This is a genomic window from Mesorhizobium sp. M0340 (assembly GCF_040321535.1).
Classification (GTDB): Bacteria; Pseudomonadota; Alphaproteobacteria; order Rhizobiales; family Rhizobiaceae; genus Mesorhizobium.
This window is the reverse complement of sequence record NZ_JAMYRR010000003.1, coordinates 57,672-113,846: the sequence shown is the minus strand read 5'-3', so window position 1 is coordinate 113,846 and position 56,175 is coordinate 57,672. Positions and strand designations below refer to the sequence as shown.

52 protein-coding genes (1 of these 52 cut by a window edge) are annotated in these 56,175 nt (G+C 63.8%); 36 read left to right on the top strand and 16 right to left on the bottom strand.

Annotated features, from left to right (window positions below; all coding sequences use genetic code 11):
• Window positions 1-403 carry the 3' portion of a TetR/AcrR family transcriptional regulator gene (locus tag NKI79_RS05310; RefSeq protein ID WP_254816145.1) on the top strand. The gene continues 182 nt to the left of window position 1, outside the view, so only the last 403 of its 585 coding nucleotides appear in the window; its start codon lies beyond the left edge, outside the window; its stop codon occupies window positions 401-403.
• Window positions 404-429: 26 nt separating this feature from the next.
• Here the strand turns inward: NKI79_RS05310 and NKI79_RS05305 are convergent, their stop codons facing one another.
• The 3 genes from NKI79_RS05305 to NKI79_RS05295 all read right to left on the bottom strand — a co-directional run bounded on the left by NKI79_RS05305 (window position 430) and on the right by NKI79_RS05295 (window position 2,126).
• On the bottom strand, window positions 430-1,086 hold the full coding sequence (locus NKI79_RS05305) for an HAD family hydrolase (protein WP_352800292.1): 657 nt from the start codon (window positions 1,084-1,086) through the stop codon (window positions 430-432).
• Window positions 1,086-1,571 (bottom strand): dUTP diphosphatase, encoded by a 486-nt coding sequence (gene dut, locus NKI79_RS05300; protein WP_352800290.1) that lies wholly within the window; start codon window positions 1,569-1,571, stop codon window positions 1,086-1,088. Before dut ends, NKI79_RS05305 begins: the two co-directional genes overlap by 1 nt.
• Window positions 1,572-1,655: 84 nt before the next feature.
• Window positions 1,656-2,126: an Lrp/AsnC family transcriptional regulator gene (locus tag NKI79_RS05295; RefSeq protein WP_254816142.1), complete on the bottom strand. Its 471-nt coding sequence runs from the start codon at window positions 2,124-2,126 to the stop codon at window positions 1,656-1,658.
• A gap of 115 nt (window positions 2,127-2,241) precedes the next feature.
• Here NKI79_RS05295 and NKI79_RS05290 point away from each other — a divergent pair, with 115 nt between their 5' ends.
• Both NKI79_RS05290 and NKI79_RS05285 read left to right on the top strand, forming a co-directional pair.
• Entirely contained in the window at window positions 2,242-2,457 is a 216-nt protein-coding gene (locus tag NKI79_RS05290; protein WP_023717932.1) for a DUF6356 family protein, read from the top strand.
• Between the two features lie 168 nt (window positions 2,458-2,625).
• The gene (locus NKI79_RS05285; RefSeq protein ID WP_352800603.1) at window positions 2,626-3,999 is read left to right on the top strand and encodes an amidase; all 1,374 of its coding nucleotides are present in this window, start codon (window positions 2,626-2,628) and stop codon (window positions 3,997-3,999) included.
• Here the strand turns inward: NKI79_RS05285 and NKI79_RS05280 are convergent.
• Window positions 3,993-5,069, bottom strand: a complete 1,077-nt coding sequence (locus tag NKI79_RS05280) for an NAD(P)/FAD-dependent oxidoreductase (protein ID WP_352800287.1) — start codon at window positions 5,067-5,069, stop codon at window positions 3,993-3,995. The genes NKI79_RS05285 and NKI79_RS05280 overlap by 7 nt on opposite strands.
• Before the next feature lie 117 nt (window positions 5,070-5,186).
• On the opposite strand from NKI79_RS05280, the gene NKI79_RS05275 reads away from it, so the two are divergent.
• Complete coding sequence (locus NKI79_RS05275) at window positions 5,187-5,777, top strand: TetR/AcrR family transcriptional regulator (protein ID WP_352800286.1); 591 nt, start codon at window positions 5,187-5,189, stop codon at window positions 5,775-5,777.
• A 4-nt stretch (window positions 5,778-5,781) separates the two neighbouring features.
• A complete protein-coding gene (locus NKI79_RS05270; RefSeq protein ID WP_352800284.1) occupies window positions 5,782-6,708 on the top strand; it encodes a haloalkane dehalogenase in 927 nt (308 codons plus the stop codon).
• A 23-nt stretch (window positions 6,709-6,731) separates the two neighbouring features.
• Here NKI79_RS05270 and NKI79_RS05265 read toward each other — a convergent pair whose 3' ends face one another.
• A complete protein-coding gene (locus NKI79_RS05265) occupies window positions 6,732-8,543 on the bottom strand; it encodes a winged helix-turn-helix domain-containing protein (protein WP_352800282.1) in 1,812 nt (603 codons plus the stop codon).
• A gap of 196 nt (window positions 8,544-8,739) precedes the next feature.
• Between NKI79_RS05265 and NKI79_RS05260 the strand changes: the two genes are divergently transcribed.
• From NKI79_RS05260 to NKI79_RS05245, 4 genes are all read left to right on the top strand, one after another.
• On the top strand, window positions 8,740-9,021 hold the full coding sequence (locus tag NKI79_RS05260; protein WP_254816139.1) for a DUF4242 domain-containing protein: 282 nt from the start codon (window positions 8,740-8,742) through the stop codon (window positions 9,019-9,021).
• Window positions 9,022-9,037: 16 nt separating this feature from the next.
• Window positions 9,038-9,556: a hypothetical protein gene (locus NKI79_RS05255; protein WP_352800280.1), complete on the top strand. Its 519-nt coding sequence runs from the start codon at window positions 9,038-9,040 to the stop codon at window positions 9,554-9,556.
• A gap of 108 nt (window positions 9,557-9,664) precedes the next feature.
• Window positions 9,665-9,967, top strand: coding sequence for a DUF1127 domain-containing protein (locus NKI79_RS05250; RefSeq protein WP_352800279.1), 303 nt, complete (start codon window positions 9,665-9,667; stop codon window positions 9,965-9,967).
• A 157-nt stretch (window positions 9,968-10,124) separates the two neighbouring features.
• On the top strand, window positions 10,125-11,723 hold the full coding sequence (locus NKI79_RS05245; protein WP_502909786.1) for a peptide chain release factor 3: 1,599 nt from the start codon (window positions 10,125-10,127) through the stop codon (window positions 11,721-11,723).
• A gap of 266 nt (window positions 11,724-11,989) precedes the next feature.
• On the opposite strand, the gene NKI79_RS05240 is transcribed toward NKI79_RS05245, so the two are convergent.
• Window positions 11,990-12,463: a VOC family protein gene (locus tag NKI79_RS05240; protein WP_254816135.1), complete on the bottom strand. Its 474-nt coding sequence runs from the start codon at window positions 12,461-12,463 to the stop codon at window positions 11,990-11,992.
• A gap of 289 nt (window positions 12,464-12,752) precedes the next feature.
• Here NKI79_RS05240 and ilvD point away from each other — a divergent pair, with 289 nt between their 5' ends.
• The 3 genes from ilvD to NKI79_RS05225 all read left to right on the top strand — a co-directional run bounded on the left by ilvD (window position 12,753) and on the right by NKI79_RS05225 (window position 17,038).
• Window positions 12,753-14,597 (top strand): dihydroxy-acid dehydratase, encoded by a 1,845-nt coding sequence (ilvD, locus tag NKI79_RS05235; protein ID WP_352800276.1) that lies wholly within the window; start codon window positions 12,753-12,755, stop codon window positions 14,595-14,597.
• A 27-nt stretch (window positions 14,598-14,624) separates the two neighbouring features.
• Entirely contained in the window at window positions 14,625-15,899 is a 1,275-nt protein-coding gene (locus NKI79_RS05230) for an amidohydrolase family protein (protein ID WP_352800274.1), read from the top strand.
• 218 nt (window positions 15,900-16,117) lie between these two features.
• Window positions 16,118-17,038 carry a DMT family transporter gene (locus NKI79_RS05225; RefSeq protein ID WP_352800272.1) on the top strand — a complete coding sequence of 307 codons (921 nt, stop codon included), beginning with the start codon at window positions 16,118-16,120 and terminating at the stop codon, window positions 17,036-17,038.
• On the opposite strand, the gene NKI79_RS05220 is transcribed toward NKI79_RS05225, so the two are convergent.
• A complete protein-coding gene (locus NKI79_RS05220) occupies window positions 17,035-17,937 on the bottom strand; it encodes a phosphotransferase (protein ID WP_352479864.1) in 903 nt (300 codons plus the stop codon). The genes NKI79_RS05225 and NKI79_RS05220 overlap by 4 nt on opposite strands.
• A gap of 105 nt (window positions 17,938-18,042) precedes the next feature.
• Here NKI79_RS05220 and NKI79_RS05215 point away from each other — a divergent pair, with 105 nt between their 5' ends.
• Entirely contained in the window at window positions 18,043-18,675 is a 633-nt protein-coding gene (locus NKI79_RS05215) for a class I SAM-dependent DNA methyltransferase (protein WP_352479863.1), read from the top strand.
• 18 nt (window positions 18,676-18,693) lie between these two features.
• Here the strand turns inward: NKI79_RS05215 and NKI79_RS05210 are convergent, their stop codons facing one another.
• Together NKI79_RS05210 and NKI79_RS05205 are read right to left on the bottom strand one after the other, a co-directional pair.
• Window positions 18,694-21,147 carry a GcvT family protein gene (locus NKI79_RS05210; protein WP_352800270.1) on the bottom strand — a complete coding sequence of 818 codons (2,454 nt, stop codon included), beginning with the start codon at window positions 21,145-21,147 and terminating at the stop codon, window positions 18,694-18,696.
• On the bottom strand, window positions 21,144-22,028 hold the full coding sequence (locus NKI79_RS05205) for a phosphotransferase (protein WP_352800601.1): 885 nt from the start codon (window positions 22,026-22,028) through the stop codon (window positions 21,144-21,146). The genes NKI79_RS05210 and NKI79_RS05205 overlap by 4 nt, the downstream gene beginning before the upstream one ends.
• Window positions 22,029-22,463: 435 nt before the next feature.
• Between NKI79_RS05205 and NKI79_RS05200 the strand changes: the two genes are divergently transcribed.
• The 7 genes from NKI79_RS05200 to NKI79_RS05170 all read left to right on the top strand — a co-directional run bounded on the left by NKI79_RS05200 (window position 22,464) and on the right by NKI79_RS05170 (window position 30,005).
• The gene (locus NKI79_RS05200; RefSeq protein ID WP_352800268.1) at window positions 22,464-23,240 is read left to right on the top strand and encodes a DeoR/GlpR family DNA-binding transcription regulator; all 777 of its coding nucleotides are present in this window, start codon (window positions 22,464-22,466) and stop codon (window positions 23,238-23,240) included.
• 66 nt (window positions 23,241-23,306) lie between these two features.
• The gene (locus tag NKI79_RS05195; protein WP_254816127.1) at window positions 23,307-24,233 is read left to right on the top strand and encodes a LysR family transcriptional regulator; all 927 of its coding nucleotides are present in this window, start codon (window positions 23,307-23,309) and stop codon (window positions 24,231-24,233) included.
• A 201-nt stretch (window positions 24,234-24,434) separates the two neighbouring features.
• On the top strand, window positions 24,435-25,589 hold the full coding sequence (locus NKI79_RS05190; RefSeq protein ID WP_352800267.1) for an ABC transporter substrate-binding protein: 1,155 nt from the start codon (window positions 24,435-24,437) through the stop codon (window positions 25,587-25,589).
• Between the two features lie 194 nt (window positions 25,590-25,783).
• Window positions 25,784-26,782 (top strand): ABC transporter ATP-binding protein, encoded by a 999-nt coding sequence (locus tag NKI79_RS05185; RefSeq protein WP_352800265.1) that lies wholly within the window; start codon window positions 25,784-25,786, stop codon window positions 26,780-26,782.
• Window positions 26,783-26,796: 14 nt separating this feature from the next.
• Window positions 26,797-27,747, top strand: a complete 951-nt coding sequence (locus NKI79_RS05180; RefSeq protein WP_254816389.1) for an ABC transporter permease — start codon at window positions 26,797-26,799, stop codon at window positions 27,745-27,747.
• The gene (locus tag NKI79_RS05175; RefSeq protein ID WP_352479858.1) at window positions 27,737-28,552 is read left to right on the top strand and encodes an ABC transporter permease; all 816 of its coding nucleotides are present in this window, start codon (window positions 27,737-27,739) and stop codon (window positions 28,550-28,552) included. The genes NKI79_RS05180 and NKI79_RS05175 overlap by 11 nt, the downstream gene beginning before the upstream one ends.
• Before the next feature lie 25 nt (window positions 28,553-28,577).
• Window positions 28,578-30,005, top strand: a complete 1,428-nt coding sequence (locus NKI79_RS05170; protein ID WP_352800263.1) for a gamma-aminobutyraldehyde dehydrogenase — start codon at window positions 28,578-28,580, stop codon at window positions 30,003-30,005.
• Window positions 30,006-30,049: 44 nt separating this feature from the next.
• On the opposite strand, the gene nhaA is transcribed toward NKI79_RS05170, so the two are convergent.
• The 5 genes from nhaA to NKI79_RS05145 form a co-directional block, all read right to left on the bottom strand.
• Window positions 30,050-31,243, bottom strand: coding sequence for a Na+/H+ antiporter NhaA (nhaA, locus tag NKI79_RS05165; RefSeq protein ID WP_352800262.1), 1,194 nt, complete (start codon window positions 31,241-31,243; stop codon window positions 30,050-30,052).
• Window positions 31,244-31,336: 93 nt separating this feature from the next.
• Window positions 31,337-31,900, bottom strand: a complete 564-nt coding sequence (locus tag NKI79_RS05160; protein WP_352800260.1) for an ActR/PrrA/RegA family redox response regulator transcription factor — start codon at window positions 31,898-31,900, stop codon at window positions 31,337-31,339.
• Between the two features lie 63 nt (window positions 31,901-31,963).
• Window positions 31,964-33,289 (bottom strand): ActS/PrrB/RegB family redox-sensitive histidine kinase, encoded by a 1,326-nt coding sequence (locus tag NKI79_RS05155; protein WP_352800258.1) that lies wholly within the window; start codon window positions 33,287-33,289, stop codon window positions 31,964-31,966.
• A 100-nt stretch (window positions 33,290-33,389) separates the two neighbouring features.
• Window positions 33,390-35,972, bottom strand: a complete 2,583-nt coding sequence (hrpB, locus tag NKI79_RS05150; protein ID WP_352800257.1) for an ATP-dependent helicase HrpB — start codon at window positions 35,970-35,972, stop codon at window positions 33,390-33,392.
• Window positions 35,973-36,047: 75 nt separating this feature from the next.
• The gene (locus tag NKI79_RS05145) at window positions 36,048-36,938 is read right to left on the bottom strand and encodes a DMT family transporter (RefSeq protein WP_352800255.1); all 891 of its coding nucleotides are present in this window, start codon (window positions 36,936-36,938) and stop codon (window positions 36,048-36,050) included.
• 27 nt (window positions 36,939-36,965) lie between these two features.
• Here NKI79_RS05145 and NKI79_RS05140 point away from each other — a divergent pair, with 27 nt between their 5' ends.
• The 14 genes from NKI79_RS05140 (at window position 36,966) to dhaK (ending at window position 49,687) form a co-directional block, all read left to right on the top strand.
• Window positions 36,966-37,655, top strand: a complete 690-nt coding sequence (locus NKI79_RS05140) for a PIG-L deacetylase family protein (protein WP_352800253.1) — start codon at window positions 36,966-36,968, stop codon at window positions 37,653-37,655.
• A 209-nt stretch (window positions 37,656-37,864) separates the two neighbouring features.
• Window positions 37,865-39,196, top strand: a complete 1,332-nt coding sequence (locus NKI79_RS05135) for an ABC transporter substrate-binding protein (protein WP_254816117.1) — start codon at window positions 37,865-37,867, stop codon at window positions 39,194-39,196.
• A 128-nt stretch (window positions 39,197-39,324) separates the two neighbouring features.
• Window positions 39,325-40,272, top strand: coding sequence for a carbohydrate ABC transporter permease (locus NKI79_RS05130; protein ID WP_302893612.1), 948 nt, complete (start codon window positions 39,325-39,327; stop codon window positions 40,270-40,272).
• Entirely contained in the window at window positions 40,269-41,219 is a 951-nt protein-coding gene (locus tag NKI79_RS05125; RefSeq protein ID WP_254816115.1) for a carbohydrate ABC transporter permease, read from the top strand. Before NKI79_RS05130 ends, NKI79_RS05125 begins: the two co-directional genes overlap by 4 nt.
• Entirely contained in the window at window positions 41,216-41,416 is a 201-nt protein-coding gene (locus NKI79_RS05120) for a hypothetical protein (RefSeq protein WP_254816114.1), read from the top strand. The genes NKI79_RS05125 and NKI79_RS05120 overlap by 4 nt, the downstream gene beginning before the upstream one ends.
• 3 nt (window positions 41,417-41,419) lie before the next feature.
• Window positions 41,420-42,532: an ABC transporter ATP-binding protein gene (locus NKI79_RS05115; protein ID WP_352800250.1), complete on the top strand. Its 1,113-nt coding sequence runs from the start codon at window positions 41,420-41,422 to the stop codon at window positions 42,530-42,532.
• Entirely contained in the window at window positions 42,525-43,538 is a 1,014-nt protein-coding gene (locus NKI79_RS05110) for an ABC transporter ATP-binding protein (protein WP_352800248.1), read from the top strand. The genes NKI79_RS05115 and NKI79_RS05110 overlap by 8 nt, the downstream gene beginning before the upstream one ends.
• Window positions 43,539-43,605: 67 nt before the next feature.
• The gene (locus NKI79_RS05105) at window positions 43,606-45,249 is read left to right on the top strand and encodes a dihydroxyacetone kinase subunit DhaK (RefSeq protein ID WP_352800246.1); all 1,644 of its coding nucleotides are present in this window, start codon (window positions 43,606-43,608) and stop codon (window positions 45,247-45,249) included.
• 80 nt (window positions 45,250-45,329) lie between these two features.
• The gene (dhaL, locus tag NKI79_RS05100; RefSeq protein ID WP_352800244.1) at window positions 45,330-45,932 is read left to right on the top strand and encodes a dihydroxyacetone kinase subunit DhaL; all 603 of its coding nucleotides are present in this window, start codon (window positions 45,330-45,332) and stop codon (window positions 45,930-45,932) included.
• Window positions 45,929-46,318, top strand: a complete 390-nt coding sequence (gene dhaM, locus NKI79_RS05095) for a dihydroxyacetone kinase phosphoryl donor subunit DhaM (protein ID WP_352479844.1) — start codon at window positions 45,929-45,931, stop codon at window positions 46,316-46,318. Before dhaL ends, dhaM begins: the two co-directional genes overlap by 4 nt.
• 22 nt (window positions 46,319-46,340) lie before the next feature.
• The gene (locus NKI79_RS05090) at window positions 46,341-46,643 is read left to right on the top strand and encodes an HPr family phosphocarrier protein (protein ID WP_023676329.1); all 303 of its coding nucleotides are present in this window, start codon (window positions 46,341-46,343) and stop codon (window positions 46,641-46,643) included.
• Complete coding sequence (gene ptsP / locus NKI79_RS05085) at window positions 46,627-48,243, top strand: phosphoenolpyruvate--protein phosphotransferase (RefSeq protein WP_352800242.1); 1,617 nt, start codon at window positions 46,627-46,629, stop codon at window positions 48,241-48,243. The genes NKI79_RS05090 and ptsP overlap by 17 nt, the downstream gene beginning before the upstream one ends.
• A gap of 8 nt (window positions 48,244-48,251) precedes the next feature.
• Complete coding sequence (locus NKI79_RS05080) at window positions 48,252-48,674, top strand: hypothetical protein (protein ID WP_352479842.1); 423 nt, start codon at window positions 48,252-48,254, stop codon at window positions 48,672-48,674.
• A 26-nt stretch (window positions 48,675-48,700) separates the two neighbouring features.
• Window positions 48,701-49,687: a dihydroxyacetone kinase subunit DhaK gene (gene dhaK, locus NKI79_RS05075; RefSeq protein WP_352800240.1), complete on the top strand. Its 987-nt coding sequence runs from the start codon at window positions 48,701-48,703 to the stop codon at window positions 49,685-49,687.
• A 283-nt stretch (window positions 49,688-49,970) separates the two neighbouring features.
• On the opposite strand, the gene NKI79_RS05070 is transcribed toward dhaK, so the two are convergent.
• Complete coding sequence (locus tag NKI79_RS05070) at window positions 49,971-50,768, bottom strand: DUF2259 domain-containing protein (protein WP_352800239.1); 798 nt, start codon at window positions 50,766-50,768, stop codon at window positions 49,971-49,973.
• Between the two features lie 172 nt (window positions 50,769-50,940).
• Here NKI79_RS05070 and NKI79_RS05065 point away from each other — a divergent pair, with 172 nt between their 5' ends.
• The gene (locus NKI79_RS05065) at window positions 50,941-52,848 is read left to right on the top strand and encodes a propionyl-CoA synthetase (RefSeq protein WP_352800237.1); all 1,908 of its coding nucleotides are present in this window, start codon (window positions 50,941-50,943) and stop codon (window positions 52,846-52,848) included.
• A gap of 119 nt (window positions 52,849-52,967) precedes the next feature.
• Window positions 52,968-53,732 carry a metallophosphoesterase family protein gene (locus tag NKI79_RS05060; RefSeq protein WP_352800236.1) on the top strand — a complete coding sequence of 255 codons (765 nt, stop codon included), beginning with the start codon at window positions 52,968-52,970 and terminating at the stop codon, window positions 53,730-53,732.
• A gap of 16 nt (window positions 53,733-53,748) precedes the next feature.
• Here the strand turns inward: NKI79_RS05060 and NKI79_RS05055 are convergent, their stop codons facing one another.
• The gene (locus NKI79_RS05055; protein ID WP_352751974.1) at window positions 53,749-56,169 is read right to left on the bottom strand and encodes a polysaccharide biosynthesis tyrosine autokinase; all 2,421 of its coding nucleotides are present in this window, start codon (window positions 56,167-56,169) and stop codon (window positions 53,749-53,751) included.
• Window positions 56,170-56,175: the final 6 nt, after the last annotated feature.

The window sequence follows — 56,175 nt, the reverse complement described above, 5'->3', positions numbered from 1 at the left end:
CCGCGCCTACATCGAGGAGCTCAGCAAGGGAGGACGGGCGGCAATCGCGAAGCTTGGGCGGCGGCCACCTCGGCAGACGATTCTTGCGATATTCGATCTCATCGCCGATGCGGCAGATCAGCCGGGCTACCGCGGCTGCCCGTTTCAGAATGCCGCCGCTGAATATCCGGATCCCAGCAGCCCGGTTCGCCAGGCGATCGATAAGCATCGTCACTGGAAGTGGGGTATCCTCAGGGATCTGCTGATCGCGGACGCAAATCCCGATCCGGACCGCACAGCGGACGCGCTAACGGTGGCGGCCGACGGCCTCCTTGTCGTCAGTCATCTCGACAGGCCGGCCAAGCTGCGCACTCTCATACGCGACACGGTCGACCGAGTACTTGGAGCCCCGCGCCCGGTCTGAGACCGGATGCGCATGCAGCCTGCCGGTCAGTGGATCGGCACCAGCCCGGCCAGTTCACGCATGTCGTCGAACAGGATGCCGCCAGCTTCGATCAGTCCATCGCGGTCGGAAAGCGGGTCGCCGTGGTAGGAATAGACGCGCATGCCGGCGGCGATGCCGGCTGTCGTCCCGGCGACGCTGTCCTCAATGACGATGCAGTCGGCGGGCGCGAAGCCCATCGTCGCTGCTGCATGCAGGAAGAGGTCGGGGAACGGCTTGCCGCGCGAGACCATGGTCGAGCTGAACAGCGCATGCTCGAACAGCGGCAGCAGCCCGGTCTGGCCGAGTGTGATGTGCATTTTCGACACCCGTGCCGACGAGGCGACGCAGGTGGCGATGCCGGCGGCGTGCACGGTTTCGATGAACTCGCGAACGTAGGGGATGGCCTCGACGCCATGCGCGAACAGGTCCGGCAGGCCGGCGTTCCAGCGCTCGACAAACTCGGCGCCAAGGCTGACGCCGGTCGCCTCGACTTCCTTCTGCACCGAGACCATGCTGCGGCCGGAGAAATTCTTGCGGCAATATTCGAAGCTGGCCGGAAAGCCTGCCGCGGTCAGCCATTCGGCGAGGCGCCGATTGGCCAGGTTCTCGGTATCGACCAGAACCCCGTCGCAATCGAAGATGACGAGTTTGGGTATTTTCATCAAGCAGTGCCGGTCGATCCGAAGCCGCCCGAGCCGCGCGCCGTGCCGCCGGTCAATGTGCGCTCCTCGACGGTCGCCTGCGTTACCGGGGCGAAGACGATCTGGGCGATCCGCATGCCGCGCGTCACGGCGAAATCCTCGTCGCCGAGATTGATCAGCAGCACCTTGACCTCGCCGCGATAGTCGCTGTCGATGGTGCCCGGCGTGTTGAGGCAGGTGAGCCCGTGCTTGAAGGCGAGGCCCGAACGCGGCCGGACCTGGCCTTCGACGCCCTCCGGAATTTCCAGGACCAGCCCGGTCGGCACCAGCGCGCGCTTTCCGGGCAGGATCAAAAGCGGCCTGTCGTCGGGGACGGCGGCGCGCAGGTCCATGCCGGCGGCGCCCGAGCTCTCATAGGCGGGAAGCGGCAAGCCCTCGCCATGCGGCAGCCTGACGAAACCGACAGCCGGACCGATGACGGAGGTAGGATAAGGTGCTGCGCGCATAAGGCTGATCCTATCGTCGCGAACGCCGGTTCAGTCAACTCGGCGGCAATGCTATCAACGGCTTTCTTTCAGCGCAGTTCCGCCTCAGCGCAGTTCCATCGGAACGACCGTGGTCTCCTTGATCTCCTCCATGACGAAAGAGGCCGAAACGTCCGACAGCGCCACCTTGGCGATCAGCCGCTGGTAGAGCCGGTCATAGGCCTTCACATCGGCGACGCGGGCGCGCAGCACATAGTCGAGATCGCCGGACATGCGGTAGGCGCCGGTGATCTCGGCAAAGCCGGTCACCGCCGCCCGGAATCTTTGCAGCCAGTCGGGATCGTGGTTCGAGGTGCGGATCAGGATGAACACCGAAAGCCCGAGTCCGAGCTTGTCGGCGTCGACCAGTGCCACCCGACCGGTAATGACGCCGTCTTCCTCCAGCCGCTTGACCCGGCGCCAGCAGGCATTGCGCGACAGCGATATTCTTGCCGAGAGCTGGTCGACGGACAGCGTGCCGTCGCGTTGCAGCTCGGCCAGCAATCTCCGGTCTATTTCGTCGATTTCCGCCATCATGCGGGATGTTTGTCCCAAAATTTGGCTTTAGACAAGGACAATTTGAGACCGATGACCCTGATAGCCGTGGCAGGATATTCATCGCTGGCTCTTCATGCCGGCAGGAGGGATCGACATGACAGCACGGCTCGCAAGACTTTTCACCTCTCACCCGGCCGCGGTCGGCGAGAGCTATTTCGGCCATATGGCTTTCGCCGCATGGTTCTCGTCGCGATTGTTCATGGCGGCCTTTGCCGCGCTCATTCATGCTTTCTTGCCGTTTCTGTTCGAGACCACGGCAAGCGGCATCATCCGTGAGCTCTACGAACGGACGCATAACAGGGGACGGTAAGCCGTAGAGGTGCCGATCGCGGGAGGCCGCGGTACAGCGCCCCCTCAACAAATCCCGGCAGCGCAATCCGATCAAGCGCCGCCGTCGTCAAAATGCCGAGCCAGGCTTGAAGCCGCGCCGCAATCCACCATTTTGAGGAGCGCGACGCGATAGCCCGGAGCGGTCATGATGGATATCGTCTTTTCCTCGACCACCAAACTGGCCGCGGCCATCCGCGACCGTACGGTTTCCGCAATAGAAGTGCTGGACGAGCATCTGGCGCAGATCGACAGGCACAATGAGGCGGCCAATGCCGTCGTCACGCTCGACAGGGAGGAGGCTCGCGCTCGAGCGAAGAAAGCCGACGAAGCGCAGGCGCGCGGCGAGGCACTTGGGCCGCTGCATGGCCTGCCGTTCACACTGAAGGACACGCACGAAACCGCTGGCATGAGAACCACCGTCGGCTTCCCGGCCTTCGCCGACTATGCCCCGAGGGCAGACAGTTCGGTCGTTGCCCGGCTAAAGGCGGCAGGCGGCATACTGGTGGGCAAGACGAACGTGGCGACAATGCTCGGTGACTGGCAGTCGAGCAATCCGCTATTCGGCCGCACCGGCAATCCCTGGGATCTCCAGCGCACCGCCGGCGGCTCAAGTGGCGGTGCGGCGGCGGCGCTCAGCACCGGAATGACGCCGTTCGAGGTCGGCACCGACATGCAGGATTCGATCCGGCTGCCGGCCGCCTTTTGTGGCGTCTACGGCCTCAAGCCGACCGAGCACCGCGTCTCGCTCGCCGGCGCCTTCCCCGATCCAGGCGGGGCGCCGCGCAGCGTGCGGCTGATGTCCTGCCTCGGACCGCTGGCGCGCAGCGTCGAGGACCTGGCACTCATCTACGGCCTCATTGCCGGGCCGGATGGAAGCGATACCGACCTTGCGCCGGTCCCGGTCGAAACCATGCCTGAGCTGGACCTCAAAAATTTGCGCATTGCCGTCGCGCCGTCCTTTCCGGGCTTTCCAGTGGCCGGCGAGATCAGCGCGGCGGTCGAAAGTCTGGCAAAAGAGCTTCAGGCTGCGGGCGCCATCGTCGAGGAAGCCGAATTGCCCGAGCTCGACCTGCACGACGACCTGAAGCAGGGCGGCGTCCTGATCGGCATGATGCTGGAGGCGGCGCAGCCCGAACCACCGGAGACGCCGACGCCGGTCTCGCGCTGGTTCGAGGCGCTCGCCCGCCGCGACCGCTCCATCCTGGCATGGGAACGGTTCTTCGACGGTTGCGACGCCTTGCTGTGCCCGGTCGCCATGGTCACCGCCTTCCCGCATTGCGAGCAGGGAACGCCGATCGAGGTCGACGGCGAGAAGCAAAGCTACTGGATGCTGCCGGCCTATGGCGCGGTGTTCAACTACAGCGGCCATCCGGCACTGTCGCTGCCCTGCGGACAGGATCGCGACGGCCTGCCCATCGGACTACAGCTTGTTGGCAAACGCTGGTCGGAGTCGCGCCTGCTCGGGATCGCCAGCGCAATCGAGCCGCTGGCCGGCGGCTTTCGCCGCCCGCCCGGTTATTGAGTAAACCGCGCCAGCCCGTAGGGATCAAGCAGCGGATCGCGCTCGCCATCGAGGATTTCGCGGGCGGCGAACAGGCCGACGGCCGGCGCCAGCGTGATGCCGGAATGCATAACGGCGACGTAGACGCCGCCCGTGCCTTCGGCGCGGCCTATGATGGGAAAGCCATCGACCGGCGTCGGCCGGTAGCCAACGGTGTGGAAATCGAGTTCCAGCCCATCCGCGCCGCGCAGCATCGCCTTCATCGCTGCAAACAGGTCGCGGGCGGTGGCCGCGGCATCCATGCCGGGATCGGCGCCGCCGAAATCCGAGCCGGCGATGACGCGGCCTTCCGCTGTCTGGCGCATATGCAGGCGGTCGCCGATCACCAGCCCGTTGAGCAGCTTTTCGTAGGGGCGCGAATGCACGATCAGGCCGGGTGGCGTTTCGATCGGGAGTTCTATCCCGGCTGTTGCCGCTAGTGCCGGAGAGCCGGCACCGGCCGCGATCACCACCTCGTCGGCAGCAATCCGCCCGCCGGATGTATCGACGCCGGCTATCCTGCCGCCGGCCTGCACAAGCGCGGTCGCGGTAACTCCCGTCAGCAGCCGCGCGTCGCGTCGTTCGGCGTCGGTCAGCAACGCTTGCGTAGCAGCGAGCGGTTCGGCGACACCTTCCTTGGCGACATAAAGGGCGAAGTCGGGAAGCTCGGTCAGGTTTGGCTCGATGCGCGCTGCGGCGGCGCGGTCGACACGCTCGATGCCATAGCCCCATAAGGAATGTTCGGCGGCATAGGCTTCCAGTTCGGCCGCGGGCAGGTCCCAGCACAGGCCACCGCACCATTGCAACGGGATGCCGGGCACTTCGTTCGCCAATCGCGTCCATTCGGCCATCGATCGAGTCCGTAGCCGGAAGTAAGGCTGGGGATTACCCCAGCTGGCATTGATCCAGGCAAAGGAATTCGGCGTCGCGACGCCGCCGGCACCGCTGCCGGCCATGACCGTCACCTTTGCTCCGGCCCTGGTCAGGTGCCAGGCGATGGAGGCGCCGATGATGCCGGCGCCGATGACGATGACTTGTTTCGCCGCTGCCATGCTTCACTCCTCGTTCCAACGCCACCACTGCGATGCCATTGCCCGTGGGTTCTGCCAAGAGCGCGCGGTATAAAACATGCCTCTTGACTTTAATACGTACGTACGTATTGTATGATCATGGCTAGACATTCACTTCGCGAAAAGCTTCTCGACGCCGGTTTCAGAACCATCTGGAGTTCCGGCTATTCGACCGCCGGCGTACGCGACATCGTCGCCGCGGCCGATGCCCGTCCGGGGTCCTTCACCAATCATTTTGCATCCAAGGAGGCGTTCACCGGCGAGGTGCTGGACCGCTATTTCGCCTATGTGAGCGGTTTGGTGGAGCAGGCCCTTGCCCGGGACGGCACGCCCCCGGTCGGGCGCTTGCGCCGCTATCTCGAAATCATCACGTCGAAACTGGAGGCGCATGATTGGGCACGGGGCTGCATGATCGGCAATCTCAGCCTCGAGACGGCGGCTCACAGTGAGGCGCTGAGGCTGCAACTCGTCGCCATTTTCGAACGCTGGCGCAAGCCCTTCGCCGAATGCATCGCCGAGGGCCAGGCGGCCGGCGATATCACCGACGCATTCGATGCCGAGGACCTCGCCGATTTCCTTTTGAGTTCCTGGCAAGGCGCGATGCTGCGCATGAAGGTGGAGCGCAGTCCCGAACCGCTCGAGCGCTTCAAGAACATCGTCTTCAAAACAGTCTTCGCAAAAAGGAGCTGATCCGATGAACCCGAAATTCGAAAAGCAGCAATCCCGCACAATGCTGCGGCGGTCGCAAATCGCGATACTCGATTCCACCATCTCCTATGTCGAGGCAGGCACGGCTGGCCCGACAGTACTCTTCCTGCACGGCAACCCGACGTCGTCCTACATCTGGCGCGACATCATCCCGCATGTAGCGCCGTTCGGCCGCTGCATAGCGCCCGACCTGATCGGCTATGGCCAATCCGGCAAGCCGGACATCGACTATCGCTTCTTCGACCACGTCCGCTATCTCGACGCTTTCATCGAGACGCTTGGCATCACCGACATGGTGGTCGTCGCGCAGGACTGGGGTACCGCCCTTGCCTTCCATCTCGCCGCCCGGCGGCCGCAGCGGATCCTCGGCCTCGCCTTCATGGAATTCATCCGCCCCTTCGAGAGCTGGGACGATTTCCACCAGCGTCCGCAGGCGCGCGAATTGTTCAAGGCAATGCGCACGCCTGGCATCGGTGAGAAGCTTGTTCTGGAAGACAATGTTTTCGTCGAAAAGGTGCTGCCGGCCTCGGTTCTGCGCACGATGAGCGGTGCTGAAATGGCAGCTTATCGGGCGCCGTTCCCGACACCGCGATCGCGCAAGCCGATCCTGAGGCTGCCGCGCGACCTGCCGATCGAAGGCCAGCCCGCCGATGTCGCCGCGATCAGTGAGAACGACCATCGGGCGCTCCGGGCTTCCTCCTACCCGAAGCTGCTTTTCTCAGGCGATCCGGGCGCCCTCGTCTCGCCGCAGGCGGCACGGGAATTCGCAGCCGGCCTGAAGAACTGCCGGTTGATCGATCTCGGACCCGGCGCGCATTATCTGCAGGAGGACCATGCCGACAGGATCGGTACCGCCATTGCCGAGTGGATTCCCGAGATAGCCTTCGAGAGCCATGCCGCCGAACCGGCGTGACGTTATCACGCCGCCGCAGCTTCTTACGCGGGTGCCTCTCTATTTGTGCCGCCGAGCAGCGCCTTCAAGGTTTCGTATCGGCGCATAAGCCGTGACGAATCGACTTTCCTTGCGACCGTCAGCACGGTGCCAAGTTCCAATTCTGCGCCGGTGCGATCACCCAGTTGAATGAGCAAAGCCGCAAGCGAGAGCCGGGCGTCGGCGGCATTAATCGCCGAACCGATCTCATTCCAGCGCGAGTATGCAACTTGCAGTTCTCCAATGGCTTCGGCCAAGCGGCCTTCCCGTATGAAAAGCTCGGCCTTGGCTTCCGAGGTGAGCGCCCGGATAGATGCCATCGGCCAGCGCTGTGGCTGGGTTTCCAGTTCGGCGATGACCTGCTTCGCGCGCTCCAGTCGATCCGTTCGTGCCGCCACCTTTGCCAGAGTGGCGAGAATCAAACCCCGACGCTGCAAGGTCGGCCAGGCGGACCCGATCAGGGACCGCTCGAGAGCGCTGAACGCGGCTTCTGCCTGTCCTTGCTCGAGCTGCAGCAATGCAAGGCCCGGCTGAGGGTCCCAGCCGACCGCATGGGCGCCACGATACGCAGCTTCCGCCTCGGTGAGGTCCCCTGCCGCAAGATGGATGTCGCCTAACACACGCAACGCGTCGCCCATCGCCCAAGGCGCATCGAGCGCAAGTTGGTCGAGGGCGGTGCGCACCAATGCTTCCGCTTCCTTCAGCGTGCCGTGCACGCCGAGCACCTCGGCCCGATGCAACCGGCACGAGCCCGACAGATCCTCTAGCCCGTGGCCCCTGCACCAATTCTCGTAACCGAGGGTCCACTGGTTTGCTCTCGACCAGTCGCCGAAATTTCGGCAGGCCCAAAGGACGTTGCAATAGAGAATTCCGCCGACCACCGGATCGACGTCGCTGGACAAACCGAGGGCGGCGGCGGCGTCCTGATCTTCCAGTCCGGATTGGGTGTCGCCAAGGCAAAGCTTGAAAAAACCGCGATAGACAAGGCCGAGTGACTCCACGACCGGATCTTCCAGATGTTTGCCGACGACGCAGGCCTGCTCGGCAAACGCCAGCGCCTGTTCCGGTTCCGCGTCCGCTGCCTTGATCCGCGACCCCATCCAACACCAAAGGCCGTGCTCCCGGCTATCGGTGGCGGTGCCGATCAATGCTGCCGCGCGCTGATGCCAGCCCTTGGCGACGGCAAGCTCTCCTCGCTCTAGGTGGATCCGCGCAAGTGTGATTGCCGGAGCAGCGGCCCGCGAACCTTGCCGAGCAATGCTGTATGCCCTCACGGCACGCGTCAGCGGCGGGATGGCTTCGGCCGGCCGCCCCATGCATTCCAGAGCCAGCGCCCATTCCTCGAGATCGGCGGTGACCAGCTCGTCGGCAGTGTCCGCTTCGGCGAACAAAGCCGCGGCCTCATACCATTTCCTGGCCGAAGCAGCCGCCCGCGCGGCGGCCAAGATCTGCAGGCTAGCGCTCGAATGCGCAGTCGACGGATCAGGGAGAACCGGCGTTCGTTCCGAAACGGCTGGCGGATCGAGACACATCCGGTAGCCGAACCGCGGCAGGTTGCGCAGTGCCGTTTCCATGCCGCCCTGGCGAAGGATGCTGCGAGCCAGGCTGGCAACACGCTGCAGCGAGGCTTCGGTCACCGTGACGCCCGGCCACAGCGTTTCGAGCAACTCTTCCTTGCTCAAAGCCCGGCTCTGATGGCGCAGAAGAATGGCTAGGAAATCGAAGACCAGAGGTTGCGCCTCGATCTCCCTGCCGGCGAGGCGAAGGCCGCGAGCTTCCTCGTTCAGCTCGAAGTCGCCGAAGCAATACATCCCCATTGGCAGCATCCCTCCTACGACAATGGGCAAAGGATCAGAAGAAGATAAGAGCGGCGTAAGGACTGTTGGCCGCCCCTCCTGTCATTCTTCATGTGCCTGGCCGGCCAAGGAGCATTTTAGCTCAGCAGCCCCGGGGATGTCATCGGCAGCGATCGCCGTCCGGCGACATTGAACCCAACACAAGGAAACTAGGAAAATGCATAAGTACATCATTGAAAGGGACATTCCGAAGGTCGGCACTTTCGAGCGAGAGCAGCTTCGCGAGGCATCCAAGGCTTCGAACGCTGTTCTTGCCGAACTCGGCCCGGAAATTCAGTGGGTGGAGTCGTTCGTTGCGGATGACAAAACGTTCTGCGTCTACCTCGCGAAGGACGAAGCGATCATCCAACGCCATGCCAAGATGAGCGGCTTCCCGGCCACAAAGATCACGCAGGTGAAGCGCCTGTTCGATCCAACGACCGCCTACGCTCAGGCCTAGCAGGGAGGGACGGATCGTGAAGCTCTTTTCAGATATTGTGCTCGCCGTGGCAATCTCGGCATTCTTCTGCGGCGGCGCAGCGGATGCCCATGACATACCTGACCCGGTCCTCAACCGGTCGCGGGAGATGGCGGCCAAATACCTCAGCATCGAGGTCGCCAAAGCCGACGGTTACCAGCAGTTGTTCGAATGCACGACACATGACGAGCACGGCACGATGGGTGTACACTTCATCCATCCCGGTCGTGCCGGTGACGGCAAGCTGGTGCTCGGCGAACCGGACGTGCTGACCTACGAACCTGAGCCCGACGGCTCCATGCAGCTCGTTGGCATGGAATATATAGTCTTCGAGAAGGACTGGAAGGGCAAGGGTGTTCCCGAGTTTCTCGGACGCACTCTCCAGCGCAAGACGACGGTGGGCGTTCATCCCGTGGACCCCTACTACGAGCTTCACGTCTGGCACTGGCGGCACAATCCGGCCGGCATGTTCGCCGACTGGAACCCTTATGTGAGCTGCGAACACGACATGTCTTGACTGGTGTTACGCAGCGCCCAGGAGGGCCATTGCATGGCTCTCCCAACATTTCGCGGCCGACATCTCGGAACCGTGTCTCCCATCCCTCGAACCACAGGAAATATTGCCATGCTGATCGGACATACAGAGCCGGATTTAATCGCCGATCATCCCGATAGTTCGCGGTTCGTCGCCGCAATCGTCGAAATGTGTCTCGCCGTTCCACGCGCCTTAGCCCGCATCATCCGCATCCGGCGTGACCGCGCATTGCTTTACGAACTGCCGGACTACCTGTTGCGCGACATCGGCATAGACCGCTCGGAGATCCAGTCGATTACCTGGCTCGGCGGCAGGGGCGTCGGCCACCAGCCACCCTTACCAGAAGCAAATCATGGTAGCGTGGACATAGCGGGAGAGTATCTTCTCATCTGAACAGCCGCAATCTGTGCCGTTGGCTCGTTAGGAGGGTCCTATCGTCAATTCGGTCGCAACGACAAACCGGCATGTCCCTTCGGCCGAGCCCATTAGCCCAAAACCGTCGACAGGCAGAGAAAGCGCTGCTAAAAGCCCGCGCCACAGACAGGATTCCATGAAATTGGCTGAATACATCGAACAAGCGGTATCGCGCCGCCGCACTTTCGCGATCATTGCTCACCCCGACGCCGGCAAGACAACGCTCACCGAAAAGCTGCTTTTGTTTGGCGGCGCGATCCAGCTTGCTGGCGAGGTCAAGGCCAAGAAGGACCGCATCCAGACCCGGTCCGACTGGATGAAGATCGAACGCGAGCGCGGCATTTCGGTGGTCACTTCGGTGATGACCTTCGAATATGAGGACACTGTCTTCAACCTGCTCGACACGCCCGGCCACGAGGATTTCGCCGACGATACTTATCGCACGCTGTCGGCGGTCGACAGCGCGGTCATGGTCATCGACGCCGCCAAGGGCATCGAGCCGCGCACGTTGAAACTGTTCGAGGTCTGCCGGCTGCGCGATATCCCGATCATCACCTTCGTCAACAAGATGGACCGAGAAAGCCGCGACCCGTTCGACATCCTCGACGAGATAGAGCAGAAGCTGGCGCTTGATACCGCGCCGATCACCTGGCCGATCGGCCGCGCCAAGACCTTTTCCGGGACCTACCATCTGGCGCTGAACGCGGTTCGCAAGGGCGACGCCGAAAAGGAGCGCACGCCGGTCAACGGCCCCGATTCCAACCGTGTCGCCGGTCTCTTGCCGGAGAACGACCGGGAGGCCTTCATCGAGGAGCTGGAGCTGGCACGCGCGGCCTGCCGCCCGCTCGATCTGGAAGCCTTCCGCGAAGGCCATCTGACACCGGTCTATTTCGGCTCGGCGCTGCGCAATTACGGCGTGCGCGACCTGATCGAGGCGCTCGGCGCCTATGGGCCGCCGCCGCGCGCGCAGGAGGCTGATAGCCGCAAGGTCGAGGCGACCGAGGACAAGATGACCTCCTTCGTCTTCAAGATCCAGGCCAATATGGACCCCAACCACCGCGACCGTATCGCTTTCGTCCGTGTCTGCTCCGGCAAGCTCGAGCGCGGCATGAAGGCCAAGCTGGTGCGCACGGGAAAGCCGATGAGCCTGTCGGCGCCGCAATTCTTCTTCGCCCGCACCCGCGTCACCGCCGACGAGGCGTTTGCCGGCGACGTCGTCGGTATTCCCAACCACGGCACGCTGCGCATCGGCGACACGCTGACCGAAGGCGAGGAGATCCTGTTTCGCGGCGTGCCGAATTTCGCGCCGGAAATCCTGCGCCGCGTCCGCCTCGGCGACGCGATGAAGGCCAAGAAGCTCAAGGAGGCGCTGCACCAGATGGCCGAGGAAGGCGTCGTGCAATTGTTCTCGCCGGAGGACGGCTCGCCGGCCATCGTCGGCGTCGTCGGCGCCCTGCAGCTCGATGTCTTGAAAGAGCGCCTGAACTTCGAATACACACTGCCGGTCGATTTCGAGATGTCGCGCTTTTCGGTCTGCCGCTGGATCTCGGCCGACGATAAGGCCGAGCTCCAGCGCTTCATCGAGGCGCATCGCGGCGACATTGCCCGCGACCTCGACAACGATCCGGTGTTCCTCGCCCAGCACGCCTTCTCGCTCAACTACGAGGCCGAGCGCTGGAAGGCGATCCGCTTTGCGGCGGTAAAGGATTATCAGGTCCGCGACAGAGCGGCCTGATGCGCTATCTCAAGAGCAATCGCTTCAGAGGGCAATCGCTTCAGGTTGAATTTCGCCATTTAACAGTCCGGGCGTTTGCGCTGCCCCTCACCTGCCGGCATTCTCTCCCGTAGGTGACGGGGATAGGGGCGCTCTCATGGACCGTTTCGCCAATCGCCAGCGTTACAGAAACGGCGCCAAGGCGGCGGCTAGCCCCTTCTCCCCGTCACTTGCGGGGAGACGTGCCCGGCAGGGCGATGAGGGGGCAGCGCCGACTTGGACGATGTTCACCCCCTGGCAGCCTCTTCGATCTTGGCGATGTCGATTTTGCTCATCTGCATCATCGCCTGCATCACCCGGCCAGCCTTTTCCCTGTCGGGGTCCAGTAGCAGCTTGGGCAACTGCTCGGGAACGACCTGCCAGGAGAGGCCAAACTTGTCCTTCAGCCAGCTGCACTGGCTGGGCTCGCCACCGCCCGCGATGAGCCTGTCCCAGAAATAGTCAACCTCTTCCTGCGTCTTACAGTCGATGGAGAGCGAGACTGCCTGGGTGAACTTGAATTGCGGCCCGCCGTTGAGCGCCTGGAACTGAACGCCGTCGAGCTCGAATGAGACCATCAGCACCTTGCCCTCATTATCGCCGCTGCCCTTGGGCCAGCGCATCACGCTCAGCACCTTCGAATTCTTGAAGATGGAGATGTAATGGTTCATAGCCTCCTCGGCCTGGTCGTCGAACCATAGGCAGGGGGTGATCTTTTGCATTCTCTTGCTCCTCGGACTGGTTTTGGCTTTGTTTTCACTGGCAAAACGGCCGGCTGGCGATTGATGCCCGGCCCCGCCGTCTGCCCAAGGACGCTCGAGCGAAACCCGATCCGACAGCACCTCTGACTTTTTTACGGCCTGGACCGGCTGCGTCTTTGGCTGGCGCTCGATCGGCACCCTGGCGCAGCGCAAAATTGTGGCCAGACCAGAGCTTGGCGTCTATAAGGCCTGCGGCTCAATTCCGGTTTTCCGCGCCTGTGCGGCGCGAGCAGACAGCAAGGACAGTTCAATGCCCGCCTACCGTTCCCGCACCACCACCCATGGCCGCAACATGGCCGGCGCCCGCGGCCTGTGGCGCGCCACCGGCATGAAGGATTCGGATTTCGGCAAACCGATCATCGCCGTGGTCAATTCCTTCACCCAGTTCGTGCCCGGCCATGTCCATCTGAAGGACCTAGGCCAGCTGGTTGCCCGCGAGATCGAAAAGGCCGGCGGCGTCGCCAAGGAATTCAACACCATAGCCGTCGACGACGGCATCGCCATGGGCCATGACGGCATGCTCTATTCGCTGCCGTCGCGAGAATTGATCGCCGACTCGGTCGAATATATGGTCAACGCGCATTGCGCCGACGCCATGGTCTGCATCTCGAATTGCGACAAGATCACGCCGGGCATGCTGATGGCGTCGCTGCGCCTCAACATCCCGACCGTCTTCGTCTCCGGCGGACCGATGGAGGCCGGCAAGGTGGTGCTCGCCGGCAAAAGCCAGGCGCTTGACCTGGTCGACGCCATGGTCGCGGCCGCTGACGACAAGGTGTCCGACGAGGACGTCAAGATCATCGAGCGATCGGCCTGTCCGACCTGCGGCTCGTGCTCGGGCATGTTCACCGCCAATTCGATGAACTGCCTGACCGAGGCGCTCGGCCTGTCGCTGCCCGGCAACGGCTCGACGCTGGCGACGCATGCCGACCGCAAGCGGCTGTTCGTCGAGGCCGGCCATCTGATCGTCGATCTCGCCCAGCGCTATTACGAGCAGGACGACGACACCGCGCTACCGCGCGGCATCGCGTCGAAGGGCGCCTTCGAGAACGCCATGACGCTCGATATCGCCATGGGCGGCTCGACCAACACCGTGCTGCACATCCTCGCCGCGGCACATGAGGGCGAGGTCGACTTCACAATGGAGGACATCGACCGGCTGTCGCGGCGGGTGCCGGTGCTATGCAAGGTGGCGCCGGCCAAGGCCGACGTCCACATGGAGGACGTCCACCGCGCCGGCGGCATAATGGCGATCCTCGGCCAGCTGGATAGCGCCGGGCTGATCAACCGCGACCTGCCGACGGTGCACACCGCAAGCCTCGGCGAAGCGCTCGACCACTGGGATATTTCGCGCACGAGCAGCCAGAACGTCCGCGACTTCTTCCTCGCGGCACCCGGCGGCGTGCCGACGCAGGTCGCCTTCAGCCAGGACCGCCGCTGGAACGAGCTCGATCTCGACCGCGAGACGGGCGTCATCCGCTCGGCCGAACATCCTTTCTCAAGGGACGGCGGCCTTGCCGTGCTGAAAGGTAATCTCGCGCTCGACGGTTGCATCGTGAAGACGGCCGGTGTCGATGAATCGATCCTGAAATTCACCGGTCCGGCAAGAGTGTTCGAAAGCCAGGACGCCAGCGTCAAGGCGATCCTGTCGAACGAGATCAAGGCCGGCGATGTCGTCGTTATCCGTTATGAAGGCCCGCGCGGCGGCCCCGGCATGCAGGAAATGCTCTATCCAACCAGCTATCTCAAATCGAAGGGCCTCGGCAAAGCCTGCGCACTGATCACCGACGGTCGTTTTTCCGGCGGCACCTCCGGCCTGTCGATCGGCCACGTCTCGCCGGAAGCCGCGGAAGGCGGTCTGATCGGGCTGGTCAGGGAAGGCGACACGATCGAGATCGACATCCCCAACCGCACCATCAGGCTTGCTGTCGGCGACGCGGAGCTCGCCGCCCGTCGTGCGGCGATGGAGGCGAAGGGACCAACTGCCTGGAAGCCCGAGGAAAAGCGCAAGCGCAAGGTGACGACGGCCTTGCGCGCCTATGCGGCGATGGCGACAAGTGCCGCCAAGGGGGCGGTGCGGTACGTGCCGGAATAGGCATACTCTTCAAAGGGGTAACGATAGATGGATTTCGACCTTGTGGTGCGCGGCGGCACGCTGCCCGACGGCAGGATCGCCGACATCGGTATCGTCGGCGAAACGATCGCAGCGATAGAGCCCGAGCTGAACGTCAGCGCCGGCACGGCGATCGATGCCCGTGGCAATCTGGTCTCGCCGCCTTTCGTCGATCCGCATTTCCATATGGACGCAACGCTTTCGCTCGGCATTCCGCGCATCAATGTCTCGGGCACGTTGCTCGAAGGCATTTCGCTGTGGGGCGAGCTGAAGCCGCTTCTGACCCATGAGGCGGTGCGCGACCGTGCGCTTGCCTATTGCGACTGGGCGGTGTCGATGGGCCTGCTCGCGATCCGAACCCATGTCGATGTTTGCGACGACCGCCTGCTGGCGGTCGAAGCGCTGCTCGACGTGAAGAAGACCGTTGCCCCCTATATCGACCTGCAATTGGTCGCCTTCCCGCAGGACGGTTTCTATCGCTCGCCGACGGCGCGCAGCAACACCATCCGGGCGCTCGACATAGGCGTCGATGTAGTCGGCGGCATTCCGCATTTCGAGCGCACAATGGCCGACGGCACGCGCTCCGTCACCGAGCTCTGCGAGATCGCGGCCAAACGCGGCCTGATGGTCGACTTGCATTGCGACGAGACCGACGATCCGCTATCGCGCCACATCGAGCAGTTGGCCTATGAGACGCAGCGGCTCGGGTTGCAGGGCAGAGTGGCCGGCTCGCACCTGACATCGATGCATTCGATGGATAATTACTACGTTTCGAAGCTATTGCCGCTGATTGCCGAGGCCGGCGTTTCGGCGATCCCCAATCCGCTGATCAACATCATGCTGCAGGGCCGCCACGACACCTTTCCCAAGCGCCGCGGGCTAACGCGGGTCAAGGAGATGCTGGCGCACGGCATCCGCGTCGGCTGGGGCCAGGATTGCGTGCTCGACCCCTGGTATTCGCTGGGCACCGCCGACATGCTCGACGTCGCCTTCATGGGCCTGCATGTCGCCCAGATGTCGAGCCCGGCCGAGATGGCGCGCTGCTTCGACATGGTCACCAACGTCAATGCCGCCATCATGGGCCTCGACCACCTTGGCCTGGCGGTCGGCAAGCGCGCCAGCCTGGTCGTTCTCGATGCCGGCAACCCAGTCGAGGCGCTGCGGCTGCGCCCAGAGCGTCTCTGCGTCATTGCCAGGGGCAAGGTGGTGGCCGAGCGCAGCCGGCAGGACACGCGGCTTTTGATCGCCGGAAGGCCGGGCACGGTGAACCGGCGTCACGCTTAAAGCGCGTCGCGCTCGACCGGCCTCATGCGACGCGCTTAAGTTCCTGTGTTGATGCATGTCGTTGTCGCAAAACCGCTGCACACTTTTGCGCGACATGCATTAGTCCAGCCGATTTCCGGCGCTGGTCTTACCGAATTCTCGATTTTCGCCTCGTCATGGCCGCAGCTTGCGACTACGACGCGGGTCACCGTACCCCACGGCGAGGAACCGGTAACGGAATGGCGCAGCCCGCAGCCCAGAATTCGACGATCAGGAACGTGCTGCTGGCCGGCATCCTGCTGATGCTCGCCGGCGACTTCCTGTTTGCGCTGAACGATGCGATGGGCAAGTGGCTGGTCGCCAGTTTTTCCGTCGGCCAGGTCGTGCTGATCCGCTCGATCGGCGCGTTTTTCATACTCGGGCCGATGATTGCACATCAAGGGGCGGCCAAGCTGTTTCTCATGGAGCGGCCGGAGCTGCAGCTGCTGCGCGTGGTGATGACGACGCTTGATACGGCGCTGTTCTACGCGGCGGTCGTCTATCTGCCGCTCGCCGATGTGATGAGCTTCTACATGGCCGGGCCGATCTACGTCGCGGCGCTGTCGCACTTTTTGCTCGGCGAAAGGGTCGGCTGGCGCCGCTGGGCGGCTATCCTGGTCGGTTTCTGCGGCGTGCTGATCATGCTGAAGCCGTCGTCGGCCGCGTTCTCGCTGTCCTCGATGTTCGCGCTCGCCGGCAGCATTTCCTTTGCCTTCGCCATCATCCTCAATCGGCGGCTGCGCGGCACCAGCGACACTTCGCTGGTCACCTGGCAAACCATCGGCACGCTGCTGGTCGGCGCTGCGCTGACCCTCGGCAGCTGGAGGACGCCGTCCTCGCTCGATTGCGGCGCCATGCTGCTTCTCGGCATCGTCTCCTGCGGCGCGCATCTGATGATCACCAGGGCGTTGAAGCTGGCGCCGGCCTCGACCTTGGCGCCGCTGCATTACAGCCTGCTGTTGTGGGCAGTGGTCTTCGGCCTCGCCTTCTTCGGCGATGTGCCTGGGCCGCGCATCCTGATCGGCTCGGCCATCGTCGTGCTGGCCGGCCTGTTCATCTTCCACCGCCAGAAGGTGGTCGACACGGTACCGCCCGAAAACGTACCGAAGGGTGTGAATTAACCCCGGCGCACCGCCGCGAGATGCCGCGAAAATTCCGGCATCTCCATCAGTGCCTTGCAGCGCGCAAACCGGCCGTCTGCATAGGCGCGAAAGTCGTCGGCCGGATTTTTGTTGGCAAGCTGGATCAGTCCCCACAGCGTCCACAAAAGGTCGCACATCGCCTTGTAGATGACGATGCGGGCGCGCTCCGCCGGTCTCGGCTCGCCGCCGAAATAGGCCAGCATCATTTCCTCGTCCTGCGCGGCGTCGAATTGCCCTTCGACGCTGAGGTCGCCGAGATCCCAGAGCGGATCGTTCATGCCGGAATATTCCCAGTCGACGATCCACATCCTGTCGCCCGTATCGAGAAAGTTTTCGCAGAGCGGGTCGCAGTGGCAGGCGACGATCGGCAGAGGTTGAGCCGCAAGTGCTGAGCGCACTGCCTCCGCCTCGCGGACCACATCGTGGTAGCCGGCAGGCAGCGCGACGTCCTTGGTTGACAGCACTTTCAGATAATCGTCGATCATCGCAAACAGCTCGAAGCGGAAGGGGAACACCGCGCCGGATGTGTGCAGCTTGCGAAAGGCCTTGCCGGCGCGTGCCGGGCTGCCCGCTCGGGTCTTGAATTTTTCCGGCGACATCGTCTCGGCGCCGGCGATGAAGCGGGTCACCAGCACGCCCGTCTCGGCATCGACATGCAGCACTTCCGGGCTGACGCCGGCCTTTGCCGCTTCCCGGGCCGCCACTGCCTCGTTGGCGCGGTTAATGTATTCCTCGGTACCCTTGCCGGGGATACGCAGGCAGAAATCCTTACCCCTGAAGACGAGGTTGGTCAGGCCGCCGAGCCGCTCCAGCGGGCCGTCATAGCCGGCCAGCATCGGAATGGCCGCAAGCGCGGCGCGTGCCTGCTCATCCGCCATGGCTTTCGCTCCTTTTCCCATCTTTATTGTCGCGACGACGGTTCCACAGTTTTCGCCGTTTGGCTATCATCGCGTAGCGGATCAATACCAGGCGACGGAACAGCAATGACGGACAGCAAACAGCAGAGCGCACTCGCCGCAGCCTATGCGGCGAAGCGGCCGGAAGACGTAGCCGCGCTCTACGACAGCTGGGCCGGCACTTACGACGCCGACATGTCGGCGGCCGGCTATCGCCATCCCACCATCTGCCTTGCCTTGCTGGCCCGCCATCTGCCGCGCGGCGCCGCACCTCTGCTCGATGCCGGCGCCGGCACCGGGCTCATCGGCGAGTGGCTCGCCATTACCGGTTATCCGCAGGTCGAGGCGCTCGACATCTCGGAAGGAATGCTGGCGCAAGCGGCGCGAAAGGGCGTCTATTCGGCGCTTCACTGCCTGGCGCTTGGCGGGCCGCTCCCCTTCGTGGATGATGCCTATGCCGGGATCATCTCAGCCGGCGTCTTCACGTCGGGCCATGTCGGAGCCGAGGGTCTGGACGAGCTGATCCGCATCTGCCGGCCGGGCGGAGTGATCGTGCTGACGGTGAAGAACACTCTGTGGGACATGGGTTTTGCCGCGCGGATCGCCGAGCTCGAGGCGCAAGGCATCGTCACCCGCGCCGAGGAGACGCCGCCCTATGTCTCGATGCCAGGCGAGGCCGATACGGTGCCTAGCCGGGGGCTGGTGCTCATCGTGAACTGAGGCTGAAATCGGAAGGCTCTACGCCTTCACCTTTACTCCTGCCGGATCGTAAAGCGGCTCGAGGTGAATCTTCGCCGGCGTCCGTTCCATTGCCACAACCAGCTCGTAGTCGCCGGAGGTGAGGAAATCATCGCTGACGCCATAGGCATTGCGCACATAGCCGTAGCCGATGTTCTTGCCGATGGTGTAGCCATAGCCGCCGCTGGTGAGATAACCGACCGCCTCGCCGTTGCGCAGGATGGTCTCGCGCCCGAGCAGCACGACGTCGGGATCGTCGACAGTGAAGCCGGCAAAGCGTTTCCTGAGCGTCGAGCCACCGAGCTTTTCAAGCGCCCGCCGGCCGAGGAAATCGGTGTTTTTCCTGAGCTTCACCGCCCAGCCGAGGCCGGCCTCCTGCGGCGTGTCGTTGGGCGTGATGTCGGCGCCCCAGGCGCGGTAGCCTTTTTCCAGCCGCAGCGATTCCAGCGCCCGGTAGCCGACCGGGCGGATGTCGTGGGTAGCGCCCGCCGCCATCAGCGCGTCGAAAACCTCGCCTGTCGCCGCGATCGGCGCATGCAATTCCCAGCCTAGTTCGCCAACATAGGTGACGCGCAGTGCCCGCACGGCGTGGCCGGCAATGGCGATCTCGCGAACATGGCCGAACGGAAAGGCGGCATTCGAGACGTCAGCATCGGTCACCGCCGACAGCACATCACGTGCGCGCGGCCCCATCAGCGACAATGTGCCGAAATCCTCGGTGACGTCGGTCAGCGTCACGTCGAACTCCCTGCCGATATGATCGGCAATCCAGGAGAAATCGTGCGTGCGGAACCCGGTGCCGGTGACGATGTAGAATTTTTCCTCACCGAGCCTCGCCACGGTCAAATCGGCCTCGATGCCGCCACGCGTATTGAGGAGCTGTGTGTAGGTCAGCCGGCCGACCGGCTTGGCGACGTCATTGGCGCAGATCCAGTCCAGCGCCTTCAGCGCGTCGGCTCCGGTCATTTCGTATTTGGCAAACGACGATTGGTCGAAAATACCGATCTTTTCGCGCACATGGCGATGCTCGTCGCCGACGGGTGAAAACCAGTTCTGCCGGCCCATCGAATAGACGTCCTTCGGCTCGATGCCTGCCGGTGCGAACCAGTTCGGCCGCTCCCAGCCAAGTTTCGAGCCGAACACGGCGCGATGTCTTTGCAGCCGCTCGTACAAAGGTGAGACGATGCGCGGCCGTCCGCTGACATATTCCTCATGCGGGAAGCCGATCGTGTAGTGCTTGCCGTAGGCTTCCAGCGTGCGGTCGCCGACCCATTTCCGGTCGCGGTGCAGGTCGGAGAAGCGGCGGATGTCGACCACCCACAAATCGAGCGGCGCCTCGCCGTCGACGACCCATTGCGCCAGTGCCCAGCCGGCGCCGCCGCCGGACGCGATGCCGAAGGCATTGAAGCCGGCGCCGACGAACATATTGGGGCATTCCGGCGCCACGCCGAGGATGAAATTGCCGTCCGGCGTAAAGCTCTCCGGCCCGTTGATCATCTGCTTGACGCCGACATTGGCAAGCGCCGGGACGCGCTCGATCGCCTGGCTCATATGCTGCTCGAAATGATCGTAATCATCGTCGAACAGCCGGAACTCCCAATCGTCCGGCACATCGCCGCCGGGCAGACCGGTCGTCCACGCCTGCGGGTTCGGCTCGTAGCCACCCATCACCAACCCGCCCACCTCCTCCTTGAAATAGGTGCGGCGATCGGGGTCGCGAATTGTCGGCGCGTCGGTCGCCAGGCCGACGATCCTCTCGGTGATGATGTACTGGTGCTTCACCGGCTGCAGCGGCACGTTGATGCCGGCCAGCGCACCCACCTGCCGCGCCCATTGCCCGGCGCAGTTCACCACCTTGTCGCAGGCGATATCGCCCCTGTTCGTCCTAACCTTGACGATCCGGCCGTTGGTCAGTTCAAAGCCGGTGACCCGCACCTCCTCGAACAATTTTGCGCCATGCATGCGCGCGCCCTTGGCCAGTGACTGGGTGATGTCGGAAGGGCTTGCCTGACCGTCGGTCGGCAGCCAGGACGCGCCGACGAGGTCGCCGGTTTCCAGCAGCGGCCACATTTCCTTGACCTCGGCCGGCGACAGCAGATGCATGTCCATGCCGAAGCTCTTGGCCGTCGTTGCCAGCCGCTTATACTCCGTCCAGCGGTCGGCATTGGTGGCGAGGCGCAGGCAGCCAGTCATCTTCCAGCCGGTGGCGAGGCCGGTTTCGGCTTCCAGCCCCTTGTAGAGATCGACTGAATATTTGAGCACGCGCGTGATCGACGCCGACGAGCGTAGCTGGCCGACCAGCCCGGCAGCATGCCAGGTCGAACCCGAGGTCAGTTTGCCCTGTTCGAGCAGCACGATTTCGGCCTTGTGGTCGCGCGCCAGATGATAGGCCGTCGAACAGCCGATGATGCCACCGCCGATGACCACGATCCCGGCCTGGGCGGGCAAGGTCATGTCCGCGTCCCGTATTTTGTCCTGTAGTTTTCCAGGGCGGCTTCGAGCCGCGCCAGGTTTTCGTCCGCGTAGGCGGCGTAGTCGACACCGGGCGCATCGAGATAGAGCTCGGAAACCATGCCCCACATCGCCTCGCGCAGCAGCGACGCGCATTGCATGGCGGCGTGCGAGCGCCGTATCGCCGGGTCCGGCTCCTTCATGAAATAGGCGGTCAGGAAGGCGAAGGATTCCTCGTCGCTCATGCCGGCGTTCGAAGCCGCGCCGGCAAGGTCGAACATCGCGGTGTTGAAGCCGGCATATTCGAAGTCGATGAGCCACAGCCTGTGACCGTCGTCGATTATGTTGGCCGGCAGAAGATCGTTGTGACCGAAGACGATCGGCAGCAGTTTTTGCGCGCGCTCGAGCTCGTCCGCCAGGGCCAAAAGGCGTGGCAATTCGCCCAGCTTGCGGCTGCGGCCTTCCTCCAGCGTGCGCGCATAGTCGCGAATGACATGGAATACCCAGAACATGAAGCCGGCGCCGGAGATGTGACTGGGCATCTCCCGGTGGAAGCCGCGCAGCAACGCGGCAACGCGGCCGAGATCGGCGCGCACGTCCTGCGCGACGTAGGCCTTGGCGCCGAGATACTCCGTCACCATGACGCCCGGTCCGGTGTAGTGGACGGCCGGAGCGAAGCCTGCGGCGTGCGCTGCCCGCGCGGTCATCATCTCGCGCTCGCGAAAGACATGGTGGAACGGATAGTCCTGGCCGAGCCGTACGACGTGCCGCCCGGCCGCGTCCTTGACCAGATAATTGGCATTGCTCAGCCCACCCGGCAGCGGCGCAATGTCGATCCTGCCGGTCCAGCAAGGCAGCGCGCGGATGCGGTCTTCGACAGTCACGATCTCGTCCAACATTGGGTCAATTTTCCACGCATGTCACGGCTGGCCGGCGATGACAATCGGACGGAGGAATGGCGGCAGCGCGAAGATCTCGTCGGTGCAGATCTCGGGATCGGTATCCCGCACCGCACCGACGAGCCCCTTTGTGCCGGGTTCTTCGACACCGGCATCCGCCCCCGCGGATCCTGAATTTCGGCACCCTTGCACCCGACAGTCTCCCAGGCGTTCGGGCAGGCGATTTTTCGTGCGGCTCAGCCGTCGTCCTCCGTTCCGAGCCTGTCACAGCGATAATGTCGCGCCACGGTGGAGGCGTTGTCAACGCGAAATTGTGGTGTTTTCTGGTTTTTTGCCCGAATTTTGCTAAATTTCCTGGAGTTAGTGGCATTTATGCCGTAGAACCGGTCAATGGTGCAACAATCCGACCGGATGGAACTGATGCTCCACTCGAAGCGGCATGGCGAAATCCTGCGCCTCCTCAAGGAGGAAGGCACCGTTACCATTGCCAGCCTGGCCGACCGGCTGGGCGTCTCGCTGGAGACGGTACGCCGCGACGTCAAGCCACTGACCAGCGACGGTTCCATCCTCAAGATGCACGGCGCCATCAGCCTGCCGTCGTTTGCCGGCGAAGCGCCGTTCGAGCGGCGCATGCGCGAGAACGCCGATGCCAAGCGGGCTATTGCCCGCATGGTCGCCGCCACCATCCGCGACGGCGAGTCCATCATGCTCGACACCGGCACCACCACCTCTTTCCTGGCCCGGGAACTGCTCGGCCACCGGCGGCTGACGGTCGTCACCAACTCCTCCGACATCGCCCGCACACTGGCCACCGTCAACGGCAACAAGGTCTATATGGCCGGCGGCGAGCTGCGCAGCGATTCCGGTGCTGCCTTCGGCGTCTCGGCCATCGAATTCGTCAGCCGCTTTTCCGTCAACCATGCAGTGATATCGACCGGTGCGGTCGATGCCGTCACCGGCGTCATGGACTATGATCTGGAAGAGGCCGAATTCGCCCGCATGGTGCTGTCGCGCGGCCAGCGTTCGCTAGTCGTCACCGACCACAGCAAATTCGGCCGCCAGGGCCTTGTTCAGGTCTGCGGCTTCGGCGGCTTTTCCGAACTCGCCACCGACCGGCCGCCGCCGCACGACATCGCCGCCGCCCTCGTCCAGGCCGGCGCGCGGCTCAGCATTGCCGACGGCGGAAGCGAGGGCTGAGCTCTATCGGCAGATCGGCACCAGCACCCACTTCCCAGCGCCGCCTCTGCCGTGTTTAGTCCGGTCATGGCTTTCACCATCCGCCAATTGCAGTTCTTCATCGCCGTGGCCGAGCAGGGCACAGTGTCGGGCGCCGCCCAGAACCTGTCGATCTCGCAATCCTCGGTCACCGAAGCGATCAAGGAGCTGGAGCACGATCTCGGCGTCGAGCTGTTCGAGCGCCACCCGCGCGGCTTGAACATCACCCACAAAGGCCACCAGTTCCTGCGCCATGCGAGGAAGATCCTGGCCGACGTTTCCGATGCGCGCCGCGCCTTCTTCGGTGAACGGATCGCGGCAAGCGGGCGGCTGCAACTTGGCGTCACCTCGTTGGTCGCTGGCTATGTGCTTTCCGATCTTCTTGCCCGCTACCGCCGCGCCTATCCGGGTGTCGAGGTCTCGGCGATCGAGGACAATGGCGATTATCTCGAGCATCTGTTGATCGGCGGCAAGCTCGACATTGCCGTCATGGTCACCTCGAACCTGCGCGACCGCACCGCGCTGCAGTCCGAAATCCTCGAAGTCTCGGCCTATCGGCTGTGGCTGCCGCTCGGCCACCCCTTGGCCGGTGCCGACATCATCGGCATCGGCGACATCGCCTCGGAACCGCTGATCATGCTGACCGTCGACGAGATCGAGGAGAATACCGGAAAGCTGCTGACGGCAATCGGCGCCAAGCCGCATGTCGCCTTCCGCACCCGCTCGGTCGAAGCGGTGCGCAGCCTCGTCGCTACCGGCGCCGGCGTGGCGCTGCTGCCCGATCTCGTCTACCGGCCATGGTCGCTGGAAGGCGACCGCATCGAATCGCGCGATATTTCGGGGTCGTTGCCGGTCGTCCAGGTCGGCATGGTCTGGCGGCGCGGCTCCGGTCTGCCGCAGGCGGCGCGCGACTTCATCGGACTTGCCCAGTCGCAACGCATGGTGCGCCAACGGCCCGAGAAGATTGGCCGCTGACGTATCGGAAAAATCGATATCGGCTTTCTGATAAATGAATTTGCGAAACCGGAAATTTCGCAGCACTTTTCGGTCAGGGAACAAAGCTGCCGCCGGAGCACGGCCCTCAGAGCCGCGCATCCAACGTCTTTGAACGGGCGCATGATCTTCTTCCGAAAACCGAAACCGGTTTCGAGGTCATGCAAAAATGGGAGATCGACGATGAATTCATTGCTGAAATCATGCACTGCCTTGACGGTCGCGCTGAGCTTCTCCGGCCAGGCCATCGCCCAGGTCAAGGAGCTCGGCAAAGGCGAAGGCGAGGTCAATATCGTCGCCTGGCCGGGCTATATCGAGCGCGGCGAAACCGACAAGGCCTATGATTGGGTCACTTCGTTCGAGAAGGAAACCGGCTGCAAGGTCAACGTCAAGACCGCCAACACCTCCGACGAGATGGTCTCGCTGATGAACGAGGGCGGCTTCGATCTCGTCACCGCCTCGGGCGACGCTTCGCTGCGCCTTGTCGCCGGCAAGCGCGTCCAGCCGATCAACACTGACCTCATACCGAGCTGGAAGACGGTCGACGACCGGCTGAAGGATGCGCCCTGGTTCACCGTCGGCGGAGTCCATTACGGCGTCCCCTATCAGTGGGGGCCGAACGTGCTGATGTACAACACCGAAGTGTTCAAGGAGGCGCCGAAGAGCTGGAACGTGGTCTTCGAGGAAATGAAGCTTCCCGACGGCAAGTCGAACAAGGGCCGCGTCCAGGCCTATGACGGGCCCATCCACATCGCCGATGCCGCCAATTACCTGATGGCCCACAAGCCGGAGCTCGGCATCAAGGATCCGTACGAACTGACCGAGGACCAGTACAAGGCCGCGCTCGACCTTCTGCGGGTCCAGCGTACGCTGGTCGGACGGTATTGGCACGACGCCGCCATCCAGGTCGACGATTTCCAGAACGAAGGCGTCGTCGCCTCCGGCTCCTGGCCCTACCAGGTCAACACGCTGATCGCGGCCAAGAAGCCGGTCGCCTCGACCATCCCCGAGGAGGGCGTTACCGGCTGGGCCGACACCACGATGATGGAGGCCGACGCTGCCCACCCGAACTGCGCCTACATGTGGATGGAGCATTCGCTGTCGCCGAAAGTGCAGGGCGACGTCTCCGCCTGGTTCGGTTCGCTGCCGGTGGTGCCCGCCGCCTGCAAGGGCAACGAACTGCTCGGCGAAGACGGCTGCAAGACCAACGGCTACGACAATTTCGACAAGATCAAGTTCTGGAAGACGCCGGTCTCGAAATGCGCCACCCAGAACGACCAGTGCGTGCCCTACTACCGCTGGGTGTCGGACTATATCGGCGTCATCGGCGGGCGGTGAGTTCGCCTCACCTACGAAGCCCGGCGCTGCCCGTCACCCTTACCCTCTCCCGGTGAAGAACGGGGGGCCGCCGCCAGCGTTGGAGCGTCTCCCTTCTCCCCGTCCACCATACGGGGAGAAGGTGCCGGCAGGCGGATGAGGGGCGGCGCAACCGCATGAAAAATTTGATGAGCCTGACAGATCAGGACAGCCCCATGACCTCCGCCGTTTCCTTCCAAAAAGTCTCCCGCCATTTCGGCAGCGTGCGTGCGGTCGACGCGGTCGATCTCGACATCGTGCCGGGCGAGTTCTTCGCCATGCTCGGGCCTTCCGGCTCGGGCAAGACGACGTGCCTGCGCCTCATTGCCGGTTTCGAGCAGCCGACGGCGGGGTCGATCTCGATCTTCGGCGAACGCGCCGAGGGCGTGCCGCCCTATCGCCGCAACGTCAACACCGTGTTCCAGGATTATGCGCTGTTCCCGCATCTCAACGTGCTCGACAACGTCGCCTATGGGCTGATGGTCAAAGGCATCGGCAGACCGGAGCGGCAAAAGGCGGCGGAAGACGCGCTGGCGCTGGTGCGGCTTCCCGGCTACGGCGCGCGTCGCCCTGGCCAGCTTTCCGGCGGCCAGCGCCAGCGCGTCGCGCTCGCCCGGGCGCTGGTCAACCAGCCCAAGGTGCTGCTGCTCGACGAGCCGCTCGGCGCGCTCGACCTCAAGCTTCGCGAAAACATGCAGGAGGAGTTGAAATCGCTGCAGAAGGCGCTTGGCATCACCTTCGTGTTCGTCACCCACGACCAGGGCGAAGCGCTGTCGATGGCCGACCGCGTCGCAGTGTTCAACGATGGCAAGATCATGCAGATCGGCACGCCGGAAGACATCTACCAGCGCCCCAAGACCCGCTTCGTCGCCGATTTCGTCGGCTCGTCCAACGTGTTGCCGCCGGATTTCGTCCAGCGCTATGCCGGCCAGCATCGCTGGGGCAGCCTGCGGCCCGAATCCATTCGCATCGGCCGGGCGGCCAAGGGCGACGGCGTTGCCGCCCGCCTCGTGTCGACCAATTATCTCGGCGCCACGACAAGACTGGCATTCGATGCAGAGGGCTTGCGGCTGCATGCCATCGTGCCGGCGGGTGCTGCCTTGCCCCGGGAAGGCGAGGCGGTGGTGCTCACCTTCAACCGCGAGCAGTTACATCTGATGGACGATCTCGGATGAGCCTGGACGCTGCCATGCCGCGGGCCACGGCGCCCGCCATCCTGCCGGGCAGCGGCGGCCTGCGTGGCGCGCTCTCCGACCTCTTCTGGCGCCGGCCGCAATTCCTGCTTCTGCTCATGCTGCTGCCGCCGGTCCTGTGGCTCGGCATCGTCTATATCGGCTCACTCTTCGCACTGCTTTTGCAGAGCTTCTTTTCGATCGACGAGTTCTCCGGCCTGATCAACCGGCAGTTCACGCTGAAGACTTATGGCGACCTGCTGCAGGCCGCCAATCTCGACATCATCCTGCGCACGGTGACGATGGCGGCGCTGGTGACGCTGGCGGCGGCGGTCATCGCCTTTCCCATCGCCTATTACGCGGCGCGCTATGCGCGCGGCCGCTGGAAGGCGCTGTTTTATCTCGGCGTCATGCTGCCGCTGTGGTCGAGCTACCTGGTCAAGATCTATGCCTGGAAGCTGATCCTCGCCAAGGAAGGCATCCTGACGTGGCTACTGGCCAAATTGCATCTTCTGTGGCTGCTCGACGCCTGGCTGTCGCTGCCGGTCGTCGGCGGCAACTCGCTGTCGGTCTCCTCAACCGGCACCTTCATCGTCTTCGTCTATGTCTGGCTGCCGTTCATGATCCTGCCGGTGCAGGCCGCACTCGAGCGCGTGCCGGGCAATTTGGTCGAGGCTTCGTCCGATCTCGGTGCCTCGCCCGGGCAGACCTTCCGCAACGTGCTGTTCCCGCTGGCGCTGCCCGGCATCGTCGCCGGCTCGATCTTCACCTTCTCGCTGACGCTCGGCGACTACATCATCCCACAGATCATCGGCACCTCGCGGCTGTTCATCGGCCAGGCCGTTTATTCGCAGCAAGGCACCGCCGGAAACATCCCGCTCGCCGCCGCCTTTACCGTGGTGCCTATCGTCATCATGGGCTTCTACCTCTGGGGCGCCAAGCGCATGGGGGCCTTCGATGCGCTCTGACCGTGGCCCATCCGCGCCGATCGGCCTGAAGCTCGCTGCCACCGGCGGCCTGCTTTTCCTGCATTTGCCGATTCTGCTGATCTTCGTCTATGCCTTCACCACCGAGGAGAAGAGCTTCGTCTGGCCGCCGCCGGGCCTGACCACGCAATGGTTCGCCGTCACCTGGAATCGCCCCGACGTCTGGCAGGCGCTATCGCTGTCGGTGCGGGTCGCGGCGATCTCGACCGCCATCGCGCTGGTCCTCGGCACGCTGTGCGCCGCTGCCGTGTCGCGCACAAAATTCTTCGGCCGCGAAACCATCTCGCTGCTGGTCATCCTGCCCATCGCGCTGCCCGGCATCATCACCGGCATCGCGCTGCGCTCAGCCTTCGCGCTGGCCGAAATCCCGTTCTCGTTCTGGACGATCGTGCTCGGCCACGCCACCTTCTGCGTGGTCGTCGTCTACAACAATGCGGTCGCCCGTTTCCGCCGCACGTCCGGCTCGATGATCGAGGCGTCGATGGACCTCGGCGCCGATGGTTTCCAGACCTTTCGGCATGTCGTGCTGCCCAACATCGCAACCGCGCTGCTGGCCGGCGGCATGCTTGCCTTTGCGCTGTCCTTCGACGAGGTCATCGTCACCACCTTCACCGCCGGCCAGCAGCAGACGGTGCCGATCTGGATGCTGGAGGAATTGATCCGTCCGCGCCAGCGTCCGGTCACCAATGTCGTAGCCATGGTCGTGGTGCTGGTGACGCTGCTTCCCATCCTCGCTGCCTATTACCTGACCCGCGACGGCGACCAGATCGCCGGTTCGGGCAAATGATCTCGTTCATAAGGGAGAGACTTCCATGGACACGCAGATGCTGATCGGCTCGAAATTCGAAAAAGGCACCGAGACCGAGGAACCGATCCTCAACCCGAAGACCGGGGCGACCATCCTCAATCTGCCCGAGGCCAGCCCGGTGCAGATCGAGGCGGCCGTACTTGCCGCCGAAAAAGCCTTCGTCACCTGGTCCCGCACAACACCGGCGCAGCGCGCCGGCTATCTCCTGAAGATCGCCGATCGCATCGAGGCTGCGGCAAAGGATTTCGCGGCGGTCGAGGCGCTGAACTGCGGCAAGCCGATCAATGCCGTGCTCAATGACGAGATCCCGGCGATCGTCGACTGCTACCGTTTCTTTGCCGGCGCGGTCCGCTCGATGCCTGGCCAGGTCGCCGGCGAATACATTCCCGGCCACACCTCGATGGTCCGCCGCGACGCCATCGGCGTTGTGGCCTCGATCGCGCCGTGGAACTATCCGCTGATGATGATGGCCTGGAAGCTGGCGCCGGCGATTGCCGGCGGCAACACGGTCGTCTTCAAGCCGTCGGAACAGACGCCGCTGACCGCGCTGAAGCTGGCGAAAATCCTTGTCGAGATCCTGCCGGAAGGCGTCGTCAACGTCGTGCTCGGCCGCGGCGACAGCGTCGGCAACACGCTGATCAACCATCCGAAGGTCAACATGATCTCGATCACCGGCGACGTCGCCACCGGCAAGAAGGTGCTGCAGGCCGCCGCTAAATCGGTCAAGCGCACACATCTCGAGCTCGGCGGCAAGGCGCCGGTCATCGTCTTCGACGACGCCGAACTCGGTGCGGTGGTCAACGGCCTGCGCGCCTTCGGCTATTACAATGCCGGCCAGGATTGCACCGCCGCCTGCCGCATCTATGCCGGCAAGAAGATCTATGACAAACTCGTCGCGGACCTCTCCGCTGCGGTCTCGACCATCAAGTATGATCGCCCCGATGATACAGAAAACGAGATCGGCCCGCTGATTTCGCGTCGCCAGCGTGACCGCGTCTCGAGCTTCGTCGAGCGCGCCTCGGAGCTCAAGCACATCGAGATCACTACGGGCGGCGAGCCGGGCGAGGGCTCCGGCTTCTTCTACCAGCCGACCGTCGTCGCCGGCGCGCTGCAGGAGGACGAGATCGTGCGCCGCGAAGTGTTCGGCCCGGTGGTCTCGGTCACCCGCTTTTCCGAAGTCGACGAAGCGGTGAACTGGGCCAATGATTCTGACTACGGCCTGGCGTCGTCGGTGTGGACCAAGGATGTTTCGCGCGCCATGGCGACGGCCGCCCGCCTGCAATATGGCTGCACCTGGATCAACACCCATTTCATGCTGACCAACGAGATGCCGCATGGCGGGTTGAAACAATCCGGCTACGGCAAGGACATGTCGCTATATGCGCTGGAGGACTATACCGCAGTCCGCCACGTCATGATTGCGCACGGATAGCGCCCTCGGGGAGACGGTGGCCTCAGGCCGAAGGCGCCACGCGATTATTCTTCCGCCTCCTCCGCCCCGCTCGCGGCCGGCGCTACCAGCAGCACAGCGGCGCCGACGAGCGCGGCGATAAGGGAGCCGGCGAGGATGCCGACCTTGACCGCGTCCTGCAGAGCGACTTCGCTGGCGAAGGCGAGCAGGCCGATGAACAGGCTCATGGTGAAGCCTATGCCGCAGAGCAGCGAAATGCCGATCATGTGCGGCCAGCCGGCATTGACCGGCAGATCGGCAAATCCGAGCCGGATAGCAAGCGCGGAAGACCCGAACACGCCGACCAGTTTGCCGGCGACGAGACCCGCGGCGACGCCGAGCGTCAGCGGCTCGACCAGGGCGGCAGCGCTGAGACCGCCGAGTGAGACGCCGGCGTTGGCAAAGCCGAAAATCGGGATGACGAAAAAGGCGACGATCTTGTGCAGGCCGTGTTCGAGCCGGTGCAGCGGCGAATGGTCGAGATCGTGGCCGCTGCCCGGCGAGATCTTCAGCGGTATGGTGAGAGCCAGCGCGACCCCGGCGAGTGTCGCATGGACGCCCGATTTCAAAACCAAAACCCACAGGACGACACCAAGCACGATATAAGGCAGCAGCGTCAGCACCCGCATGCGGTTGAGCACCACCAGCAGCGCGATGACGGCGAAGGCGGCGCCGAGATAGGCGAGCGACAGGCCGCTGGTATAGAACACCGCGATGATGAGCACGGCGCCGAGATCGTCGATGATGGCTAGCGCGGTAAGGAATATCTTCAACGAGCCCGGCACGCGGCTGCCGAGCAGCGACAGCACGCCGAGCGCAAAGGCGATGTCGGTGGCGGTCGGGATCGCCCAACCGGACAGAGCGGCTGGATTGTTGCGGTTGATGGCGACGTAGACCAGTGCCGGCACCGCCATGCCACCGGCGGCGGCGATGCCGGGCAGCACGCGGCGCGGCCAGGTCGAGAGCTGGCCGTCGAGCATCTCGCGCTTGATCTCGAGGCCAACCAGCAGGAAGAACACCGCCATCAGGCCGTCATTGATCCAGTGCGAGACACTGAGCGGTCCGAGATAGGCATGGAGGGCGGAGAAATAAGCTTCGGCCAGCGGCGAATTGGCGACGATCAGGGCCAGGGCCGCCGCAGCCATCAGGATGAGGCCGCCGGCCGCCTCGCTGTCGAGGAATTCGCGCAGCATGGAGACCAGCCGCTTTTCGTCCTGCATGTCGCCTCCGTCGTATCAGCGGCAAGGTCCGACGCACCGCCCAGCGATGATGCGCAAACGGCGCTGGCCGGGCAAGCCTGCAGTCAGAACCTTTTAGCGCGGCGCGCGCTTGGCGAGGATGCGTTGCAGCGTGCGGCGATGCATGTTCAGGCGGCGTGCGGTTTCCGAGACATTGCGGTCGCACATTTCGTAGACGCGCTGGATGTGTTCCCAGCGCACGCGATCAGCCGACATTGGATTTTCCGGCGGCGCGGCACGTTCGCCCGCCGTGCGGGTCAGGGCTGCAAAGATGTCGTCGGCATCGGCCGGCTTCGATAGATAGTCGATGGCGCCGAGCTTTACCGCCGTCACCGCAGTGGCGATGTTGCCATAGCCTGTAAGGATTATGGCGCGAGCATCGTCGCGCTTCTCGCGAATGGCAGCGACGACGTCGAGGCCGTTGCCGTCGGCCAGCCGCATGTCGACCACCGCATAGGCCGGCGGATTGGCGCGCGCCTTGGCAACCGCCTCCTCGACGCTCTCCGCCGTCTCGACCACGAAACCCCTGGTTTCCATGGCGCGGGCAAGCCGCGTCAGGAACGGCCTGTCGTCGTCCACGATCAGCAGCGAGGTGTCCTCGCCTTCGACCATTGCGCCAATCGTTTCGTCAGTACTCATCGTGCTGAAAATCCTGCTGCCTGATTTTTACGCAAATATAGTTTCGCAACGCTATTGTCCAATTTAGGCCGTGTCGAACATGGTGGCCGAAGCCTGCTCGGGATTAAGGAAGACGCTGCGCGGCCACGATATCTGCACGATAGCGCCCTCGCCGGGCTCGCTCGAATTGCGGAAATCGAGCGTCGCGCCAGAGCGTTCGAGCAAGGTCTTGGCGATGAATAGGCCGAGGCCGAGGCCGCCGCCGGCTTCGGTGCCTTGTCGGGTCGACATATAGGGTTCGCCGATACGGTCGATGATCTCCGGCGGAAAGCCCGGCCCGTCGTCGATGATCGAGAAGCTGACGGCGGCCTCGTTCCACTTCCAGCGTATGGTGACGTTCTTGCGGGCGAAGTCGACAGCGTTCTCGACCAAATTGCCGAGCCCGTAAATGACGCCGGGATTGCGCCGGCCCACCGGTTCCGGGCCGATGCGCTCGCCCGGCCGAAGCTTGATCGAAATGCCGAAATCGCGGTGCGGTGCCGTCACTTCCTCGACCAGCGAGGTCAGCGGCAGGCGCGAGAGGTGCACTTCGCTCTCGGAGGAAAGGCTGGTCAGGCGCTTCAGGATTTCGCGGCAGCGCTCGCTCTGCGAACGCAGCAGCTTCACGTCCTCGCCGTATTTCGGATCTTCGCCAAGCGCCTTCTCCATCTCCTTGGCGACAAGCGTGATGGTGGCGAGCGGCGTGCCGAGTTCGTGCGCGGCGGCCGCGGCGAGGCCGTCGAGGGCCGAGAGATGCTGTTCTCGCTGCAGCACCAATTCCGTGGCGGCAAGCGCCTTGGCAAGCAGCCGCGCCTCCTCTGCCACCCGGAAGGCATAGATCGCGGTAAAGGCGATGGAGCAGAACACCGCCATCCAGATGCCGGCGACATAGATGAACGGCATCGCCAATGGCGCCCCCTCATGCCAGGGCAGCGGCAGGTGGTAGAAGACCAGCAGCGTCGCCGCCACGATCACCAGCGCGCCGAGCAGAGCCGTCAAGCGCAGCGGCAGCGACGTCGCCGAGACGACGACGGGCACGGTCATCAGCAGCGAAAACGGATTGGTAAGGCCGCCGGTCATGTAGAGCAGGCCGGCAAGCTGCAGGCTGTCGAAGGTCAGGATGGCAAAGGCCGAGAACGGGGTAAGCCGATGCGCCGCCGGATAGCGGAAGGTCAGCAACAGGTTCATCCAGGCCGAACAAGCGATCAGCGCAAAACACATGCTGACCGGCAGCGGAAATTTCAGCCCGTAGGCGACGACAAGCACGGTCAGGCTCTGGCCGACAATGGCAAGCCAGCGCAGCCTGATCAGCGTGTTGAGGCGCAGCCGCTGGCTTTGCTGGAAGTCGGGCGCGTGCAGAATGTTTATCATGGCGGGATTATAGAGGGGAAACCGCTGGAGGTCTTTCCGAAAACCGGGACCACCTTCCGCTGACGCGGACCTTCGGGTTGTGGTCATGGTCCGGGAAGCATCAGGTACCGCGCGGCTTCGCGCGGCTGGTGGCGGCGGCGAGAAGCGGGTTCTCCGGCCAGACATGCCTGGGATAGCGGCCACGCATCTCTGCCCGCACATCGGCCCAGGAGCCGCGCCAGAAGCCGGGCAGGTCGCGCGTCGTCTGGATCGGCCGGTGCGCCGGCGACAGCAATTCGAGGGTCAGCGGCACAGTGCCGTTGGCGATCGCCGGATGCCGGTCGAGGCCGAACAGCTCCTGCACGCGCGCCGCCAGCACCGGCCATTCGCCGTCATAGCGGATCGGCAGCCGGCTGCCCGACGGCGCGTCGAAATGGGTCGGCGCCAATGTGTCGATCTTGCGCTGCAATTCGTGCGGCACCAGCGTCATCAGGCCTTGCGAAAGCACGCTAGGATCAATCGCCGTAAAGGCTGTGGCGCCGGAAAGGAATGGCAGCAGCCAGTCGTCGAGGCGCTCGACGAGCGCGGCATCGGAGACATCGGGCCATGGCGCGCCGAGGCCGCGATGCAGCCATCCGAGCCGCTGCCGCAACGTCTCCGCCTCCCTGGTCCACGGCAACAGGGACAGGCCGTGTTCGCGCAAGGCGTCGAGGATGGCGCGATCCGCGTCGGCACCGGTCGGCGCCGGCAGCATGCGTTCGGACAACGTGATGGCCCCGAGGCGAACCGTTTCGCGCACCCGCACCGCGCGCCTGTCGCGGTCGAAGCGGACCTCGCGGCGCGTCCCGATCCTTTCCGCCAGCGCGGCACGGATATCGGTCTCATCGATGGCTGCCGCCGCGGTGATGCGGGCGTTCTGCGTCTTGCCCTGCAGGTCGGCGACGACGAGCCAGGTCTCGCCGGCCAGCGGATCGGAGGCGTCGAGCATGGCGCCCGAGCCGTTGGCAAGCACGAAGCGGCCACGCTCGCCGCCCGCCCTGGCTACCCGATCCGGCCAGGCATGGATGAGGAGCGAGCCAGCGGTGCTGCCCTCCCCCTTGAGGGGAGGGTTGATCCGCGTAGCGGATCGGGGCGGGGTCGGTTCGGGCACGCCATCGGCGATCCCGCCCCGTCTCCCTCGTCTCGCTGCGCTCGGCTCGTTCGCCGACCCTCCCCTCGAGGGGGAGGGTGAAGCCTGCTTTGCCAACCTCTCGGCCAGCTGCCGGGCAGCGGTGGCACGCGGCGATCTTTCGGCGTGAAAGCGCATCAGCCGCCGTTCGAGATCGGCACCCTCGCCGCCAAGGCCACGCTCGGTCAATAGCACGGCGAGCATCGCCGCCTCGAGCCCCTGTCCGGTCCTTGCCGCCTCGGCGACCATGTGGGCGAGCCGCACCGGTAGCGCCAGCCTGCGCATCGCGGCACCGGCTTCCGTCAGGCGTCCTGCCGCATCGACCGCATCGAGCGCACGCAGCAGCGCCCTCGCCTCGGTGAGCGCCGCAGCCGGCGGGAGATCGAGGAAGGACAGGCTGGTTGGATCGGCGACGCCGAACGCGGCGCAATCGAGCAACAGCCCGGAAAGATCGGCCTCGAGGATTTCCGGCGGCGTGAAGGCCGGCAATGCCGCCGTCTGCTCGGCCCGCCACAGCCGGATGGCGACGCCGGGCTGCGTGCGCCCGGCACGGCCGGCGCGCTGGTCGGCGGAAGCGCGCGAAGCACGCACCGTCTCCAGCCGCGTCAGGCCGCTCGCCGGCTCATAGCGCGGCAGCCGCGACAGGCCGGAATCGATGACGACGCGCACGCCGTCGATGGTGATGGAGGTTTCGGCGATCGACGTCGCCAACACCACCTTGCGGCGGCCGGGCGGCGCAGGCTTGATCGCCGCATCCTGCGTCTTGTTGTCGAGCATGCCGTAGAGCGGCACGATATCGGTGTCGGCGCCGACCTTGCCGGCCAGCCGCTCCGCGGTGCGCTCGATCTCGCGCTGGCCGGGCAGGAAAGCGAGCACGCTGCCCTCCTCCCCGGCAAGCGCCGAGCGGATCGCTCTGGCCATCGCGTCCTCGATGGCGATGCCGGCCGGCCGCTCGTCATAGCGGATGTCGACCGGGAAGGCGCGGCCTGCGCTCTCGATCACCGGCGCGCCGGACAGCAATTTTGCGACACGCGCGCCATCGAGCGTCGCCGACATCACCAGCAATCTGAGGTCGGGCCTCAGCGCACTTTGCACGTCGAGCGCCAGCGCCAGCCCGAAATCGCCGTCGAGCGAGCGTTCGTGGAACTCGTCGAACAACACCGCCGCGACACCGGGCAGCTCGGGATCGTCGAGGATCATGCGGGACAGCACGCCTTCGGTGACGACGAGAATCCTGGTCTTTGCGGACGTGCGGTTTTCCATGCGCATGGCATAGCCGACGGTTTCGCCGGGCTCTTGGCCAAGCAATTCGGCCATGCGGCGGGCGGCAGCGCGGGCGGCGAGGCGGCGAGGCTCGAGCAGAATGATTTTTCCGGCGCCGAGCCATTCAGCGTCGAGCAGCGCCAGTGGAACCAAAGTCGTCTTGCCGGCGCCGGGCGGCGCCACCAGCACGGCGCTGTTACCATGGCTCAGCGCTTCATCGAGCGCCGGCAAGACAGCGGAGACCGGCAGGTCCGGCAAGGGTTTTGTGGTCATTGGGCTATGCTGTGCAGCCAGTTGGCGCCGATCGCATATCAGCGGTGACGGTCGCGGCGCAACCTCGGCGCCGATTCAAAGCCTGGTCCGCGAAAACGGGTTCCAGCGCACCGTGCCGAGCCGCACCTCCTCGCGCACCATCGTCAGCAGGCCGGAACCGGCGACCACGGCGAGCCCGACCAGCGACAGAAAATCGGGATATTCCCTGAAGAACAGCGCGCCCAGAAGCACCGCCCAGACGATCTGCGAGTAATGCGTAGGCGCGATGCGGTTGGCCGGTGCGTATTTGACCGCCAGCAGATGCAGCAGCTGGCCGCCGGCGGTGAAGGCGCCGGCCAGCACAAGCCACGCCCATTGCCTGCCATCCGGCAGCGAGAACGAGGTGGCCGCCGCCCCGACGCCGTTGAAGAACAGGCCGTAGCCGATCAGCACGCCGAGCATCGTCGTGCGCTTTTCCTGCGCGGCGAGCGAACGCATCAGGATGACACTGGTGGCGGCCAGGAAAGCGATGATGAACGCCGCCAGATGGCCAAGATGCAGCTCGCGAAAACCAGGCCTGACAACCAGCATAACCCCGGCAAAGCCAGCGACCACCGCCAGCCACCGCCAGGGGCCGACCTTCTCCTTGAGGACCAGCGTGGCCAGGATGGTGACGAATAGCGGCGCCAGGAAGATCAGCGCATAGACTTCCGCCAGCGGGATGGTGGTGAAGGCATAGACGCTGAGCACGCCCGACGCGATGCCGGCCCAGGCGCGGGCCTGTACCGCCCAGGGCCGGGTCGTGCGCCAGAAATCGCGCCAGCGCTCGCCTGGCGGCCTGGCGAAAAGCAGGAAACAGCCGGCAAACAATGTCGAGAAGAAGCCGATCTCGAAGACATTGAACTGCCCGCCCAGGCTTTTGACAACGGCGTCGCTGCACGAATAGCTTGCATAGGCGATGAGAGCGAGCAGAATTCCGTTGGGCACGTTTTTCCGTTTCCGGGAGAGATGAGAGTGAAGATACTGGCGCTTGGCGCGCATCCGGACGACATCGAGATCTTCATGTTCGGTACGATGGCGGCCTATGCCGCGCAAGGCGCAGAACTCTTTTTTGCCATAGCCACGGATGGCACCAGGGGCGGCTACGGCGATCCGGCCGCGCTTGCCCGCACGCGCCGCAAGGAGGCGACCGCGGCGGCCGGTCTGCTTGGCGTGACGCCGCGCTTCCTCGACTTTCCCGATGGGGCACTGGTGGCGGACGCCGCCCTGATCGCTGCCCTGAAAGCAGTGATCGGCGAGATAGGGCCGGATCTGGCGATCACGCATGCGCCGAACGACTATCATGGCGACCACCGCGCGCTGTCGGATGGCGTGCGCATCGCAGCGTCATTCACGGTGCCCGTGCTGCATGCCGACACGTTCGGCGGCACCGGGTTTTCGCCAACGCACTACGTCGATACCTCCACGCATTTCGATCTCAAGGCGGAGGCGATCCGGGCGCACCAGTCGCAGGATCCCGAGCGTTTCGTCGACGCGGCGCGCACGCAGAACGCCTTTCGCGCCGGCCAGTGCAACGGCCTAGCCGAGGCGTTCGCGGAGGCCTTCCGCTTCGAGCCGGTCTTCCCCTTCGCCGACATCCGCGCGCTGCTGCCACCGGCCCCAGCGATCCGCCCAGTGACGGTCAGCAACAAGACGGTCACATAGACCGGCCACCGCTGCTTCTCACATCGCTCTCGTCCGCCATGCTGCGGCGCAGCAACGAATTCGCTTGCGTTGTTTAGTAAAAATTGCATCACTAAACAAATTACTAAACATCCGGGCGTTACCGCCATTGTGTTTAGGCCCCGGAGGAGAGGGGTTTAGCGGGCTCTTGAAACCGTCATCCGGACGCGTTTCGCAAATGGGAGGAAGGCATGAAATCGACCTTTAAATTGGCGTTGGGTCTGGCCTCGGCACTCGTTGCGTCGACAGCCGTTTCGAACGTCGCGCAGGCAGAAGATCTGACGCTTTGCTGGGCAGCCTGGGACCCGGCCAACGCGCTTGTGGAATTATCCAAGGACTTCACCAAGGAAACCGGCATCGGCATGAAATTCGAATTCGTGCCGTGGACCAACTATGCCGACCGCTTTCTCAATGAGCTGAATTCGCACGGCAAGCTGTGCGACTTGATCATAGGCGACAGCCAGTGGATCGGCGGCGCCGCCGAGAACGGCCATTACGTCAAGCTGAACGACTTCTTCGACAAGGAGAAGATCAGCATGGACGATTTCGTGCCGGCGACCGTCGTCGGCTATTCGGAATGGCCGAAGAACTCGCCAAATTACTGGGCGCTGCCGGCGATGGGCGACGTCGTCGGCTGGACCTACCGCAAGGACTGGTTCTCCAAGCCGGAGCTGCAGAAGGAATTCAAGGAAAAGTATGGCTGGGATCTCGGCCCGCCGACGACCTTCGACCAGCTGAAGCAGATCGCCGAATTCTTCCAGAAACGCGAGATCGACGGCAAAACCGTCTATGGCGCGTCGATCTATACCGAGCGCGGCTCGGAAGGCATCACCATGGGCGCCATGGACGTACTCTACAGCTTCGGCTTCCAGTACGAAAACCCGAAAAAGCCCTACGAGATGGAAGGCTTCGTCAACTCCGATAAATCGGTGAAGGGCCTGGAGTTCTACAAGGCGCTCTATGACTGCTGCACCCCTCCCGGCGCCTCGAACAGCTACATGGGCGAAGGCGTCGATGCCTTCAAATCCGGCCAGGTGGCGATGCACATGAACTTCGCCTTCACCTGGCCAGGCCTGCAGAAGGACGAGAATGTCGGCGGCGACAAGATAGGCTATTTCGTCAATCCCAAAGGTCCGGACGGCGACCAGTTCGCCCAGCTCGGCGGCCAGGGCATCTCGGTGGTCTCCTATTCCGACAAGCAGGAAGCCGCGCTCAAATACATCAAATGGTTCGCCAACAAGGACGTGCAGTCCAAATGGTGGTCGCTCGGCGGCTATTCCTGCCTCAACGCGGTCGTCAAGGACCCGGCCTTCCCGGCCAGCCAGCCCTACGCGCAGACCTTCCTCGACTCGATGGCCATCGTGAAGGACTTCTGGGCCGAGCCGAGCTATGCCCCGCTGTTGCAGGCATCGCAGAAGCGCTTCCACGACTATGTCGTTGCCGGGCAAGGCTCGGCCAAGGATGCGCTCGACGGCCTCGTCAAGGACTGGACCGAGGTCTTCCAGGACGATGGCAAGATGTAACCGGGGCAAGATGTAACCGGCTCCTCCCGAGCCCATGACCGAACCGTCCCGTGCCGCCCTTGGCACGGGACACAGTTCAGATAAATTCCATTGTCGAGACGATCCAAGTGACCGAAGCAGGACTGACCATGCTCAATCGGACTGCGGACAGCGTTGCCCGGGCTACGCCCGAGCCGTTGGCCCGAAAGGTCCGGGGCATCAGCGACAAGGGCCTCGCCTGGCTGTTCATCTCGCCGACGATCCTGTTGCTCTTAGCCATCAACATCTTCCCGCTGTTCTGGGCGATCTATCTGTCCTTCACCAATTTTCGCGCCAATCGTCCCAATGAGGTGGTGAAGAACCTTGGGCTCGCGAACTACAAGCGCATTCTCGCCGACCAGGACATCTGGATCGCCATGCAGACGACGGCGCATTTCGTGTTCTGGACCATCCTGCTGCAGACGCTGATCGGCTTTACGCTGGCCTGGCTGATCGACCGCAAGTTCCGCGGGCACGCCTTCTGGACGACCATCATCCTGGTGCCGATGATGCTGTCGCCGGCGGTGGTCGGCAATTTCTGGCGCTTTCTCTACGAGCCGCAGATCGGGCTGTTCGCCTACGCTGTCTCATTCGTCACCGGCATTCCGGCAACGCAGATCAGCATGCTTTCCAACGTGTCGCTGGCGCCATGGTCGATCATCATCGTCGACACCTGGATGTGGACGCCTTACGTGATGCTGATCTGCCTCGCCGGCCTGCGCTCGATCCCCGAATACATCTACGAAGCGGCCGAGGTCGACCGCGCCTCCAACTGGCGGCAGTTCTGGTCGATCACGCTGCCGATGGCGCTGCCCTTCATCATGCTGGCGGTGCTGTTCCGCGGCATCGAGAACTTCAAGATGTTCGACATGGTCAATTTGCTCACTGGCGGCGGGCCGGGATCGACCACCGAAGTGGCCTCGATCACGCTGAAGCGGCAGGCCTTCGAAAGCTGGCGGACGGGCTATTCCTCGGCCTTCGCCATCATCCTGTTCGTCGCGGTGTTCGGCCTGGCCAACATCTACGTCAAGGCGCTGAACAAGGTGAAGCAGAGATGAGCCTGACGTCAGCCCATTCCGTTGTCGCACCCTCGGCCACGTCGAAGCGCGTCGCCGGCACGATCATCGTTGCCTACGCGCTGATCTCGATCGTGCCGCTGCTGTGGATCTTCGCCACCAGCTTCAAGACGCCGCCGGATTCGATCGCCTATCCGCCGAAGATCCTGTTCCAGCCGAGCCTCGAGGGCTACTGCAACTTGTTCTCGACCCGGACTCGGCAAACCCCGGAATACATCAACTCGCTGGGACCGGCGACGGGGGTCTGCGACGAGACGGTACGCAAGCGCAACATGGTGATCGCCGGCCCGTCGAACTTCATGCCGCGCTTCGTCAATTCGCTGATCATCGCCTTCGGCTCGACTTTTTGCGCGGTGTTCCTCGGCACGCTGTCGGCCTATGGTTTTTCGCGCTTCAAGGTGCCGCTCGCCGACGACCTTCTGTTCTTCATCCTGTCGACGCGGATGATGCCGCCGATCGCCGTCGCCATCCCGATCTACCTGATGTATCGGGAGCTCGGCTTGTCGGACACCGCGCTCGGCATGATCCTGCTCTATACGGCGGTCAACGTGTCGCTGGCAGTCTGGCTGCTGAAAGGCTTCATCGACGAGATCCCGCGCGAATATGAAGAGGCGGCGATGATCGACGGCTACACCAGGCTGCAGGCGTTCTGGCGCACCGTGCTGCCGCAGGCGACCACCGGTATTGCCGCAACCGCCATCTTCTGCCTGATCTTTGCCTGGAACGAATACGCCTTCGCCGCGCTGCTGACCTCGGGCACGGCGCAGACCGCGCCGCCCTTCATCCCGACCATCATCGGCGAAGGCGGCCAGGACTGGCCGGCGGTTGCGGCCGGCACGACGATCTTCCTGGTGCCGATCCTGGTCTTCACCATCCTGCTTCGCAAGCAATTGCTGCGCGGCATCACCTTCGGCGCGGTGCGCAAATGAGCCTGACCGTAAAACGCAAATCGCGCTGGCCTATCTGGGCCAGACGCGGACTGATGGAAAACGTCGCCACGGCGATCATCGCCATCGGCTTCCTGATGCTGTTCCAGCCCTTCGCGCTGGCGCTCTACACCTATTCGTTCGTCACCATGCTGGCCGGCACGGCGATGTTCATCATCGTCTCGAAATTTCCGGAGTAGACGATGGCTGAGATCAGGGTCGAACATCTGAGAAAGGCATTCGGCGATTTCATCGCCGTGCAGGATTCCAACTTCGTCGTCGAGGACGGCGAATTCTTCGTCATGCTGGGGCCGTCGGGCTGCGGCAAGACGACGACGCTTCGTATGATCGCCGGGCTCGAACTGCCTACCGGCGGCAAGATCCTGCTTAGCAGCGAGGACGTCACCATGCGGCGTGCCCGCGAGCGCGACATCGCCTTTGTTTTCCAGCTGTTCGCGCTCTATCCGCACATGAATGTGAGAAAGAACATCGGTTTCCCGCTGCTGGCGCAAGGCATGCCAGGCGCTGAAATTCGGGCCAGGGTGGAAGAGACGGCGAAGCTGTTGCGGATCGACCATCTGCTCAACAAGTCGGTCTCCGGGCTAGCCGGCGGCGATCGCCAGCGCGTGGCGCTCGGCCGCGCCATCGTGCGGCGGCCAAAATGTTTCCTGATGGACGAGCCGCTCGGCACGCTCGACACCGAATTCCGCGACCTGATGGTCCATGAGCTGCGCGAATTGCACAACCGCATCCACGCCACCACCGTCTATGTCACGCATGACCAGATGGAAGCGATGTCGATGGCCGACAAGATCGCGGTGATGAACCACGGCGTCATCGAACAGTTCGGCACTCCCCGCGAGATCTATGATCGGCCGGCGACGATGTTCGTCGCCGACTTCATCGGCTCGCCGCCGATGAATTTCCTCGGCTTCGGCGGCGGCCTTTCAAAGGGCGCCAGGGAAGTTGTTGTGCAGGGCGCGAGGGTGGCCGTGCCGGAGGTCCGCGAGGATGTCGCGCCGGCCGAGATGGCGCTTGGCATCCGACCGGAGCACATCCGCTTCGACGACGCTTCGAAGCTGCGCGGAGCTATTTACGGCACGGAATATCTCGGCACCACGCAGATCGTGGCGGTGGAGACGGCAGACGGCATCATCAAGGCCAGGGTGCCGGCCGAAATCCGGCTCAATCCGGGCGATCATGTGGGCCTGGCGCTGAACAGCGCGCGGCTGTCGCTGTTCGCAAAAGGATCCGGCCGTGCTGTGCGCACCGAAATCCATGACTCGGCCTCCCAGGGGAGAGCGCATCATGGCTGACGTTCACATCAAAGGCGTGACAAAGGCTTTTGGCGAGCATGTCGCCGTCGACAATCTCGATTTGCATATCGCCGACGGGGAATTCGTCGTGCTGCTCGGGCCGACCGGCGCCGGCAAGACGACAACGCTCAGGCTGATCGCCGGGCTGGAGCGTCCGGAAGCGGGCTCGATCCATATTGCCGGCCACGACACGACGACGCTGTCGCCGGCCGAGCGCGACACCGCTTTCGTGTTCCAGCAATATTCGCTCTATCCGCATCTGTCGGTTTACGACAACCTCGCCTTTCCGCTGCGCTCGCCGGCAAGGAAAATGCCGGAGGACCAGATCCGCCGCCGCGTCGAGGACGTGGCCAAGATGGTGCGCATCCACCACAAGCTGAATAATCGCTCGACCAAACTCTCGGGCGGCGAGATGCAGCGCGTTGCCATCGGCCGCGCTTTGGTGCGCAAGCCGTCGATCTACCTGATGGACGAGCCGCTGTCGTCGCTCGACGCCAAGCTGCGCGCCGATCTCAGGCTCGAGCTGAAGCGCATACAGGCCGAACTCGGCGCCACCATGCTCTACGTCACCCATGACCAGATCGAAGCGATGACCATGGCCGACCGCATCGGCATCCTCGCCGACGGCGTGCTGGTCCAGATCGGTTCGCCGCGCACGATCTATTCTGAGCCGGCAAACCTTCACGTCGCGGCCAGGCTCGGCCAACCGGCAATCAATTTGTTGCCGGTCGGACTGCTGCCGGATGGCGGAGCGCCGGCGGGGACCAGGACAATTGGTGCGCGTACCGAACATCTTTCGATCGCGAAGGCGGCGAACGGCCATGCCGATGGCGTCGTCGATTGGGTCGAGCATCTCGGCGACCAGAACCATCTGCATGTGACGGTGGGGACCAGGAAGCTGGTGACGCTAACCGACCCCGACACCGACCTGGCGCAGGGCGACAGGATCATGATCCGCTATCGCACGCCGCTGTATTTCGGCGCCGATGGGCGACGGCTGATGTGAGCGCTGCGCGAGTGTTTTCCTGGCACCTTTCAACCGGCAATTTCGGGCACCGGAGTGGACCAATTCGATGAAGCATTTTTTCAATCGCAGGGATACGATCGTAACTGAGGCCCTGGACGGCTTTCTCGGCACGACCGGCACCGGCGATCTCGCCCGCCTCGACGGCTATCCCGAAATCAAGGTCGTCCTCCGTGCAGACTGGGACAAAAGCAAGGTCAGCATCATCTCCGGCGGCGGGGCCGGGCACGAACCGGCGCATGCCGGCTTCGTCGGCATGGGCATGCTCACGGCGGCGGTATCAGGCGAGATCTTTGCTTCGCCGAGCGTGGAAGCAGTATTGGCGGCCATCCGCGCGGTGACCGGTCCCGCCGGGTGCCTGCTGATCGTCAAGAACTATACCGGCGATCGCCTCAACTTCGGCTTGGCCGCCGAGAAGGCGCGCGCCGAAGGCTTCCGCGTCGAGATGGTGATCGTCGCCGACGACATCGCCCTGCCTGATATTGCCCAGCCGCGCGGCGTTGCCGGCACCTTGTTCGTGCACAAGATCGCCGGCCACATGTCGGAAGCCGGCAACGATCTGGCGACGGTTGCCGCTGCTGCGCGGGCCGCGGCGGCGGATATCGTTTCCCTCGGCATATCGCTGTCATCCTGCTCGATCCCCGGTCAGAGCCATGACGAAAGATTTGGCGCCGACGACGCTGAACTCGGCCTCGGCATCCATGGCGAACCGGGCGTTGAGCGGATTGCGGTGCAAAGTGCCGAAAGGCTGGTTGCGATCATGTCGGAGCGCCTTGCCGCGCGGCTCGATCCCGCCGGCGACTACGCCTTGCTGATCAACAATCTCGGTTCGGTGCCACCGCTGGAAATGTTGCTTGTCGCCAATGCGGTGTTGACATCACCGCTGGCACGAAAGGTGACGCTGACGATCGGACCCGGGCAGCTTATGACCGCGCTCAACATGAACGGCTTTTCCTTGTCGCTGATCCGGCTCGATGCACCGCGCGAAGCGGCGTTGCGGGCGCCGGTAGGTCCTCACGCCTGGCTGCCGGCAAGAGCCGTTCGCCAAGCCAGCGTCGTGCCGATGGCGAAAGCCGCCGGCCGGGGCAACGCGTCGAAAGCCAGCCCGGACGCACGCACCGAGCGGCTGGTGGTCGCCATCTGCGACCGGCTGATCTCGCTTGAAGGCGCGTTGAACGGACTGGACGCCAAGGCGGGAGACGGCGACACCGGATCGACTGTGGCGGCCGGTGCGCGCAGCGTGCTTGGCCGCCTTGCGGCGCTGCCGCTCGCCGACCCTGCCGCCACGCTGGCCGCCGTGGGCGACATCCTGAGTGCCAGCATGGGCGGCTCCAGCGGCGTGCTGCTGTCGATCTTCTTCACCGCCGCCGCGCAGGCGCTGGAGTCTGGCGAAACGCTTCCCAAGGCGCTTCTCGCCGGCCTCGATCGGATGTCCTTCTATGGTGGAGCGAGGATGGGCGATCGCACGATGATCGATGCCTTGGAACCCGCCTTGAAGGCGCTGGATAGCGGCAGTCTGGAGGACGCGGCGGTCGCGGCGCGACGCGGCGCCGAGGCCACCGCTGCCATGCGCAAGGCCAAGGCCGGGCGGTCCGCCTATATTGGCAGCCAGCTCGACGGCGTGGTCGACCCCGGCGCCTTTGCCGTCGCCGAGGTCTTCACGGCCCTCGCTGCGTTGCTCGAACCCGCTTGACTGGGAAAAGAATGCTTCAGTTGCCGGATATGCAATTTTCTCGTACTGCCGGCAGCGCAGGGGCCAGGAGCATGGGTGACATGGCGGCAGCCGATATTTCCACGCTGATCGAGGCGGCGGCAAACACCATCGCCGCCCATGCCGAAGAGCTGACCAGGCTCGACCAGGCCATCGGCGACGGCGACCATGGGCTCAACATGAAACGCGGCTTCGAGGCCGTGCGGGCCGAGGCCGGCGCGTTTGCGGCAAAGCCGTTGCCCGAAGCGCTGAAAGCGATCGGCACCAAACTGGTGATGACCGTCGGCGGAGCCTCCGGTCCCTTGTTCGGCACGCTGTTCATGGTGCTCGGCAAGGAGATTCCCGCCGCGCCGGATCGCGCCGATCTGGCGGCGGCCTTCGGCAAGGCGATTGAAGCAGTGGCCGCCAGAGGCAAGTCGCAGGCCGGGCAAAAAACCATGCTCGACGTGCTGCAGCCGGTACATGAAGCCCTCGTGCAGGGAAAGGCGGCAGCGGACATCGCCGAGATCGCCGACAACGCAGCCGACGCGACCGTGCCGATGAAGGCGCTGCGTGGGCGCGCCTCCTTCCTTGGCGACCGTTCGATCGGTCATATGGATGCCGGCGCACGCTCGACCGCGCTTCTGGTGCGGGCCGTAGCCGAAGCAATCGAGAGGCGCGCATGAGCAATGTCGGCATCGTCATCGTCTCGCATTCGCCGCTGGTCGCCGAAGGCACCGCCGACATGGTGCGGCAGATGGTCGGCAACGAAGTGCCGCTTGCATGGTGCGGCGGAAACGGCCATGGCGGGCTGGGAACCAATGTCGAGGCGATCATGGGCGCCATCGACAAGGCCTGGTCGGAGGCGGGTGTCGCGATCCTCGTTGATCTCGGAGGTGCCGAGACCAATAGCGAGATGGCGATCGAGATGATCGGCGAACCACGCGCCCAGAAGATCGTCGTCTGCAATGCGCCGATCGTCGAAGGCGCGGTGATGGCGGCGACCGAGGCTTCCGGCGGCGCCTCGCTCAGGGAAGTGGTGGCGACGGCGCACGAATTGTCGCCGTCGTGAACGAACGGGAATTTTGACAAGCATGTCCGCAGCAGCCGAAGCCAGCGTCCTGATCACCCATGAGGTGGGGCTGCATGCGCGTCCTTCGGTGAAGTTCACCAAGCTTGCCAAGACGTTTTCGGCCGACGTCGAGATTGCGCTCGCCGCCAACGGGCCATGGTTCGACGCCAAGAGCATCGTCAAGGTGATGGCTGCGAAAGCGCCGAAAGGCACTGTCCTGCACATCAGAGCCAAAGGGGACGGCGCCGGCGAGGCGGTCGGAGCACTGGTCGAGCTGGTGCGCCGCGATTTCGACGAAGGCAAGGACCATGCCCGAACCGCTTAGGCTGCAGGGCATTTCGGCATCGGCCGGCTATGCCGAGGGGCCGCTGTTCGATCTGGACCGGGCTGCTGTGCGTTATGTCCGCAAGGCGACTGCCGCGGACGAGAAGGCGGCGCTTGAGGCCGCCATCTCCATTGCCGCGGGCCGGCTCGCGACATTGATCGAAACCAGCGACAGCGAGGCGGCCGGGATCCTCGAATTCCAGCTCGCCATGCTGGAGGACGACGCGCTGACCGGCCCGGCCTTTGCGCGAGTTGCAGAGGGCATGGCTGCTGATGTGGCTTGGCGAAAAGCGCTCGACGCCGAGATAGCCGGCTATGAAACATCCGAGCAGGACTATTTCCGGGCGCGCGCCGCCGACATGCGCGATATACGCGACCAGGTGCTGCGCGCGCTGACCGGGGGCGGCGACATTGCCGCGCCAGCGGGTGCGATCTTCTACGGCGAGGATATCGCACCGACGCGCTTCCTCGAAACCGACTGGAGTGCCGGCGGCGGCATAGCACTTACGGCCGGAAGTGCCGCAAGTCATGTCGCAATGCTGGCACGCTCACGCGGCGTGCCCATGGTGGTGGGGCTTGGGCTCATGGAGCGTAGGCTGGCCAGGCCAGGTGCTTCGCCGGCTCACCTTACCGGAATCGCACTGCTCGATGCCGAACATGGTGGCATCGTGTTGGCGCCTACGAAAGCGGAGATCGCCATATTCCGGCGATCGTCGTCGTCTTTCGCGGCGCATCGCGGCAAAGCGGCAGCCTATCTGACAAGGCCGGCGGCAACGAAGACCGGCATAGCGGTCCGCGTGCAGGTGAATATCGCCGATCCGTCCGATGTCGACAGCATCGATGCTGCGGCGTGCGACGGTGTCGGGCTGATGCGGACCGAATTCCTGTTCGGCAAGACGCTGCCGGGCGAGGAGACGCAATATCGCGCCTACCGCAAAGTGCTGGAATGGGCAGGCGACAGGCCGGTGACGATCCGTACCGTCGATGCGGGCGGCGATAAGCCTGTGCCGGGCCTGACCGTCGAGGAAGGTAATCCGTTCCTTGGCCTGCGCGGCATCAGGCTGTCGCTGATACGTCCGGAGATCTTTCGTGTGCAGATCCGCGCCTTGCTACGTGCCGCCATGCACGGCAATCTGAAGGTGATGTTCCCGATGATCGCCGTTCCGGAAGAGTATGAGCACGCCACCGCGCTGTTCGCTGAGGAGCAGACTGACCTTTTGGCGCGCGGCATCGCGCACAAAATGCCGCCGCTTGGCATCATGGTCGAGGTGCCGTCGGTGGCCATCGCACCGGAGGCATTCGCCAAGGCCGCCTTCTTCTCGATCGGTTCGAATGATTTGACCCAATACGTGATGGCCGCCGCGCGCGACAATGCGTCGGTCGCACATCTGAATTCCGTCAGGCACCCGGCCGTGCTCCGGCTGATCGCCTCCGTTGCCGCCTTCGGCCGCGAGCATAATATCCCTGTCAGCCTGTGTGGCGATGCCGGCGGCGACCCCGCCTCGATCCCGGCGCTGCTCGAAACCGGCCTGCGTGACCTCTCCGTCGCTCCCGCCCAACTCGCGATGGCCAAGGCGGCCATCGCGGACGTTTCGATCTAGGCCCCGGCATGGCAGACAAGGCGTCGCAATCCGGCCCCGAAGAGGCGATCCGCGCCTACAAGACGATCCTGTCACAGGTGATCGACCAGCGCCCGTCCGGCATGCGCCAGCGTCTCGCCGACGCGCTTGGCAAGCACCGCAGCTTCGTCACGCAGATTTCAAGCCCGGCCTACTCGACGCCGATCCCGTCGAAGCATTTGCCGGCTATCTTCTCCGTCTGCCATTTCAGCCCGGTCGAACGCGATCATTTCCTTGAGGCTTACCATCGGGCGCATCCGGGAAAGATGTCGCTGGCCGCAGGCATGCGCAAGACACGTCATGTCTCGCTGATCGTTCCCGATTTCGGCGACGACAAGCAGAACGCGGCGCTCGACCGGGCGGTCAACGATTTCATCCAGAAGATCACCAGCATCGCCGGCAAGGGCAGCTGACGCTGGGCTATTTCGGGAGGACAGCCATGAAGAAATTTCTGAATTCGGTCGATACGGTGCTGACCGAGAGCCTCGACGGCTTCGTTGCCGCGCATGCCGATATCCTGGCGCTTGGCGAGGAACACAAATTCATACGCCGCAAGCTGCTCAAGCCGGGCAAGGTGGCGCTGATCTCCGGCGGCGGCTCGGGTCACGAGCCGCTGCATTGCGGGTTCGTCGGGCACGGCATGCTGGATGCCGCCTGCCCCGGCCAGGTATTCACCTCGCCGACGCCTGACCAGGTGATGGCGGCCGCCGATGCCGTCAATACGGGCGCCGGCTGCCTGTTCATCGTCAAGAACTACGAGGGCGACGTGATGAATTTCGACATGGCCGCTGAAATGTCGGAAGGCGTGATGCAAATCGTGACCAATGACGACGTCGCGGTCGAAAACTCGTCCTACACCACCGGCCGGCGCGGCGTCGCCGGTACGCTGGTGGTCGAGAAAATCGTCGGCGCGGCGGCCGAAGAAGGCATGCCACTGGAGCCGTTGAAGGCGCTCGGCGAGCGCGTCAACGGCGCAACGCGCTCGATGGGCGTGGCGCTGACCAGTTGCACCGTGCCGGCGGCGGGCAGGCCGACCTTCGATATCGGCGACGGCGAGATGGAGTTCGGGGTCGGCATCCATGGCGAGCCCGGAAGGCGGCGCGACACATTGAAAAGCGCCGACGCCATCACCGACGAGATCTGTACCGCAATCCTGGGTGACCTGGGCGACGGTGCCAGAGGCCAGGCGCTACTCTTCGTCAACGGCTTTGGCGGCACACCGTTGATGGAGCTTTACCTGATGTACAACAGCGCCCGCAAAATCTTCGAGAAGCACGGCGTCACGGTGGCCCGGTCGCTGGTCGGGTCCTATGTGACCTCGCTCGACATGGCCGGCTGTTCGATCACGCTGAGCATGCTCGACGACGAGGCGGCTGTTTGGTGGGATGCACCGGTACATACGGCCGCGCTGCGCTGGGGCATGTAGCGGCGGAGAATGCCCCAGAAATAGCCGGTGACAAGACCAACATCGGCAACGCCGCACATCGCCAGACAGTTGCCCTCCTCACCCAGCGTAAGATAAAGAATCTGCGGGTTTGGGGAGTTCGAGGATGCGTTACAATTGGGATCGGGCGCCGACGGGTTTCGAGCGCCATGGAAAGATGCTGGCAGCCGCCTTGCTGATCGCCGGCGGGGTCGGACTTATGCTCGCTGCCCTCCCGCTTTAGGGGCAACAACTCGGGTAGCGGACTACTTCTCAGCGCGTTGCCTCAGTGCACCTGGCCTGTCACGGCGAGAAAACGGCGGTCACGCCCTTCAAATCCCTGGCTGAAGCGCTGTACGAGCACGACAACCACGCCCGCTTTGGCATCTGGGGTGAAGGTGTAGGATTCCGACAGGCTATAGGAGGTCGGGCAATTCCTCGAACTGGGTACGGCCTTGTCCTCGTGCAACACCGTGATCGGATGGCCGTCCTGGCTCTGCAGCGTCAGGCGAAAGCCGAGCGCCTTGCCGGTCGTCTCGCCCTGCTGCGCCCCGTCGAAACTCGCTGAACAATCCGCCGTGCTATCCGCAAGAATCTGCTCGAGCTGAATGGTCGAGATGCCAAGCTCGTCATAGGTCGGCGAAAGCCATTGTTGCGAAACCCGCTCGAGACGGGCAATGTCGTTGTAGGCGACCATGTCCTCGGGAAAGGTGAACTTGTCGAAGCCAGTCCGTTCGCCACGCGGCGCTATGTAATATTTGGCCAGTAAGGGCGCCGCCTGCTCCGCGGCCTGTGCCCTCGCCTGCGCAAGTGTCAGCGTCGAATCCTCCGTCTCGTCGACGATGAGGATCGGCTTGCCGCCGACGAACTGATCGGTGCGGGTGTCGATGATGTCGATCTCCGACCAGCCCGAATCCGAAGCACCAGCGTCGAGCGTGCCATACTGCTCGAAGGCGAAATAGTTGCCGTCGGGCGAAAAGCCGATGATACGCCGTGCCGCCGCATCGCCGGCCTGAGCAGCTGAAGCGAGCCCCACAGCCAGCGTCGCAACCGCGGCAAACCCAAGCTCGTATCGCAATTTCATCGCGCCCTGCCCCCAATGTCGAAAATGCGGTCGATACCAGCCCCGCAGACCACAACGACCTTGCATTTGCGGCCGAATTAGAACGACGGCAAACGAAACGCACAAATACATGGTTACACAAACCAGCATACGCTATTTCAAGGACAGCAAACATTCCTGGGGAGGAAGCTGGATGGCGTCACGCTACCACGAGGTTTATGACGGCTGGAAACGCGACCCGGAAAAGTTCTGGGCCGATGCCGCGGGCGCTATCGACTGGTTCTCGCCCTTCGAGACCGTATTCGACGCCAATGCCGGTCTCTATGGCCGGTGGTTCAACGGCGCTTCCTGCAACACCTGCTTCAATGCCGTCGACCGCCACGTGGCGGGCGGCCGTGCCGACCAGATCGCGTTGATTCATGACAGCGCGATTTCGGGCACAATCAGGAAGTTCACCTATGCCGAGTTGAAGCGCGAGGTGGTCGCGCTGACCTCGGTGCTCAAGAATCGTGGCATCCAAAAAGGCGATCGCGTCATCATCTACATGCCGATGGTACCGGAAGCAGCCTTCGCCATGCTTGCCTGTGCGCGGATCGGCGCCGTTCATTCGGTGGTCTTCGGCGGCTTTGCCTCGCATGAGCTCGCCACCCGCATCGACGATGCCAAGCCGAAGCTGATCATCTCCGCTTCCTGCGGCCTGGAGCCAGGGCGCGTCGTTGCCTATAAACCGCTGCTCGACAAAGCGATCGAGATGTCGCGGCACCAGCCCGAAGCCTGCCTCATCCTGCAGCGCGACCAAATGCGCTGCGAGCTCAGGGAAAATCGCGATATCGACTATGCCGACGCCGTGGCGCGTGAGCGGGCCGCCGGCGCCAATGTCGACTGTGTTCCGGTGCTTGCCACCGATCCGCTCTACATCATCTACACGTCGGGCACGACCGGCCAGCCGAAAGGCATCGTGCGCGACAATGGCGGCCATATGGCCGCGCTGAAATGGTCGATGGAAAACGAGTTCGGCGTCAAGCCGGGCGAAGTGTTTTGGGCGGCTTCCGATGTCGGCTGGGTGGTCGGCCATTCCTACATCGTCTACGGCCCGCTGCTGCATGGCTGCACGACCGTGCTGTTCGAGGGCAAGCCGGTCGGCACGCCCGATGCCGGCACCTATTGGCGGGTGATTGCCGAGCACGGCGTCGTCGCGCTGTTCACCGCGCCAACCGCCTTCCGCGCCATCAAAGGACAGGACCCGAAGGGCGAATTCGTCCCGAAATACGACCTGTCCAAATTCCGTACTTTGTTCCTCGCCGGCGAGCGCGCCGATCCGGAAACCATCAAATGGGCGGAGCAGAAATTGAACGTGCCGGTGATCGACCATTGGTGGCAAACCGAGACCGGCTCGCCGATGACCATCAACCCCGCCGGACTGGGCCTGCTGCCGGTCAAATACGGCTCGCCCGGCGTGCCGATGCCCGGCTATGACATCCGCGTGCTCGACGATGCCGGGCATGAGGTCAAGCGTGGTACGCTTGGCAATGTCGTGGTGAAATTGCCGCTGCCCCCCGGCTGCCTGCCGACGCTGTGGAATGCCGACGAGCGGTTTCGCCAAGCCTATCTCGAGGAATTCCCCGGCTTCTACAAGACCGCGGATGCCGGCATGATGGACGAGGACGGTTATCTCTATGTCATGGCCCGCACTGACGACATCATCAATGTCGCCGGCCACCGGCTCTCGACCGGCGCCATGGAGGAGGTGCTGGCCGCGCATCCCGACGTTGCCGAATGCGCCGTCGTCGGCATTGCCGATGCGATGAAGGGCCAGGTTCCACTCGGCTTCGTCGTGCTGAATGCGGGCGTCGACCGCGATGCAGGGATCATCGAGAGCGAGGTGGTCACGCTGGTGCGCGAACGGATCGGCCCTGTCGCAGCCTTCAAGACGGTAGTGACGATCAAGCGCCTGCCGAAGACGCGCTCCGGCAAGATCCTGCGCGGCACCATGCAGAAGATCGCCGACAAGGAGGAATGGGCCATGCCGGCGACAATCGACGACCCCGCCATCCTCGACGAGATCACCGCCGCGCTGAAGGGCCGTGGCATCGGCCTGTAAGCCGAGTTGCGTCCGAAGCTCCGGTATGGAACGACCGGTGCCAGACATGGTATCCACGCGCTGCGTCGCCATGTTGTTTCGAGATCGAGGCGCATTCACAGCCATACGGGACGCCATTCGTGACCTTGTTCCAGCGATCGAGAAACACCCGGACCGCCGCGCGCCAGCGGCTCGAGATCGATGTCCGGGACTCAGTCGTCTATGCGATCGGCGACGTGCATGGCTGCTATAAGGAGCTTCGCTCCCTGGAGCAGAACATCCTGCTCGATTCGGCATCCTTCGGAGGGCGCAAGCTGATCATCATGCTCGGCGACTACGTCGATCGTGGCCCGCAGTCGGCGCGCGTGCTCGATCATCTGCTGGCGCCGCCACTCCAAGGCTTCCAGCGTATCTGCCTTGCCGGTAACCACGAAGTCGTGATGCTGAACTATCTCGACGGGATCATTTCGAGAGAGTCGTGGCTGGCGATAGGCGGCCTGCAAACGCTGTTTTCCTACGGCGTCGACCCGGACCGCATGGCCGATCTCTACGGTTCAAACGAGGAGGTCGACAGGCGCATTCGGGAGATCATTCCCGCCGACCACGTCAGTTTCATGCGTGCGCTGCCGGTCATGGTCTGTTCGGCGAAATTCGTATTCGTTCATGCCGGCATCAGGCCGGGCATCGACCTCGCCGCACAAGACGAGGACGACCTGCTCAACATCCGCTCGGAGTTCTTCGAAGCCGCGCATCTTCTCGACCGCTATGTGGTGCACGGGCATACGCCGGTCGAGCTTCCGAAGCTCGAGGGACGCCGGCTTGGCATCGACACGGGCGCCTTCCAAAGCGGCCGGCTGACCGCAGTCAGGATCGCCGACAAACGCGCCAGGCTGATATTTTCCTGAGCGCGATATCCGTCGCTCAGGCGGCCGCCTTTGTGCGCGCTTCCGATTTTTCCAGATAGTAGCTCGAATATTTGTCGAAGAATCTTTCGGAGCCGCCGATCGAGCCATACTTGGCCAGTTTCTTCAATTCGACCTTGTTCAGAACCGCGCCGACGATCTTCTTGGCGATATAGGGTTCTGAGCTCAGCACGGACTGCACCATTGCCCGCGGCGTGCGTCCCCACTCGGCGACCAGCACGAAACCGTCGACAAGTGGGGCGAAGGCCTTGGCGTCGACGACTGGCCCGAGCGGAGGCAGATCGACGATGATGTATTCGAAAGTTTCCTTGGCATTGTCAATGAAGCGCCGCATGCCGGCCGAAGACAGAAGCTCGCTGGTGTGCGAAAAATGGCCACGCAGGACGGCCGGGATGATCGCCAACTTGGTCTGCCGGTCGATCTTGCCGACCGACTGCCAGGTCCGCCCGCTCACCACCGCTTCCATCAGGCCTTGCTCGGCCTCCATGCCAAGGCTGCGGCTGAGGCCGGGGTTGCGCAAGTCACCGTCGATCAGCAGCGTTTTCGATCCGTTGGCCGCAAGCAGCCCGGCAAGATTGGCGGCAACCGTCGACTTGCCTTCGCCGGGCAGCACCGAAATCACACCAATGACCCGGCTGCCCTGGCCTTCCATCACGACATCGAAGGCGATCTTGGCGTTGCGCAGCGTCTCGGAGAACATTGACGCCGGTGCATCGACGGTTACCCGCATGCGCGCACGTTTTTCGGCTGCCGACAATGTCTTGGAGGACTGGGATTTGGAGGACTTGGCAGTCCTGGTTTCGGAGGCCTTGACGTCGGGCTGACCGTCGTCGCGCTGGTCGTCCTTCCCAGCCTTGCCGATGACCGGCAGGTAGCCGAGGAATCTGAGGCCGACGCGGTCGCGCACATCCTCGCCGGTCCTGAAGAACCGTTCCCTGAATTCATTCAGGCCGCCAACCCCGGCCCCCATCATTATGCCAAGCGCCAGCGAAAGCCCCAGCACGATGGCCGTCCGCGGGGTTGCGGCCGACTGCGGCATCGTCGCATCGGAGATGACCCGGATCTTGCCGACCGGGAAGGATTGCTGCTGTGCAGCCTCTTCATAGCGGTTCAGGAATGTCTGATAGAGCGTCGAGAGCGCCGTCGCCTTCTGCTCCAGTTCACGCAGCTTGACCTGCGACTGGTTGTCGATGGAGCTCTTGCCTGCCGCCAAGGCGACATTTGCGCGGAGCGCGGTCTCGCGCGCCAGAGCGACCTCGTATTCGTTGCGGTAGCTTTCGGTGAGCTGCTTCAGCTCGCCGAAAATCTGCGCCGATATGTCGGCCTTCTCCTTGGCGAGCGCGACGGCCTGCGGATGTTGCGGGCCGAAATTGGCTTCGACATCCTGCTGCCGCTTGGCGACGGTGAGATAGCGGTTCTTGAGCGTCGTGATGACCGAGCTGCTCGGCTGGTCGTTCGATATCGCAGCGTCCTTGAACGCATTGTCCGAGCCGCTTTCGACGATCGACTTGTACTGCTGATAGCGGGCGCCGGCACGTGCGGTATCGGCCTGCGCGACGATCAGCTGGGTGTTGAGATCGGACAGTTGCTTGTCGCTGATCAGCTGGCCGTCATTGACGGCCAATCCATGTTCGGCCCTGAACTTTTCGACCGCCAGTGCGGCCGCCTGGGAGCTCTCACGAAGCTCGGTCAGCCGGCCTTGCAGCCAGACCGCCGCCCGCTCGGTCGCGTCGAAGCTGGCATCGAGCTGATCGGCGAGATAGGCGTCGGCATAGGCCTTGGTGATGGCGGTCGCAAGCGCCGGATCCGTCGCCTGGAAGGAGATGCTGATGACAAAGCTTCGGCCGATCCGCTCGGCGTCGAGTTGGTTCTGCAGTTTGAAGATTGCGTAGTCGCGGGGCGACGACGATGCGGTGATCGCGTCACGCGTCGCAGCATCAAGCTGAGTGACGTCGGTCGTGCTAGCGGCGCGCTTGGGGCGGACAGACTGGATGATCCCGCGTACAAAGCCTGCGACCTTCGACAGAGCCGACGTCGGAGGGTTCATGAAAGCGTCGTTCTGATCGAGCTTCAGCTTGTCGACGACCACCCCCGCCAGCCTGGCCGACTGCAGAATTTCGATCTGGCTTAGAACGGCGGAGTCGGTCTGCATGCTGACCGACGCCGCCGAAATGTCATCGACGACCTTGTTCAATCCTTCGTCGATCAGCACGCTGCTCGTCGCCACATAGGTAGGAGGCGTCGTCTGTAAGTAGAGGACGCCGAGAAAGAGACCGATGACGGCACAGGCGGCAACCACTTTCGCCTGCCGCGCGGCCATGCCAAGCAGGCGCTCGATGTCGATGAAGTCTTCGGCGTTTGCCGCACTGGAAGCCGGCAATGGCGTCCTCTTCTCGACAGGAAAATTGGCATAGTTCATCTTCGG

Excerpts from the sequence above, each read along its gene's own strand:
- NKI79_RS05245 (WP_502909786.1), top strand. The coding sequence starts at position 10,125 with ATGAAATTGGCTGAATACATCGAACAAGCGGTATCGCGCCGCCGCACT.
- NKI79_RS05280 (WP_352800287.1), bottom strand. The coding sequence starts at position 5,069 with ATGGCAGCGGCGAAACAAGTCATCGTCATCGGCGCCGGCATCATCGGC.
- NKI79_RS05120 (WP_254816114.1), top strand. The coding sequence starts at position 41,216 with ATGAGCCTGACCGTAAAACGCAAATCGCGCTGGCCTATCTGGGCCAGA.
- NKI79_RS05220 (WP_352479864.1), bottom strand. The coding sequence starts at position 17,937 with ATGGCGGATGAGCAGGCACGCGCCGCGCTTGCGGCCATTCCGATGCTG.
- NKI79_RS05080 (WP_352479842.1), top strand. The coding sequence starts at position 48,252 with ATGGCAGACAAGGCGTCGCAATCCGGCCCCGAAGAGGCGATCCGCGCC.
- NKI79_RS05200 (WP_352800268.1), top strand. The coding sequence starts at position 22,464 with ATGCTCCACTCGAAGCGGCATGGCGAAATCCTGCGCCTCCTCAAGGAG.
- NKI79_RS05225 (WP_352800272.1), top strand. The coding sequence starts at position 16,118 with ATGGCGCAGCCCGCAGCCCAGAATTCGACGATCAGGAACGTGCTGCTG.
- NKI79_RS05305 (WP_352800292.1), bottom strand. The coding sequence starts at position 1,086 with ATGAAAATACCCAAACTCGTCATCTTCGATTGCGACGGGGTTCTGGTC.
- NKI79_RS05125 (WP_254816115.1), top strand. The coding sequence starts at position 40,269 with ATGAGCCTGACGTCAGCCCATTCCGTTGTCGCACCCTCGGCCACGTCG.
- NKI79_RS05185 (WP_352800265.1), top strand. The coding sequence starts at position 25,784 with ATGACCTCCGCCGTTTCCTTCCAAAAAGTCTCCCGCCATTTCGGCAGC.
- NKI79_RS05275 (WP_352800286.1), top strand. The coding sequence starts at position 5,187 with ATGGCTAGACATTCACTTCGCGAAAAGCTTCTCGACGCCGGTTTCAGA.
- ilvD (WP_352800276.1), top strand. The coding sequence starts at position 12,753 with ATGCCCGCCTACCGTTCCCGCACCACCACCCATGGCCGCAACATGGCC.
- NKI79_RS05210 (WP_352800270.1), bottom strand. The coding sequence starts at position 21,147 with ATGACCTTGCCCGCCCAGGCCGGGATCGTGGTCATCGGCGGTGGCATC.
- NKI79_RS05290 (WP_023717932.1), top strand. The coding sequence starts at position 2,242 with ATGACAGCACGGCTCGCAAGACTTTTCACCTCTCACCCGGCCGCGGTC.
- dhaK (WP_352800240.1), top strand. The coding sequence starts at position 48,701 with ATGAAGAAATTTCTGAATTCGGTCGATACGGTGCTGACCGAGAGCCTC.
- ptsP (WP_352800242.1), top strand. The coding sequence starts at position 46,627 with ATGCCCGAACCGCTTAGGCTGCAGGGCATTTCGGCATCGGCCGGCTAT.
- NKI79_RS05195 (WP_254816127.1), top strand. The coding sequence starts at position 23,307 with ATGGCTTTCACCATCCGCCAATTGCAGTTCTTCATCGCCGTGGCCGAG.
- NKI79_RS05070 (WP_352800239.1), bottom strand. The coding sequence starts at position 50,768 with ATGAAATTGCGATACGAGCTTGGGTTTGCCGCGGTTGCGACGCTGGCT.
- NKI79_RS05265 (WP_352800282.1), bottom strand. The coding sequence starts at position 8,543 with ATGGGGATGTATTGCTTCGGCGACTTCGAGCTGAACGAGGAAGCTCGC.
- NKI79_RS05135 (WP_254816117.1), top strand. The coding sequence starts at position 37,865 with ATGAAATCGACCTTTAAATTGGCGTTGGGTCTGGCCTCGGCACTCGTT.
- dhaL (WP_352800244.1), top strand. The coding sequence starts at position 45,330 with ATGGCGGCAGCCGATATTTCCACGCTGATCGAGGCGGCGGCAAACACC.
- NKI79_RS05160 (WP_352800260.1), bottom strand. The coding sequence starts at position 31,900 with ATGAGTACTGACGAAACGATTGGCGCAATGGTCGAAGGCGAGGACACC.
- NKI79_RS05260 (WP_254816139.1), top strand. The coding sequence starts at position 8,740 with ATGCATAAGTACATCATTGAAAGGGACATTCCGAAGGTCGGCACTTTC.
- NKI79_RS05055 (WP_352751974.1), bottom strand. The coding sequence starts at position 56,169 with ATGAACTATGCCAATTTTCCTGTCGAGAAGAGGACGCCATTGCCGGCT.
- NKI79_RS05250 (WP_352800279.1), top strand. The coding sequence starts at position 9,665 with ATGCTGATCGGACATACAGAGCCGGATTTAATCGCCGATCATCCCGAT.
- NKI79_RS05190 (WP_352800267.1), top strand. The coding sequence starts at position 24,435 with ATGAATTCATTGCTGAAATCATGCACTGCCTTGACGGTCGCGCTGAGC.
- NKI79_RS05240 (WP_254816135.1), bottom strand. The coding sequence starts at position 12,463 with ATGCAAAAGATCACCCCCTGCCTATGGTTCGACGACCAGGCCGAGGAG.
- dhaM (WP_352479844.1), top strand. The coding sequence starts at position 45,929 with ATGAGCAATGTCGGCATCGTCATCGTCTCGCATTCGCCGCTGGTCGCC.
- NKI79_RS05295 (WP_254816142.1), bottom strand. The coding sequence starts at position 2,126 with ATGATGGCGGAAATCGACGAAATAGACCGGAGATTGCTGGCCGAGCTG.
- NKI79_RS05090 (WP_023676329.1), top strand. The coding sequence starts at position 46,341 with ATGTCCGCAGCAGCCGAAGCCAGCGTCCTGATCACCCATGAGGTGGGG.
- NKI79_RS05175 (WP_352479858.1), top strand. The coding sequence starts at position 27,737 with ATGCGCTCTGACCGTGGCCCATCCGCGCCGATCGGCCTGAAGCTCGCT.
- hrpB (WP_352800257.1), bottom strand. The coding sequence starts at position 35,972 with ATGACCACAAAACCCTTGCCGGACCTGCCGGTCTCCGCTGTCTTGCCG.
- dut (WP_352800290.1), bottom strand. The coding sequence starts at position 1,571 with ATGCGCGCAGCACCTTATCCTACCTCCGTCATCGGTCCGGCTGTCGGT.
- NKI79_RS05215 (WP_352479863.1), top strand. The coding sequence starts at position 18,043 with ATGACGGACAGCAAACAGCAGAGCGCACTCGCCGCAGCCTATGCGGCG.
- NKI79_RS05105 (WP_352800246.1), top strand. The coding sequence starts at position 43,606 with ATGAAGCATTTTTTCAATCGCAGGGATACGATCGTAACTGAGGCCCTG.
- NKI79_RS05285 (WP_352800603.1), top strand. The coding sequence starts at position 2,626 with ATGGATATCGTCTTTTCCTCGACCACCAAACTGGCCGCGGCCATCCGC.
- NKI79_RS05270 (WP_352800284.1), top strand. The coding sequence starts at position 5,782 with ATGAACCCGAAATTCGAAAAGCAGCAATCCCGCACAATGCTGCGGCGG.
- NKI79_RS05155 (WP_352800258.1), bottom strand. The coding sequence starts at position 33,289 with ATGATAAACATTCTGCACGCGCCCGACTTCCAGCAAAGCCAGCGGCTG.
- NKI79_RS05170 (WP_352800263.1), top strand. The coding sequence starts at position 28,578 with ATGGACACGCAGATGCTGATCGGCTCGAAATTCGAAAAAGGCACCGAG.
- NKI79_RS05230 (WP_352800274.1), top strand. The coding sequence starts at position 14,625 with ATGGATTTCGACCTTGTGGTGCGCGGCGGCACGCTGCCCGACGGCAGG.
- NKI79_RS05065 (WP_352800237.1), top strand. The coding sequence starts at position 50,941 with ATGGCGTCACGCTACCACGAGGTTTATGACGGCTGGAAACGCGACCCG.
- NKI79_RS05180 (WP_254816389.1), top strand. The coding sequence starts at position 26,797 with ATGCCGCGGGCCACGGCGCCCGCCATCCTGCCGGGCAGCGGCGGCCTG.
- NKI79_RS05115 (WP_352800250.1), top strand. The coding sequence starts at position 41,420 with ATGGCTGAGATCAGGGTCGAACATCTGAGAAAGGCATTCGGCGATTTC.
- NKI79_RS05110 (WP_352800248.1), top strand. The coding sequence starts at position 42,525 with ATGGCTGACGTTCACATCAAAGGCGTGACAAAGGCTTTTGGCGAGCAT.
- nhaA (WP_352800262.1), bottom strand. The coding sequence starts at position 31,243 with ATGCAGGACGAAAAGCGGCTGGTCTCCATGCTGCGCGAATTCCTCGAC.
- NKI79_RS05130 (WP_302893612.1), top strand. The coding sequence starts at position 39,325 with ATGCTCAATCGGACTGCGGACAGCGTTGCCCGGGCTACGCCCGAGCCG.